Raw genomic sequence first — 56,623 nt, 5'->3', positions numbered from 1 at the left:
GTGAGATTGTTGCTATCTTGATTCGGTGATTAATGCTGAAAAAAACAGACCCCCTCAGACTGTAAAAAACAACAATCTAAAGCGATCTGTTTATATAAAACTTAGCACTCTTCAGGCGTACCAGTATTTGTAGCGGTACGGAATGAAGAACCGCAGCCGCATGATGCGATAGCGTTAGGGTTGTCGATCGTAAAACCGCCGCCCATCATCGATTGCTTATAATCAATCGTCGTTCCGTTTAATATTGGCGCATCTTCTTTTTTCACGAGAATGGTTAGTCCATGTTGTTCCAAAACTTGGTCTTCATCTGTCATTTCGTGTTCAAACCCCATACCGTAGGATAGACCGCTACAGCCTCCACCCTTTACAGCTACACGAAGATATGCATTTTCTTCTTCATGCTCTTTCATCATATCTTTTATTTGAAAAGCAGCAGCTTCTGTAATTTTCACTACATCTGTCATTTTACAACCTCCTTAATCAGTTATGAAAGGATTCTATCTTTAGTATACAGCTTCATTGTCACTCACTCAAATAATAGGTTCCATTACAAATAACCTCAGCTGGACCTGTCATCAGTACTGTTCCTTCACGGGTCCAATTAATTTTTAAGTCTCCGCCTGCTAAATGGACTGTTGTTTCTTCACCTTGAATTGTTAGATCGTTTAATACGGAAGCAACAACAGCAGCACAAGCGCCTGTACCACAAGCTTGTGTGACACCAGATCCGCGCTCCCACACTCTAAAATGCAGCTCATTTTTTGATACCACTTCTACAAATTCAACGTTAACACCTTCTGGAAAACGTTCATCCTTCTCAACAATCGGCCCCAATGTTGTAACAGGTGCTTTACGGATATCATCCACATAAAAAATCAAATGCGGATTTCCCATCGAAACGGCTGTCACATCATATAAATTTCCGGCAAAGTCCATTTTTTCGTTTATCGTTTTTTCATCACTGTTTCCTGCCATCGGAATTTGTGCTTTTTCTAAACGCGGTTGCCCCATATCAACCGTCACTAATTTGACAGTATCATTTTCAACATGCACCTTTGCATGAACAAGACCAGATAAGGTTTCAATTTGAAATTCTGTACTTGTTACTAATTTATGCTCATATGCATATTTCGCAACACATCGTAAACCATTGCCGCAATTTTTCCCTTCTGAGCCATCATTATTAAAAATTCTCATTTTTACAGGTGCCTGATCAGATGGACAAATTAAAATTAATCCATCAGAGCCAATGCCTGTATACACATTTGATACTTGTCTAGCAATTTCAGGCAGGCTTGCTTCTTCAAGCTGCTCCTCAAATTGATTAACATAAATATAATTATTTCCTAATCCGTGCATTTTTGTGAATGTAAATGAATTCATTTTGTCCTCCATGAACTTTTGTTTTTATTAGTATAAAATGTTGGAAATATGAGCACAATACATATATCCCCCGTTTTATAGAAGTAAAAGCTTCCTGCTTATTGTAGGGAGCTTTTCTTTTTTACTGAATCGAAGGGTACTTTTGGAAGGAAATACGAGGATAACGCAAGGTGGAAAAGGAGCTGATTGTAACGACCCTAGCTCCTTCTATATTAAAACATAGGATTTTCTTCAAGAAAAGTATAGATATTTTCAACAAGCTCATCAGAACTGTTTCCTGTCACAATTTCACCATTTACTAATGCATAAAGTGAATGGCTGCATTTTCCGCAGTATCCCAGACAGCCGTATTCAATAATATCTAAATTTGGATCTTTTTCAAGCTGTTGTAAAGCAGCTTGTGAGCCATTTGCTAAATTGCTTATACAAAATTCAATAATCGGCTTCAATTTTTACACCTCTCACAATGTGCTCGATCTTAATAAACACTTATGTCAAACTTTATTATACAATTATAGTTAGGTCAAGGTATACAAACTTTGAATGGGATATTTTCTCATCAAAAATATTTAACGGATTGTAAACAATAACTAATGTTCTTATCTATTTCTAAAGTTCATCATTTATAAAACGTTTTTTCTGATAATGTGTTGTTATTTTAGCTTAATTTCGTTATACTTTTTTATGGAATTTTGAATTATTTACGTATAATTTCTCGATTTATCAATTTTATTAAAAACGTGGGGAAAAAGGGGTATCGATTATGAAGAACCTAGTGATCCTTGGCGGCGGATACGGTGGAATGCGTATTCTCCTTAGATTATTACCAAATCATTTGCCAGAAGATGTTCAAATTACGCTGATAGATAAAAATCCCTATCATTGTCTAAAAACCGAATATTATGCACTTGCAGCCGGTACGATTTCTGATCATCATATTCGCGTTTCATTTCCAGAACATCCAAGACTTCAAACAAAATTTGCTGAAGTACTTTCGGTAGACCTTGATAACAAGCAAATTGTTTTAAAAGATGAAGAGGTTGTACCTTATGACGACTTAATTATTGGCTTAGGCTGTGAGGACAAATATCATAATGTTCCAGGTGCAAAAGAATACACATACAGCATCCAATCGATTGACCAATCTCGGGAAACGTATCAAAATCTAAATAATTTAAGCGCAGGTGCTACCGTTGCCATTGTTGGAGCTGGATTAAGCGGTGTTGAACTTGCCAGTGAGCTCAGAGAAAGCCGTAAAGATTTAAACATCAAGCTGTTTGATCGCGGAAAACATATCCTTGCGAGCTTTCCGGAACGACTAAGCAGTTATGTTGAGAAATGGTTCCTAGAGCATGGTGTTGAAATAATTAATGGGGCTAATATTACAAAGGTAGAACCAAATATTGTTTATAACCATGATCAGCCGATTGAATGTGATGTCGTTGTATGGACTGCAGGCATTCAGCCGAATAAAATTGTTCGCGATCTGGAGGTTGAAAAAGATAATCAAGGTCGTGTTGTTTTAACAGCGCAACATTTTATTCCAAATTATGAGGATGCATTTGTCGTAGGAGATTGTGCCAGCCTCCCGCATGCTCCTAGTGCCCAGCTTGCCGAAGCTCAAGCTGAACAAATCGTTCAGGTTTTACAAAAAAAATGGAATGGAGAGCCTCTGCCAGAATCCTTCCCTCCATTTAAGCTTAAAGGTGTTCTAGGTTCACTAGGTAAAAAGCAGGGATTTGGTCTTGTTAACGATCGCCCGCTAATGGGCCGGGTTCCGCGTTTATTAAAATCAGGGGTACTTTGGATGTACAAGTATCATAACGGATAATAAAAAAAGCGCAAGGCGCCTGCCTATCGGCGACAAGCATAAGGCGAACAGGAATAGAAGGTGTTCTTTACCTTCAATTCCTGTTTGACTTATGACCTCGAGCCGATGGCGCCTGGAGCTAGATTCAGAAACGCAAGCTATGGTTAAGAAAATATATAAATTCTGATAGTATAAGAAAAGCGCAAGCGCCTTGATCAGCCCCGAAAAGCATAAGACGAATTGGAATAGAAGGTGTTTTTTGCCTTCAATTCCAATTTGGCTTATGACCTCTAAGGGCTAGGCGCTGGAGCTAGACACTAAAACTAAGTTCAGATTTTATGCCTTCTTACCTTTTAAAATAGAGGATGTCTAACCAACGGTAGACATCCTCTTTCTCATTATAGCGCCTCACTCACATACCCATGTAATTCCATTTCTTCATAAATCCTTTTTAATCTTGGATTTCCTTCTCCAACGACCGTGCCTTCAATGACAACGAGCGGGTAAAAGTACTCATCATTCAAGACCCTTTCTGCCATCTCCTGCTTATCTGGATCATTAGGCGGCTGGTTGATATCAATATAGGAGATCGTAAAATGCTGGTCTTTGTATTTTCGTTTTAAAGCCGCATCCAGCCATTCGTACGTTTCTTTAGCTGATGGCATATTCACACAGCTTGGACAAAGAATTTCCGCTCCATAGACACAAATTTCTACTGGTTTCATAGTTCCCTCCACCCTTCTTTTCTTTCATTGTATTCGAATTTCTGATATGTTTCCATCCTCTTAGCGGGTGATGAACCATTTTTTTCATCATAAAAATATGGTAAAATAAATAATAGGCTTGGTTGCCAAAATCTTTCGATTAGATTTTTCGCTTTAATTCAAATATAATATGTATCAAGGAAAGGAGTCGATTGAAATGACTGAAACAACAATGTTTGATCAAGTACAAGAAGTATTAGATAAACTTCGTCCATTCTTACTTCGTGATGGAGGAGACTGCGAATTAGTGGATGTAGAAGATGGTATTGTGAAGCTTCGTCTTTTAGGTGCTTGCGGTAGCTGCCCAAGCTCAACAATCACTTTAAAAGCTGGTATAGAACGTGCATTATTAGAAGAAGTACCTGGTGTTGTAGAAGTGGAGCAAGTATTTTAATACAATGGGGCTGTCTCATCAATGAGACAGCCCCTATTTTTAGCTTTTTACTTCTTGTATTTGTTCAACCTTACATCCTTCAAAGTCAATATCAAGCCGCTCAACATCACAGTTTGAAAATTCACTGGCAAGCTTCTCGGCTAAATAATCACCTTTTCCTTTTTCAGTGAAGCAAATGACCGTAGGGCCGGCTCCGCTTAAGGCTGAGCCATATGCACCAAGGTCACGAATTTTTTCACGGACAGCCTGAATTTCCGGGATCAGACTGCTTCTGTACGGTTGATGGAAAAGATCCTTATTCATCATGTCCCCAGCAAGCTTCCAGTTGTTCGAAAGCAGTCCGGCTACAAGCATATTGCTAATCGCACTTGCTTCAACGGCTGTTTTATAATCAAGCGATTCAGGCAAGACGTTTCTCGCATCACTTGTAAAGACCTCATATTTAGGAATAATCACAACAGTATCAACATCGATATCCTTTACACAAACTAATTCGGTTTGCTCTTCTTGGTGAAGACCGACAACAAGACCTCCGTATAAGGATGCCCCGACATTATCCGGATGACCTTCTTCAAGACTGGCAATTCGCGCCTTTTCGTCATTCGTTAATTGCAGATTGCAAAGCTGATTAGCAAGCTCAATTCCAGCAATAATCGCTGCTGCACTGCTGCCGATTCCTCTTGCCATCGGAATATCGCTCCATACCTTTACCTCGCATGGAGGCAATTGCTGATGATGCAAAGAGGCAACCTCAATGGCTACCTTTGCAATTAGATTATCTTCATTAGCAGGAATATCTTTGACATGCTCTGTCATTGGGATAAAAAGAAATTGATCGGCTTTCTTTACCTCAAGTGTTAAATATTTACCGAGCGCAAGCCCAATTGAGTCAAATCCAGGACCTAAATTAGCTGTGCTGCCAGGTACTGTAATTTTTAACATGTCGCCTTCTTTCATCGGACTGTTACCCCGTTTAAATACTGCATGAAGACTTCTTCATCATTTGGAAGCACAACCGGTTTGATTTCAGAAACATCGATGGCTGTGTTTGGATCTTTTAAGCCGTTTCCAGTTAATACAGCTACAACCTTGCTGCCTTCTTGAATTAATCCTAATTTACGATGCTTGATGAGACCGGCGATTGAAGCACAAGAACCAGGTTCAGCAAACACACCTTCCTCACGGGCAATTAATTGGTAAGCTGCCAAGATTTCTTCATCTGTAACCGAATCAATTTTTCCATTTGACTCTTCTTTTGCTTTTACAGCTGTTTCCCAGCTTGCCGGGTTTCCAATGCGAATCGCTGTTGCTACTGTTTCAGGGTTTTCGATTGGTTCACCGCGAACAATCGCTGCTGCACCTTCAGCTTGGAAGCCATGAATCTTAGGCAGACCTGTTTGTTTCTTTTCATTGTACTCTTTAAATCCTTTCCAGTATGCTGTAATGTTACCAGCATTTCCAACTGGAATAGCAAGGTAATCCGGAGCGCTGCCGAGCTGCTCACAGACTTCAAATGCGGCCGTTTTTTGTCCTTCAATTCGATATGGATTCACTGAGTTTACTAATGTAATCGGCAATTTTTCACTTAAGTTGCGAACCATTGTTAACGCATGGTCGAAGTTCCCTTGAATTGCATAAATTTCTGCTCCGTACATAACTGCTTGCGCAAGCTTCCCAAATGCAATCTTGCCATCTGGAATTAACACAATACACTTCATGTTTGCTCTCGCAGCGTAAGCCGCAGCTGCTGCAGATGTATTTCCTGTTGATGCACATATGACGGTATCACTGCCCTCTTCCTTTGCTTTAGCAACAGCCATAACCATTCCGCGGTCTTTAAATGACCCCGTAGGATTTGTCCCCTCTGTTTTTACATATAATTCGACTCCAAGCTTTTCAGAAAGCTTTGGCAAATGGATAAGCGGCGTATTTCCTTCTTGTAATGTTAATTTTGGTGTTTTATCTGTTACTGGTAAAAACTCTGCAAATTCTTGAATAAGACCCTTCCACATCATATTGAACCGTTCCCTTCTACTCGATACGTACTTTTTACTTCTTCAACTACTTCTAGATCATTTAAACGTTGTAAAATTTCCTCGAAATCACTTTGTGCTGCTTCATGTGTCACAATGACAATTTCAGCTAGATTGCTATTTTTAATTGGAAGCTGAAGGATCTTCTCGAAGCTGACACCTCTCTCAGAGAAAAGAGATGTAATATGTGAGAAAGCACCAACTTGATCTTTTGCACTAATTCTTAAGAAATGCTGTGCGTAAATTTGATCTGGGCTTTTTAGCTGTTTTTCAAATTGAGGTGCGACTGCACTTCTGCCATTGACATCAAGTCTCATATTCTTCATAACACCGACTAAATCAGATACAACAGATGTTGCTGTAGGAAGGCTTCCTGCTCCAGGACCATAGAACATCGTTTCACCAACTGCTTCACCATAAACATACACAGCGTTATATTCATCATTAACCGCAGCTAATGGATGTGTTTCCGGTAATAATGTTGGCTCAACCGCAACTTCAATTTTCCCGTTTTCCTTCTGCGCTATTCCGATCAGCTTCATTGTATAGCCTAGACGCTTGCTGTAGCCGATATCTTCGTCCGTTACAGATGAGATACCTTTTACCTTTACGTCCTCTAAATCAACGTGCATGGAAAAGCCTAAGCGGGCTAGAATTGCCATTTTTCTGGCAGCATCCAATCCTTCTACATCTGATGTTGGATCAGCTTCTGCAAATCCTAGCTCTTGGGCTTCCTTTAAAACATCCTCGTATGCACTTCCATGCTTCGTCATTTTTGTTAGGATAAAGTTTGTTGTTCCGTTAACAATCCCCATCATCTTCGTAATCCGATCAGAGGCTAAACCATCGACTAAGCTTCGTAAAATCGGGATCCCTCCTGCTACACTTGCCTCGTAGAAAAGATCACAGCCATTTTCAGTAGCAATCGATAGCAATTCCGTTCCGTATACAGCCATTAAGTCTTTATTCGCTGTTACGACATGTTTTTTTGCTTGTAATGCTTCAATTAAATGTTGTCTCGTTTCTTCAACTCCGCCCATTACTTCAATCACAACATCTATATCAGGATTTTTAATGACATCATCTACATTTGTTGTAAGAATATCTTGATTAATCTGAACTTGTCGAGCTTTATTTAAATTTTTTACTACGACCTTTTTCACTTTTACCGGACATCCAACTTGATGCATAAGCTTATCTTGATGATCCTCGATAATCTTAACAACACCACTTCCAACCGTTCCAAGACCTAAAAGCCCTACATGTATTGCCTCCACAGGTTTCCACTCCTTTATGTTCATCTAGAGAGTACAGTTGTATCCTCATAAAAGACACTATTAATATACTTGTCATTATAAAATGCTAAGAACTGTTTTACAAGGGCGAATTTTCAGTTTTTATTTTGAAAACGCTTCCTACGTTGATATATAAGTATATATTTTTTAGCTGAATTTTTATTAACAGCCAGGTTATTACTATGTAGAAAATTTATTACGATAGTAAAACACTAAAATCTTTTCTTATTTTACAACTACCCTTGTTTTTGGCTCTTCTCCCTTTAAAACAGATGCGATATTTTCCGCACATAAATTCATCATCGTATATCTTGTATCAAAGCTTGCACTGCCAATATGAGGCAATGCTACGACATTGTTTAAGCCAACTAATGGATGATCAGCTTCAATTGGCTCGTTTAAAAAGACATCAAGTCCTGCTCCGGCAATTTCATTTTTGGTTAACGCCTCATAAAGGTCATCCTCATTTACAACGGCACCGCGGCTTACGTTGATAAAGATCGCAGAGGTTTTCATCTTTTTAAATGCCTCTTTATTAAATAGCTCACGTGTTTCTTCCGTTAGCGGGGTTAGACATATTACAAAATCAGCTTTTGCTAACAATTCATCCAGTGAAGCATAGCTGGCACCAAACCTTGATTCCGCTTCCTCATTTCTCGAACGGTTATGATAAAGAATGTTCATTTCAAAGCCTGTCGCCCGTTTTGCAACAGCTTGTCCAATTTTCCCCATGCCAACAATTCCGATTGTTTTATGATGAACATCATGTCCAGCTAGCAGCAATGGTCCCCAGCTCTTCCATTGGTTATTTTTCACAAAATCACTAGCCTCCATTAACCGGCGTGCTGTAGCAAGAATTAAGCCAAATGTCAGGTCTGCTGTCGTATCTGTTAAGACATCAGGTGTATTGCAGACAACAACTCCTCGTTCTTTTGCATAGCGAACATCAATGTTATCAAAGCCAACTGCTAAATTTGCTACCACTTTTAATTGCTTAGCTTCATCTAATAATTGTTTATCAATCGCATCTGACAGCATCGTCAATAATGCATCAGCTTTTTTTGCTTTTTCAAGTAATAATTCTCTTGGACAAGGTATTTCCTCTTCTGGCCACATTTCAACATTTGCAATCTCGTAAAGTGGTTGAAGCTGCTCTTTGGAACATTTCCTTGTCACATAAATAAACGGCCTTGTCAATGTGATCACCTCAGGTTCATAAATTGTTTTTTCTTATTTTACCACAAGATGAACACCGTGACTGATTCATCTGTTTGAATCAGTCACACAAACGATTTGACAGCTTATGAGGATAGCCATTCCAAGCTTGGAAGAACAATCCTTTTTTTCCTCATGGATAACATGTTGGAATAACTCTTTAGAAATAACTCGTACTGATCCGAAGCCGTTAAAATTTCCTTTAGCTTTGCTTCAAAGATTGGTTTATCGTTGTCAGATGATAAATAATAATTTTCTACACACTCAAAATAGTGGATCGGAAATAATAATCTGCTGTATATCAATCTCCATGTAAATGCGGAGAGCGGAGTGGTGCGATCATAATCATCTAAAAAACGAAAGCCATTTTCCTGCAGCTCCTCTTGTCTTTCAAAGAATAGATGGCGCAAATATTCAGCAATATCTCTACTGGCATGATCAAACACCCAATCAGTCGGTAATTTTACACCTTGAGCAGAGCCCCATGTAGTGGGATGAAAGCGATGGTGGCAAATTGTTCCGGAATCAATTGGCTGTGGCTCCTCATCAAGCTCCGTATCGACCAAATATTGAATTCCATTTTCCGCTAATCCTAAATAATATGGGAATGATTCGATAAACATTTTTTCGAACTGAGTGAAAGGTTGGCTATGAATCTTCCCGCTCCAAAAGGATTCTAATTGATCAAGCCTCCTTTCCCATAAATACTTCCACTGTCCAATTCGTTGTGTTTTGGATAATTGATAGGGATATGTTCTTGCCTTTTGATGAAACCTTGCTAAATTTCTCCCTATCTGCTGATATCTCCCTTGAGTAAACGCAGCGTATTTCACAAGCGCATATTTAGCCTTATCTTTTTCAAAAAACAAGTTGTTTTTTTTCGTTACCACAATACGGGCGATATTAGGCTCTCTTTTTTCCACCATGAATTCACTTAATTGATATAACTCGTACATTTCTTCCTCATCTATATTTGTAATTGGTACAATTAAAAAATCAGTTTGATGAACACGAAAGGAATCGAATTTTCCTATTTTTCTTAGATCCTGGACCTTTATGCCGTACTCTTCATAAATCGCCTTTTTCATTAACACTCCTCCTCAGTAAACAAATTGCCCTTATTCTATCGTAAGCGACGATTCATATGATTATGATTATTTGCTGCAGGGAGAATAGATGTTTTTGTAGAAGAATATAGGATAAAGGTTTATTCTTTCGAAATAGGTTTAAAATGTTAAGGGAAACTTTCATAAAAAAATTTTTTATAGTGTAATATCTTATAGATACGATTCATAAACTAAATAAATGCGCAAAACAAAAAGAATTGGGTGATTTTTAATGAAAAGTGAAGAAAAGATGGATATCGTTGAAAAAACTGCACGAGAATGGATGGTTAAAAGAGGAGTTAAACCCGAAGATATTGCTGACCTCGTATACTTTTTACAAGAAAAGTATCACCCTGATTTATCAATGCAAGAGTGTTTAGAAAATGTTGACCGTGTTCTGACAAAGCGGGAGGTACAAAACGCCGTTCTTACCGGAATTCAATTTGATATATTAGCTGAAAAGGGTCAATTAGAGGAACCGTTACAAACCATTATTGGAACAGATGAAAGCTTATATGGAGTAGATGAAATTTTAGCTTTTTCAATTGTAAATATCTACGGTTCAATCGGCTTCACAAATTACGGTTATATCGATAAGCTTAAGCCAGGTATTCTGCAATATTTAAATGACAAATCAACCGGAAAATGCCATACGTTTTTAGATGATATTGTAGGGGCAATTGCCGCAGCGGCATCCAGCAGACTTGCCCATCGAGCAAGAGATGTAGAATAACGATAGGTAGAGTCTACTAATATCAAAAATAAGGACTGTCTTAACATAGGGGGAATGACCCTTTTAAGACAGTCCCTTTTACTTACTTCAATACACAACGAACATATTCCTCTAAAGAATCCATTGAATAAGTAGGTTGAATCGGATAGGTTTTTAAGTGTTCTTTTGAGGTTACCCCAGTATGAACAAGTAACGTATCGAGTCCACAATTAATCCCAGCCTTGATATCTGTATCATAGTTGTCGCCAACCATCAAGGTTTCGTGTTTTGCAGTTCCCAAAACTTGTAAGGCCTGCTCCACAATAATGCCCTCCGGTTTTCCTATGAAGATTGGCTGAGTATTTGTTGAAACGGTAATTACAGATGTCATGGCGCCGTTTCCAGGTAAAAGGCCTCTTTCTGTCGGAAGCGCAACATCTGCATTTGTTGAAACAAATACTGCACCGTTTCTAACAGCGATACATGCCTTTGCAAGCTTTTCATACGTGATTTCCCGATCAATTCCAGTTACAACAAAATCAGGATCATGGTCGACAAACCTCAATCCCCGCTGTTGCAATGCCTGTTTAAGGCCAATTTCTCCAATTGCATAAACCGTTGCATCCTGCTTTTTCTCCCAAATATAATTTGCTGTAGCCTGACTAGTGGTAAACACACTTTCCTTTGTTGCCTGGATATTAAATTCCTGCAGCTTTTTTGCCACTTGTTCCGGCGTTTGTGAGGAGTTGTTTGTCACAAAAAGATAAGGAAGCTCTTTTTTAGCCAAAAATGCGACAAACTCCCCTGCTGCTTCAATTTGTTCAGTTCCACGATACATGGTGCCATCCAAATCGATTAAATAGCCTTTATACTGCTTCATCTAACATCACTTCTTCCGTTTGGATTTCAATTGAAAGAGGATGACCGAAAATAAGTCACCCTTTCCAATTTATAATGGTTTAAATGCTGAAACAGGTCCAAGTTCATTCTGGATATAAGTTCGAACATTTGTTGGAAACGCTCTAAGGTGGGGCTCTTGAAGAGAAAGAACCAGCACCAGATGATCATAATCAACAGCTAAGTAATCCTGAACAATCACTTTTCTTAGCAGGATGACGTCCTTTAACCCCGCTGCTTCGCTGCTGTTTATCACCTTTTCATCTAAAAGGATGTCAATTATATCCTCATAGCTTCCCGGGTCTCTCATAATAAAACCATCAATCATAGCATTTCCCACATCCAGAATGGTTTCAATGCACATATGGCAGATCCTCTCAAGGGCCGCTCTTTCGATATCACTAGTCCAATCTTTTTGCTTGGCAAATAGTTCGACCTGTTTATCAAGATAGTTCAGCTTTGCTTCTATTAATTCACGATCAACAAAATACATTATCATTCACCTTCCTTATACTAACACAACTCGATCCTTCTCAAGCCTCCCAGGCTTCGCATAAAAGTAACCTTGAGCTAAATCAACCTGATTTCTCAGCAATACATCTGCCTCTTCCTTTTTCTCAATTCCTTCTGCAACAACAAGGGACCCCGCTTCCTTTGCAATCAAAATTAAGCCCTTTAACATGGATTCCTTTAGTTTGTTCGTATCAATATCTTGAATGACAGAACGGTCTATTTTTATAATATCTGGCATTAATTCATTGATAGTATGCAGACTTGAATAACCTGCACCCGTATCATCTACAGCGATCCGAAATCCTTTTTGACGCAGTTGCTTTATATTATCAAGGAAAAAGGCTAATCCTTCAATCGAATCACGTTCGGTTACTTCAAAAATAAGCTTTGTAGGCTCGATTTCAGGAAATTCCTCTAATAATTTTTCTAGTGCAGGTATAAAACGTTTATTCCCAAGAGTAATGGGTGTGAAATTTAAAAAGATGTCATCCAAGCAGCCAGCTTTACTAATCAACTTAAATGCTTTTTCCAACACTAATAGCTCTAAATCATAAATAAGGTTGGATTGTCTAGCAAGCGAAAACAATTGAAGAGGTGTTTCCAAAGCGGTTCCTTTTGGCCCTCTCGTGAGAAATTCCCAGGCAATAATTTCATTTTTCGGTAAATAAATAATAGGTTGTGCCAATAAGGTAATTTGCCGCTTTTGAATGATTTGCCGCACCTCTAATAATGTATTGATATACCGGGAATGTATTCGTTTTTCGGCCATTGCGACCGCTTGCTGCTGTGCGATATACAATGCATCCTGTGTCGTACAATACTGCCTTTCAATAAACATATAACCAATATCAAACGTATGCTGAAAATATGGATATTTTGTATTTATCCACCTTTCCAGCTTTGGCATCATCGTTTTTAACATGTTTTCAATATGTATGACCCGATGCTTTTCACTTTGAATCCTCAAAAAAATCGTTAATCCATCACTATAATAATCATGAACAATAATTAGATCATCTTTATAGGCAGAATCCTTAAAAATAAATTGAAACCCTACTCTTAGTTCGTCTTTGTATTCATGTAATTGAGTGAGTTCTAATTGTTGGGAAAACTCCTTAAGATTTGAGATCGATAACACCACAACTGCCACTTGCTGACCATTAGACAGCGCATCTATAACCCCTTCTAAAACAGGATCTCTTAAGACAAACTTGGGTGGGAAATAACGTAATTTTTGGTGTGGCAGAAATAACTTGCTCCACTTTTTCACCCTCTTGTATTGCTTTTCCCAAAATCCAGTGGCCATAAGCATTCAACCCTTCTGGTAGTCACCGCAGCGTAATCATATTTTACCACAAATATGGATATTTCGACTTATTTCTTGGAAAATTTAATTAGAAAAGCGCAAGGTGCTAAGCATTCGGCGATAAGTATAAGGCGAATAGGAATAGAAGCTGTTCTTTACCTTCCATTCCGATTTGACTAGGGCGACCTTATCTCTTGATTGCACTTGCACGTCCTATGCTTCGCCGATGGCGCCTGAAGCTAGACACAAACATTACGTACAAAAGTTTTAACTTTGTATACATCTATGGAATTGATTATCTTTTTTAGCTTCATTCAATTCCCACTATTTGATATGATGAAAATACCTTTTAAAGAGGACTTAGAAAGGGGATAAAGGATGTCTGAACGGTTTTTTTTATATGATGATACTGTTGAAACGAAGACAAGATTTGTAAGTTTTATGGGGGAAAACCAGCGATTTGATCTGGCCATTATCCAAAGTGACCGTTACTACGGGAAACATATCGTTCTTGATATACAAAGTAATCGCTTTGCCATTATCGGCGAGGATGACTTAAAAGAACCAGGTTATTTAGAATATGCATACAAGCTTAATGAAGAAGATGCAGAAGAACTTCGAGATTTTTTATATGAAATTATTTAGGGATTACAAAACGTGGCTTTTTTTACTTAGCCACGTTTTCTTTTAACATACCTTATTTTTTTATTTTCTTCAGGACAAAATAAGCACATCCAAAATTGCAATATTCAAAAATATATTCATCAAGTGTACTTATCTTCGTGTCATAGGATGCTTTTTGATTTTGGTCATCAAAGAATCCGCGCAGCCTTAACTGACTATACCCCCAATCACCAACGATATAGTCATATTTATTTAAGATATCACTGTATCTTTCTTTAAAGACTTCTTCATTAAAGCCGTTTCTTTCCTCTTTAACCAACTCAAAGCATTGGTTTTGTACAACGATCATGTTCTTTATCACCCCATCCATATTCCTTATTCTTATCATAATCTATACATACCTAACCATCAATTACTAAGAAAAATTCAAACCGCTTTGGTCATCCTAAAATTGAGGGGGTGCTAATATTGATAAAATTAAAATTAGCCATAAGTGTCATTGGTCTATCGCTTTTATCGGCTTGTCAGTATGGTGCTGAAGAAGATGCTCAATTAATGCACGAAAGCGGTAATACAATAAATGTACAGGACCGTACCGATCTTTACAATGAAGAAGGACATCCAAATGGAGATGATTCGAATACAGCAAACTTTGGATACGTTCGACATCAAAAGAGCGGGATTCCTCAAGATGTCGCCTATACACCTACACCTGGCATTAATCGGGAACAAACCGCGAACACGATAAGCAGCTTAATTGTTCAGCTTCCTAACGTACAGGATGTTGCTACATTAGTAACAGATGAAGAAGTATTAGTAGCATATAAAACAGATTCAAAAAATCGTAATGATACGGCAGACCAAGTAAAGAAAACCGCGATATCTGTCGTCCCTAGATATTACCACGTCTATGTGTCTGATAACGCCAATATGATTCAGCAAATCGAGGCATACAGCCCGCTCGATTCAAATAGCCGCGATATTAATCAGATTTTAGACAAGACAATTAAAGAAATGCTTAAATCTCCGCAGGGAAAGCCTCTAAATAAAGGTGAGAATCCTAATGGAGAGGGTTATGGCGAAACAAACGAAGAGCTTGATGATGATCAAAAGGATCAATATGAAAAAACGCGCTATAACAATGAGAGAAATAAATAATGGTATGAAAAAAGGAAGAGACTCTCTTCCTTTTTCCCTTTACGCCTGTGCTTGTCTTTGTTTTGCTGCTGCGTTTACTTGCTCATCTGCATGGTAGGATGAACGTACAAGCGGGCCAGCTTCACAATGGCTGAATCCTTTGCTTAGTGCAATGTCACGTAACTCTGCAAATTCATCCGGATGATAATATTTTTGCACCTTAAGATGTTTTTTCGTCGGCTGTAAGTATTGACCGATCGTCATAATATCGACATCATTTGCTCGTAAGTCACCCATTGTTTCAATAATTTGTTCCTTTGTTTCCCCTAAACCGATCATTAAACTTGATTTTGTCGGGATTTCAGGCTGCATTTCCTTTGCCCATTTTAAAAATTGCAACGATCTTTCATATTTAGCACGTGCCCGAACTCTTGGTGTTAGCTCACGAACTGTTTCAATATTATGATTTAAAATATCCGGCTTTGCATCCATGACCATTTTCAGATTCTCATAAACACCGCCTAAATCCGATGGTAATACTTCGACGGTTGTAAATGGGCTTTTACGACGAATAGCACGAATAGTTTCAGCTAATACATTCGCACCGCCATCCTTTAAATCGTCACGAGCTACCATTGTAATAACAGCATGCTTTAAATTCATTAAAGCAACAGAATCTGCCACACGTTCTGGTTCAGCTAAGTCAAGCTCATTAGGAAGACCTGTTTTTACTGCACAGAATCGGCATGCGCGGGTACATACAGAGCCTAAAATCATAAAGGTTGCTGTTCTTCGTACAGCCCAGCATTCATGGATATTTGGACATTTCGCCTCTTCACAAACGGTATGTAAGTTTTTCTCTCTCATTAGCTTTTTTAAATCTGTGTAATTTTCGTTTGTGTTTAATTTTATTTTTAACCATTCTGGCTTACGTAAATATTCTTCCTTTTTCGCCATCTGATTCATCTCCAATTACATAATCTCATTTTCCCTAAAAAATAATATATCCGTTTCCACTTTAACATATGAAATCAAGCTGGACAAGAAAAGGTGCTTATGCAATTTCTAACATTTGCTATTAATGAAAAAGCAACCCTAACACCAAACTAGTAAGAGAAACTTCCAAGTAATTAGGTTAGTTGATCTTATCCGGCATTTACTGGCAGTTGTATCCCTAATATTTATTTGCTTGCTGCTGGTATAACTGCCAGCACATGTGGGATCTATGAAACCGGCTGAAAGGAGCTTATTACTGTGCGCAAATTTCTCAGTACCATTTTTATCTTTACGGTGATATGTTTTTCAGTTCAACCTCTGGCTTATGGTGCTGAAACTGAAACAGACCAAAATCAAGAATACCAAAGGCTAATGAGCTTGTATAAAAAAGTTGAAACAATTACCACGATACCATGGTATGTCTTAGCTGCTATTGATCAATATGAACGAAATGTCCGCCATTCACGCAAGGACATTCCCAAAGCAGATGGATTGATTGAAATCTATATCAAACCAGAAGCATGGGCCGGACCGCTTAATCCGAATAAAGAGGATACAAATCCTAAAAGCATCGGGTTATTCGGAGGAATTGGCGAGGACGGAAATGGTGACAATCGCGCTGACCCGACAAATGATGAAGATGTACTTTATTCATTTGCTCATTATTTGCAATCCTATGGAACAGATCTCGACAATTTAAAAATTGGGTTATGGGATTATTATCAACGGGATAAAGCAGTTGGACTTATTATGGGGCATATGAAGCTATATAAAAAATATGGCCACTTAGACTTGGATAAGCACGCCTTCCCTGTTCCCCTAAACCACAATTATAGCTACAAAAACACATGGGGTGATGCTCGCGGCTGGGGCGGCAGAAGAATTCATGAGGGCACAGATATTTTTGCAAGTTACGGAGTACCTGTTAGGGCAACATGCTATGGGGTAATTGAAATGAAGGGCTGGAATCGCTATGGAGGCTGGCGAGTTGGCATACGGGACATTGATAATACGTACCATTATTTCGCCCATTTAAATGGTTTTGCTGACGGATTGCAAACAGGACAAATTGTCGAACCGGGACAGTTAATCGGTTCTGTAGGAAGCTCTGGCTATGGTCCCCCTGGTACCGCAGGAAAATTCCCGCCTCATTTGCATTATGGACTTTATAAGGATAACGGGAGAACAGAATGGTCATTTGATCCTTATCCTCACTTAAAAGCATGGGAGCGTGCAGAAAGAAAAAGAAGATAGGCCGACTTATGCAGTCAGCCTATCTTCTCTGTTTATTTATTTTGTTTAGCCTTAATGACTGCATTGGTAATACTTGCAGCTAAGCCTCCCCAAATAACCACAATACCAACTACCATCATTGTAATTGCAGATGCACTCATTATTGTGATACCTCCTTATTTGAAGAAGCTATTTTATTTTTACGTCTAATTGATAGGAGAACTCCTGCAAAGATAGCTCCTAGCGCAACAGTCCAGCCCCAATTAAATAGAAATTCTCGTGGATATCCTTCATATTCGCTAGTAAGGTTTGTTCTTAAATTATCAAACATCATGTAACCTAAAACAATTGGGGTGATGACTGAGAGGCAGATTCTCCACCATGCACCAAGCTGAATGTCAGATATATCATTCGCATGCTTTTGCAGATTTTTTAATTCCTTAGCAAACCAAGCAATAGCAATTACTTCAATGAATCCAGCTAATGTAATTCCAAATGTATTGATAAAATAATCGACAGAATCCAAGAAGTACAGTCCGCCTCTTGTTGCAAATACTAAGGAAGCAAGCGCCGCTAAACCTCCACCAATTGTAACAGCCTTTGTCCGTGAGACATGAAACTTCTCTTGAATTCCGGCAACATATGTTTCAATAATAGAGATTAAAGAGGTTAAACCAGCCAAAATTAATGAACCAAAGAATAAGAATCCAAAAAGTCCGTTAAATGCTGGAAACTCATTGATAATTTGCGGGAATACAACAAATGCAAGACCCACTCCAGAAGAAACAACCTCTGCAACAGGAACCCCTTGTTGTGCTGCCATAAACCCAAGAGCACTAAATACACCGATCCCAGCTAAAACTTCAAATGCTGAGTTTCCAAATCCTGTAATAAAGGCATTGTTCGTCAAATCTGATTTCTTTGGAAGATAACTTGAATAAGTAATCATAATAGCAAAACCAATTGATAAACTAAAGAAAATTTGCCCGTAAGCTGCAACCCAAACTTTACCGTCTAAAACCTTACTCCAATCTGGTTTGAAAAAGGCTTCTAAACCTTGCATTGCCCCATCTAATGTAAGAGCCCGAATCACGATAATTGTAAACATAACAACTAAAAGTGGAATAAAGACTTTATTTGCTGCTTCAATTCCTTTTTTAACCCCGGCATACATTACACCCAATGTCACAATCCATACAATTATAATCGGTATTAATACACCTGGAACCATACCACCGAATTGTCCTGGCGTTTCTGCCAACTTTAAGTATTCTCCAAAAAGAAAGCCTTCTGGGTCACTTCCCCAGTTTTGATTAAATGCAAAAACAGAATAAGAAGATGCCCATGCAATAATGGCAGGATAATAACAAGAGATAACAAATGCAATCGCAATTTGCCACCAGCCCAGCCATTCTTTTCCTTTGCTTATTTTCGCAAACGTCATCGGTGATGAACCTCGATATTTATGCCCTAAAGCAAACTCTAAAACTAGTAATGGGATACCAGCAGTTAAGAGCGCGAATAAATAAGGTAAGAAAAACGCTCCTCCTCCATTTTCGTATGCTGTCGCTGGGAAACGCCATATATTTCCTAAACCAACGGCCGAACCGACAGCTGCTAAAATAAACCCTGCCCTTGTCCCCCACTGTGGACGATTTTCCATCTTTTTTCCTCCTTTTCAAATTCACCTAAAATGTGGAAATAATTTGAAATTATATAATTTTCTGATTATTTATTATAATCTATACATAGTATAAATGGACTTTATGCCTATGTCCACAAAAAATTCTAAAAAATATTATTTTAATATGATATTTTCAGAAGTTTCACATTTTTCAAAATAGAGTATGAATAGATTCAACTTATTCCTTATAATCACTTATTTCCCCTTTTGCTTATTACTCCTGTAAAGCATAAAACCATTAGTTTTTTTCTGTAAATTGTTTTCCAAGTGTAATATTAATATATTTTATTCATAGAAGCAAAACTATTAATAGAAAACAATCAATGGTATTATTTGGATAAAATGGTGCAAATAATATCTATCCTTTTTTATCTGATGATAAATAGCTTAACATATGATGTAATTCCCCTAAAAAGGAACCATTTAGAAGGTTCTATTAGCGTGCTAAAGGATGGACTAAACGAAACAGGAGTAATGATAGAAAATAATCTATCTATACTCCTTTTAATGTAAATTCGTTACTGATACGACAACTATTATTTTTTCGGCAATTCAATTGAGTGATCCATCTCACCGTTTCCATTATAGTATTGCGGAACATCTCCCTGTTCAGTCTGGATAATAATCGGGATTGAATTTTTGGCTTTTATGACATCTGTTGCAAATGGAATGACAACCTGAACACTAACCTCCACAAAAATCTCTATTTCATGGATAGCATTATTAATGCCATATTCCTCTGTCGTTCTTTTAATATCTGTAAAAACATCACCTATTAAATAATATTCAATTGGAATACCTGGTCCTAATGTACTTAAAATAGAATTACCCGTGATCTTCCCTAACGGAATTTCATAGACGATTCCATCAATTCTTTGCTGATTATGCGATATATCATGAAAATTATTTCGTTCAATTTCACTTAGCTTTTTCGTTACATTATCTGTTACTCTTTTTTTGGCTGCAGCTACAGAACGTTGATTAAAGGAAAATGAATTGATATTTCCTTCATTATCCTTGCCAACAACAACTAAACTCTCTTGTTCTTCTTTTGTAAGGATTTCCTCTTCGACTGCCTCATGAATAATCGTTGTTGCTACTTTATTCGCCTCTAACGTTGCAATTTCCATCATCGTTTTTTCGATCTGAACATTCACAATCCAAAAGCTTGTAGCTGTTAAAAATATAAAAATAACCAAGGTTAGTAATAATACATACCGAAGAGGCAATGGCCCTCTGCGCGGACGACGGGCGCGGAACTTAGGCAAAACAAATCCCTCCTTTACATGTTATGTGTATGCATGGTAGGAGGGATGTACGCATTATTTTTTTACAATCAACTCAAATTCTTTATTTATTAAAAACATTAAACCATTTAACGAATTAAATGGAACAGTTATCCTTATGCCATCATAACCAAGGCATCTTTTCCTTTTGTCCCAACAACAATGCCCAGCTTTTCCGCTTCATATGTGACAGATTCCAATGGCGCCTCAAGTAATTGTTCAATTGTTCTAACACCAACTGCTCTGCCTGCAATGATTCCTCTATCTTTTAACTTTTCATTTAATAAAGCTACGTCTAAGGCACCACACATAATATAGCCTTTATCATTTGTGACTGCCATAAAGTTCGTTTTTGGTAAAGCAACTGTGATTGCTGTAAATTGTTTTCCTTCAATGACAATTGGAGTCATGCTGATCATCGCTATCTCTACACTCCTTTCTTACTATATCTTTATGAGTAATGAAAGGATGCGTGTAGATGTTTCGCCTACTTTGTTAGTGAATTTTCCGCTAATCTCCAAGCTAAGAGATCTCGTAAAAGCTCAGGCATATAAAAGATTTTTTTCTCCGCATGGCTGATTTCCGGATACAGGGGGCCAAGGGTAAACATATCAACGGTTGCCACAGTATAAATTCGATCATAATCGATAGGCTTTCCATGGACGAGCACTTCTGCAACATGCTTTTTTCCGTCTGCCAGCATCTCCATTTTCACCTCAATACCGTCAAACACCATTCGTCCCATTACCTTTCCTCTGAACCCTAATCCCATTAACTTTAGATGTTCCATTTTTTCCTCACGTGCTTGAACGATGATTTCCTTTAGCACATCACCCTTCAAAAAAACCTTACATGGATTAATAGGATGTGGACAAATACGATGAAGATCCTTTCTCGTCACTGGCCCTTTGTTTAATGGTTCTAAAAGCATTCCCGAGTTTACCATTGCCACCTCTCCATCACACCATTCGCGAATGGCTCTCACTAAAAATAACGGAAAGGGAGAATCGCTAAACCAATCCAAGGTTAGGTCATTATCCAATATTCCTACGGTTTCAGCAAGCTCTGTTTCGCTTTGCTCTAACGCTTGCTGCAGCCATGCTTCTGTTTCTTCACAAATCTCCCGTTGCTCTAACATTGAATGGAGAGTCGCCTTGCGATCAACCAATGTTTTTTGCTCATGGTCGATTGTTAACGAAATATGACCAACATATTGCCCATACTTCCCCGCACCAGCGACCAGTGTATTCTCAATTTTTTTACCAGATTGCAACACATGATGGGTATGGCCGCCAAGAATAAGATCGATTTCTGGAAATTCCCTTGCGATCACCTCATCATCACTAATCCCAAGATGTGAAAGAAGTACAATGATATCAGCTTGTTCTTTAACTTGGCCGATGGTTTCTAAGAGACTTTGAAAAGGATCCTTTATTTTCCACCCTAGCAATTCATAGAATTTTTCATAAAAGACGGTAACTCCTAATAGGGCCAGCTTTATTCCACTGTGTAACGTTATGATTTTATAAGGCACTGCCCATGGCGGGCGTTCACCTAGCTCTGTATATAAATTCGATAGAATAACAGGAAAGTTTGCCCTCTCATATAACGTATTTAGATCATCATGAGAAAACGTAATTCCCTCATTATTCCCAATCGTTACCGCATCATATTGAAGCATATTTAGCAGTGTCACATTGGCTTTCCCTTTAGTTGCTTCTGTTAATGGATGAAAACGGTCAGCATGATCTCCAATGTCAAGAAGGATCATTTGTTCTTGATTCTGTTCATGCAATTCCTTTTTGCCTTTTAAAAATTGAACGATCGCAGGCCAATTTTCAAAATGACTATGTAGATCATTTGTATGGTAAAGGTGAATTTTCTCTAGCATGTCCTTCTCTCCTTGCACATAAGGTTCTTCTTGTTAACAATCATACTTCCTTACTTTTACGTTCACATCCAATTATCCTGTGAATCCTTCATAAATTAATTTTAAACCTGCAATAATTAAAACAATTCTTAGTAAATGAACGATTGTTTTATTTTTCAGCTTCGTATTAATCATTGCACCAAATCTACCGCCAAACCATGCACCAGGAATAAGCACAGCGGCAAACATCCAGTTAATGTTTCCTAATGCGATATGTGTAACCGAACTTGTCGACGCCGATAAAAAAATGATAAACATTGAAGTCGCCACCGCAATATGGGCTGGAAACATGAACAATAAGATCATCGCCGGAACCATTAATGCCCCTCCGCCAATGCCAAAGAGACCAGATATCAATCCGACCACAAACGAGATAATAATGCCAGAAACAGGATGATAGGAATATGAACGTTCACTCCCATCCTCTCCTATATAGGAACGAACAACTGCGTTCTTTGATTGTTGTTTTTCTCTTCGTTTTGGAAGCTTATCCTTTATCATTAAAACAATCGATATAAAAATCATAAATAATCCAAACCATAAGGAAAACGATTCCGTGTCAAAAAGCTTGTTCACATAAGCTCCGACAATTCCGCCTGGTCCGCTTCCGATAAAGAAAATAAGTCCGCTTTTATAATCTACTTTTTTATATTTTATATAGGTCAGAGTGGAGGAAAGCCCTGTAAAAATAACCACCAATAATGATGTCCCTACAGCTACCTGTGGAGAAACATCTTGAAAATTCGGGAAATAAGAGCCTAATGTAAGCAGCATAGGGACAACAATAATCCCGCCGCCTAATCCGACAAGGCTGCCGATTGTTCCGGCAATAAAACCGATAATTAAAAGAATAACCCATTCCATGTTTCGTTACCTCTCCTCTTCATCACTGAACAAGCTTAGCTGCATTTGGGCAAGACCTGAATAGGAGATGTCTAATAGATTCATCATCATCTTTGCATTATCAGCGGCATCACCGCCAGAGTTATTATTAAAAAGCAGATAAATAACATCTGTCGCTTTTTGCAATGACTGTATATGTTGTTTCCATTCTAGCAGTTCTTTTTGATTATACCGGTATAAATAACGGACATCTCGCCAATTATCTCCAGAAGCCGGCTTATTCCAGCCATGAACATTTCTTCCATGAAAACGAATGAGTGTCTTAGCAGGATCAGTCGGATGAAGAACTGTAGGTATCGACCTCTCTCCAGCTTGCGGCTCGTCTACAATGCTGTGAATCCACTTTTCCGCTTCCATAAACTGCAAAGTTTTATCAAAATATTCAGCGGAAAACCATGTACGATTACGAAATTCGAGAGCTACTTCAATATCACCCATTTGTTCTCTGCACCACTTTAAATACGCAACATTTTCTTTCCGGCAATCAAACCACGGAGGGAATTGAAACAACACCATAGCAAGCTTATTCGCATCTTTTAATGGTTCTAGTGATTGTATGTATGCTTTAAACATCATTTCTTTATTTTCAAACGGAATATCCCCGCGAAGATGTCCTGTCATCCCCTGATACACTTTAGGGATAAATTGAAACGTATCAGGAGTATCATTAACCCATTTTACAATATTGCGTTCTGGCTGGACCGCATAAAAGCTGGCATCAATCTCAACTGTCGGAAAATGTGCAGCATATTCCTGTAATTTATTTGTTGTATTTGTTTTTAACGGATAGAGAGAATCATGGTCACCCCATCCCGTTAAACCAATCTGAATTGTTGACATTCAAATCATCCTTTTGAAATGTTTGTCTACACATACTATACCATGACTAGGGGAGATAGAAAATTGAACTGTATTTTATCGTTAAAGGGGAATATTGTTTAAGAAGATTAGAAAAACTTGGCTTGTCGCTATAGCATTACTTAGCAAGCGTATTTTGCTTGCTTATAATGACTTATGCTCTATGAGTGCAAGTCCTAATGGCGAAAGCCTTAGTTTTTTTTATACTATCATCCATAAATTTTTATACTTTGATAGTATAAAAAGGACTGACAAGCTGTCAGTCCCCCCATTTATTAACCGATAGAACCTTCCATTTCGAACTTAATCAGACGGTTCATCTCTACTGCATATTCCATTGGAAGCTCTTTAGTAAATGGCTCGATAAAGCCCATTACGATCATTTCTGTTGCTTCTTCTTCAGAAATACCGCGGCTCATTAAATAGAATAATTGTTCTTCTGATACTTTCGATACTTTTGCTTCATGCTCAAGAGAAATATTGTCGTTTAAAATCTCATTGTATGGGATTGTATCTGATGTAGATTGATTATCCATAATGAGTGTATCACATTCAATATTTGATCTTGCGCCTTCTGCTTTACGTCCAAAGTGAACAATTCCGCGATATGTTACTTTCCCACCTTGTTTTGAGATGGATTTTGAAACGATTGTTGAAGAAGTATTAGGTGCTAAGTGAATCATTTTCGCACCTGCATCCTGATGCTGACCTTTACCTGCAAGGGCAATCGATAATGTCATACCACGTGCCCCTTCACCTTTAAGGATAACTGCAGGATATTTCATTGTCAGCTTAGAACCGATGTTACCGTCAATCCATTCCATCGTTGCATTTGCTTCACAAACAGCACGTTTTGTTACAAGGTTAAATACGTTGTTTGCCCAGTTTTGAATCGTTGTATAACGGCAATAACCGCCATCTTTTACGATGATTTCAACAACCGCACTATGAAGTGAATTTGTTGTATAGACCGGTGCAGTACATCCTTCAACATAGTGAACATGTGCGCCTTCATCAACAATAATCAGCGTACGTTCGAATTGACCCATGTTTTCAGAGTTGATACGGAAATACGCCTGTAATGGTGTATCAACCTTTACGCCTTTAGGAACATAAATAAATGATCCACCAGACCAAACAGCTGAGTTAAGAGCAGCAAACTTATTATCAGTTGGTGGAATAACCTTTGCCCAGTGCTCACGGAAAATGTCTTCGTTTTCCTTCAACGCTGTGTCTGTATCCTTAAACACAATGCCAAGCTCTTCAAGGTCTTCTTTCATATTATGATAAACAACCTCTGACTCGTATTGTGCCGATACACCTGCAAGATATTTTTGTTCAGCTTCTGGGATCCCAAGCTTATCAAACGTACGTTTGATTTCTTCTGGTACTTCATCCCAAGAACGCTCTGATTTTTCAGATGGTTTTACATAGTACGTAATATCATCAAAGTTTAATGCAGCCAAATCACCGCCCCATTGCGGCATTGGCATTTCATAAAAATGCTGTAATGATTTCAATCGGAAATCTAGCATCCATTGTGGTTCATTTTTCATACGAGAGATTTCTTCAACGATTTCTTTCGTTAACCCTCGCTCTGAACGGAAGATGGAAACATCCTTGTCAGCAAACCCGTATTTGTAATCGCCGATTTCAGGTGCCTTTTTTGCCATCTACACTCACTCCTGTCTTTTTAGAATTTTAAGGCTTAAAGCATGATTGTTATTCCTTGCTGTGATTAACGCCCTTTTCCATCGCTTTCCACGCTAATGTGGCACATTTAATGCGTGCAGGAAATTTCGCTACACCCTGTAATGCCTCGATATCACCTAAGTCAATATCGTCGTCATACTCTTTCCCTAGCATCATATTCGAAAAGATTTCCGAAAGCTTCAGCGCTGTTTCAACTGTTTTGCCTTTAATTGCTTGTGTCATCATAGATGCTGATGACATTGAAATGGAGCAGCCTTCTCCTTCAAATTTTGCATCCTTTACTACATTATCCTCAAGATCAAGTGTCAAACGGATACGATCCCCACATGTCGGGTTATTCATATCGATTGTTAGACTATCCTCAAGTACCCCTTTATTTCTAGGGTTCTTGTAATGATCCATAATCACTTGGCGATATAAAGTATCAAGGTTAATATGATTAGACATTACTGAAGTACTCCTTTGTTTTAATTAAACCTGCTACTAATTTATCAACTTCTTCCTCAGTATTATACAGGTAAAAACTAGCTCTTGCTGTTGCAGAAACCTTCAACCATTTCATAAGCGGCTGTGCACAATGGTGACCTGCCCGAACAGCGATTCCTTCAGCATCTAATACTGTTGCAACATCATGCGGGTGTACATCCTCGATATTAAATGTTACTAAACCTGCTCGATGTTTCGGTCCGTAAATGGTAATGCCTTCTACTTCACTTAATTTTTCTAAAGCATATTGAGCCAATTTTTGCTCATGTGCTTCAATGTTTTCTAAGCCGATTTGCTCCAGAAAATCAATTGCTGCCGAAAGACCAATGGCTCCAGCGATAATTGGCGTTCCTGCTTCAAACTTCCACGGAAGCTCCTTCCACGATGACTCCTGTAACCCAACAAAGTCAATCATTTCCCCGCCAAATTCAACCGGCTCCATATTTTCAAGAAGCTCCTTCTTTCCATAAAGAACACCAATGCCTGTAGGAGCACACATTTTATGTCCTGAAAAAGCAAAAAAGTCACAATCTAAATCTTGAACATCAATTTTCATATGCGGCGTGCTTTGGGCACCATCCACTACCATGATAGCCCCATGCTTATGAGCGATCTTGGCAATTTCCTTAATCGGATTAATCGTGCCAAGGACGTTTGAAACTTGCATAACCGAAACAATTTTCGTATTTTCGGTAACCGTCTCTTCAACATCCTTTAGATCGATCGTGCCATCCTCTTGTAAAGGAATATATTTCAAGGTCGCACCTGTCGCTTTTGCAACCTGTTGCCAAGGAATTACATTTGCGTGATGCTCCATATACGTAATCACAATTTCGTCGCCTTCGCGAACATTCGTTAATCCATAGCTTTGCGCTACCATGTTAATGGCTGTTGTTGCCCCACGGGTAAAAATAATTTCTTGAGTCGATTTTGCCCCAATAAATCTTCTTACTTTTTCACGGGCTCCTTCATAACCATCTGTTGCTTTTGTGCCTAACGTATGCACACCACGGTGAACATTTGAATTATATTCACGATAATAGGTAGATAATGCTTCAATCACAGCTAATGGCTTTTGTGAGGTTGCAGCACTATCTAAATAAACAAGGTCTTTCCCGTTAACCTGCTGATCCAAAATCGGAAAATGTGAACGAATATCATGGATATTCATTATTGAACTTTCCTTTCAATCACATTCACCAATTGCTTTTTCACGCCTTCAATTGGAAGCTCATTTACAACCGGCGCTAAGAATCCGTGGATAACCAGACGTTCTGCTTCTACCTTTGGAATACCGCGGCTCATTAAATAATAAAGCTGAATTGGATCAACACGGCCGACTGATGCAGCATGGCCTGCTGTTACATCGTCCTCGTCAATTAATAAAATCGGGTTCGCATCACCACGAGCTTTTTCACTTAGCATTAGCACGCGTGATTCCTGCTCGGCATTTGATTTAGATGCACCATGCTCGATTTTTCCGATCCCGTTAAAAATAGATGATGCACTATCTTTCATAACACCGTGTTTTAGGATATAGCCTTCAGAGTGTTTTCCAAAATGGACAACCTTTGTAGTAAAGTTTTGCTTTTGCTCTCCGCGGCCGACAACAACTGATTTTGTATCACCGAAAGATCCATCGCCAACTAAATTTGTCACATTTTCAGAGATTGTATCTCCGTCATTCATTAACCCTAATGCCCATTCAATACGAGCATCACGGCCGGCAACACCGCGGCGATTCACATAGGTTGTGATTCCTTTTGCAAGGGTATCAACCGCACCATATGTTACCTTTGCATTTGTATTAGCAAATACTTCGGAAACGATGTTGAAGATTCCTTCAACATTTTCCACAGTTGAAATATAATTCTCAACGTACGTAACAGAACTATTATCTTCTGCAACTACGATGACGTGGTTGAATAATGTTGTATTTGGGTTGTCGTGAACAAACACTGCCTGAATTGGTTCCGCTACTTCTACATTTTTAGGAACATAAACAAAAACTCCGCCATTTACTAGAGCAGCATGTAAAGCTGTTAAACGATGTTCGTCAACCTTTACGCCGTCTTTCATGAAGTATTTTTGCAGCAATTCAGAATGCTCGCTTGCAGCTGTATGAATATTTGTTAAAATAACACCTTTATCTTTTAATTCATCAGATAAAGAAGTGTATGAAGCTGTATTATTAATTTGGACATATAAGTTTTTAGTATCTGACTCAATGTCAATTAATGATTTTACTTCTTCATGCAGCTCATTTAAAGAACTTAATTCTTTTCCTGGAACGGTATGCTCCTTAAAGTTCGTAAAGTTCCATTTGTCAATTTTTGTTTTATCCGGTCTTGGCATTGGAAGATCCTCTAATTTCGCAAGAGCTTGTAAGCGAAGATCAGTAAGCCAGTCCGGTTCACCAAGCTGTTTTGAAAAGCTTGTGACATAGTCCTGATTGTACGTTTTTGTTTCCATGTCTCATTACTCCCCCTTACGCTTAAGCTTCTTGCCCAACAGTTTCGTCTTCAATACCTAGTTCTTGTTTAATCCAGTCATATCCTTCTGCTTCTAAACGTTGTGCTAACTCAGGTCCGCCTGATTTTACAACACGGCCTTGCATCATAACATGTACTTTATCTGGTGTAATGTAGTTTAATAAGCGTTGGTAGTGAGTAATCATTAAGCAGCCAAACTCTTCGCTGCGCATTTTATTGATACCTTTTGCTACAACTTTAAGGGCATCGATATCTAGTCCGGAATCAATTTCATCAAGAATTGCGATTTTTGGCTCGATCATCATTAATTGTAGGATTTCATTGCGTTTTTTCTCCCCGCCTGAGAAGCCTTCGTTTAAATAACGCTGTGCCATATCTTGATCCATTTCAAGCTCTTCCATATTTGCATCCATTTTACGAATGAATTTCATTAAAGAAATTTCAGCGCCTTCCTCACGACGAGCGTTAATCGCTGAACGTAAAAAGTCTGCGTTTGTTACACCGCTAATTTCACTTGGATATTGCATGGCTAAGAATAGACCTGCACGTGCACGCTCATCTACTTCCATTTCAAGCACGTCTTCGCCATCCAATGTAATGCTTCCTTTTGTCACTTCATACTTTGGATGACCCATGATTGCTGATGATAAAGTTGATTTACCCGTTCCGTTCGGTCCCATGATTGCATGGAACTCCCCGCCTTTTATTTCAAGATTTACACCTTTAAGAATTTCTTTCCCATCGATCTCTACGTGTAAATCCTTAATGATTAATGTAGAACCTGCCATAACTATACCTCCATAATATATAAAGTTTCCTGATTCTCAGTTTATTCTCATTCTTATCTTATAACAAATTAAAAGTGAACACAACCTTTTAGGAATTCACTCGAAATATGTCAAAATGTGAAAGTTCTAGTTAAATAAACATCACATCATATGTACTAAGAGAGAGAAAATGAGCCTTTTTCTACTATATAACATCTTTACCCGTGAATCTACCTTTCATCACCTAGATTAGTTTTTACTTTTCTAAAAAAAACATTCTCCGTTCTTGACGATATGCCCGGTTTAATGTGAACGTGATCTGCTTTTTAAGTGATATTATATGCGAAAAAAGAACCAGCCTTGAATGACTGATTCTCCTTGTTTTCATCTCATTTATTTTTTCATTCGTCTATCAAGACCAGCAAATAGCAGCTGACTTTTCCGATGGTCCTCTTCACGACTGATTTCTACATCCATACGTCTCGATAATTTTCTAGAGTACTCAGCATAGCCAATACCATGTGCGTGATACATCGCCTTTTCCATTTCGGACGTGTAGGTTAGGTCAAGTAATTCCTGACTCGAGTGGATAATAACCAATCCCTTCAATTTTTATTTACAACAAAAACTTTATCAAGAATTTTCTAACTATTCAAAGTCCGTAAGATAATGTGACGATGATTTATGTTTCTTATGAATCCATTATGCAAAAACAGGTGATTTTTTCGCACATTCCCTCAACGATCCTTTGAATCCCTCGACCTCAGGTTCTTTTCACGCTGTTACGGTAACAAAATCTTACAAGTTAAAAATTATTGTTTTAACTGATTAAGCTCAGTTATACATTCCTGTACTAAAGTTACTGCTTGACTCATAGCAGCCCCGCCGCCAAAGGCTGCTGATACGCCAATGGCTTCTAAAATTTCCTCTTCACTTGCACCATGATCTAAGCAGCCTTTTGTATGGTAGATCATACAATATTCATCCTGACATTGAATACTGATCCCTAAAGCAATCAAATGCTTTTGCTTTTGAGACAAAACCCCTTCTTTAAAACAGGCTTCTGTAAATGCATTATAATGATGAGCAATTTCCGGCATTTTTTGTGTAAACGTTCCTATTCCCATCTTAAATTCTAACAAAGCAGCTTCTGTTGAATTTCGAGGTTCATGTGTATGTTCCATTTTGTTCAGCTCCATTCAGTAATTTTTCACGGTTAGTATGCTGTACATAGGGAAAAGTATACTGTGAATCGAACCACACTTAATAAGAAATGAACCATCTATTCCACTTTTTGAACCACTCTCACAAAGAATCGAACCATCCACCGCTTTTTCCAAACCACTCTAACTAATAATTGAACCACCTATCATTTTTCTAAAGCCCATACTAAAAAAGCTGACAGCATACATCCATGCTGTCAGCTTTGTCACAATTATTCTCCTTGTGCAGCGGAGATAACTGAGCCTTTATATTTCGTTTTAATAAAATCTTGAATTTCTTTTGATTGTAATACTTCAACAAGTGCTTTAATTTCTTCTCTGTTTTCGTCACCTTCACGAACAACAATCAGGTTAACGTACGGGTTGTTTTCTGGCGATTCAAGAGCAATCGCATCTTTAGCAGGATTTAAGTCTGCTTCTAATGCATAGTTACCATTTATTAAAAATGCATCTGCTTCATCGTTTTCATATGCTTTTGTAAGCATTGGTGCTTCAATATCTGCTTCAAACTCTAGGTTTTTTGGGTTTTCTGCAATATCTTCAATCGTAGCTTCTGTTTTATTTACGCCTTCTTTTAGCTTAATTAAGCCTTTTTCTTCTAACATTGAAAGCATACGACCGTGATCTGCAACAGAGTTACTCATAATGATCTTTGCACCATTAGGAAGATCTTCTAATGATTTATAACGCTTTGAATAAACACCAATAGGTTCAATGTGTACTCCGCCGGCACTGACAAATTTATAATCATTATCAGCAATTTGTGACTGTAAGTATGGCTCATGTTGGAAATAGTTTGCATCAAGGTCTTCTTCCGCTAATGCTTTATTAGGTAAAACATAATCTGTAAATTCTTCAATTTCTAATTCAATACCTTTTTCCTCTAATAAAGGTTTTGCTTCTTCTAAAATTTCAACATGCGGTACTGGTGATGCACCAACTTTTAATGTTTTAGTGTCTCCCTCTGAACCGGATCCTTCTTCTTGTGCTGCACCGCCGCAAGCAGCTAATGCAGTTGTGAAAATCGCAAGAATGATTGCAAATAAAGTCTTTTTCATTCCTTTTCCTCCTATCGTTTATCAATAGATTTAGTTATGATATCCCCAATAAATTGGATAATAAACACAAAGATTAAAATAATTATCGTTGCTACAAATGTAACCTGGTTATTGCCGCGGTTAAAACCTTCCAAAAAGGCCAAATTTCCTAAACCGCCGGCACCAATTGCCCCTGCCATTGCTGTATATCCAATTAGCGCAATAGCTGTTACAGTAATACCAGAAACCAACGCTGGCATTGATTCTGGAATGAGAACCTTCCAGATAATCGTGCTTGTTTTAGCCCCCATTGATTTAGCTGCCTCAATAACACCTTTATCGATTTCACGTAAGGCAATCTCAACCATACGTGCATAAAACGGCGCTGCACCGATGATCAGTGCAGGTAAGGCTGCATTAGCACCTAAAATAGTACCCACCACTATTTTTGTAAATGGCAGTAATAAAATAATTAAGATAATAAAGGGAATGGAGCGGAAAATATTGACGATCCCAGCTACAATTACGTTGATAAGCTTGTTTTCCCATATGTTTCCCTTTGCTGTCAAAAATAACAATAATCCCAGGATAATTCCTAAAAAGAATGTTGCCACGACAGATATGCCGGTCATATAAATGGTTTCATTCGTGGCTTCCAATACCTTTTCCCAATCCACTTCAGGTAGAAGCTGTTCAAGCATTTGCAATCACCTCCACCTCAATTTGTTGATGATAAATAAATTCTAAAGCCTTATTGAGCTCTTCTTCTTCTCCATCTAAATGGATGAACAAACTTCCATATGAGCCGCCTTGTGTTTGTGAAATTTTCCCTTGCAAAATATTAACATCAAGATCAAACCTTCTGATTAAGTTTGTAATCAATGGCTGTTCAGCTGATTCGCCAACAAATGTTAATTGAATCACTTTGCCCTTAGGATATAGCTCCGCTAAATGGGCAACCACTTCGTTTGTTTCTTCCGATTCTGTGACTTGCTTCACAAACCGTTTCGTAATTGGCTGTTTAGGATTCTTAAATACTTCAAGTACATTTCCTTCCTCAACAACTTGTCCATTTTCCATAACTGCTACACGATGGCAAATTTTTCGAATAACATGCATTTCATGTGTTATCAGAACAATTGTAAGACCTAATCTTTTGTTGATATCAACCAGTAAATCTAAGATGGAATCTGTTGTCTGCGGATCAAGTGCAGAGGTTGCCTCATCACACAGTAATACCTTCGGATTATTGGCCAATGCCCTAGCGATTCCTACCCGCTGCTTTTGACCGCCGCTTAATTGAGAAGGGTATGCATTTTCACGGCCTTCCAGCCCTACAAGCTTAATTAGCTCATCAACACGCTTTAAACGTTCGGTTTTATTTACGCCAGCTATTTCTAATGGAAATGCAATATTCTCTCTTACCGTTCGTGACCATAATAGATTGAAATGTTGAAAGATCATGCTAATTTCCAAGCGTGCTTTACGTAATTTACTCCCGCTAATCGAGTCAATTTGGCTTCCTGCGACATTGATCTCTCCGCTTGTTGGTTTTTCCAAGCCATTCAGCAATCGAATTAAAGAGCTTTTTCCTGCACCACTGTAACCAATGATTCCGAAGATTTCCCCTTTATCTATCGTTAAATTGACATTATTTACAGCCGTTACATTACCTGATTTTGTTTGATATATCTTTTTTACATTCTTTAATGTAATCATTGTGTCACCTTCTTTCGATTCTTAAAATCTCACCTAAAAAATGGGTGTAAGACAAAGATAAGAAAAAAACCCTTCTGCTAAATGAGCAGAAAGGCATAGCAAATGTCCTTTCTCTCATCTTTCAAAGCTTTTGCTTTGCGTGAATTGGCACCATTTCAACAGCGTTGATGGTTGCCGGGCTTCATAGGGCACTTCCCTCCACCTCTCTTGATAAGAGATCAAATTATATAATAAAAGTTTTTCATAAAATTCATGATGAGCTTTAAATACGTTTGTGATTGTATCATGCACTTTAAAAGGATGTCAACAAAATCTCCTTAACTACCAAAAATTAATTTACTACTAAACTATTTTGAAAAAGTGGATGGCCTTGCTAAAGAAAATAAAACGGGATGACCCAGATTTCTAAGCCATCCCCAATTGATCTCCTCATCTTTTATCCCATAAAAAAGCATTGAAAAAATTGCCCACAAAAAGTTCGGAATATTCTGCCTCTATATATGTAAGCGATTTTAAAGACGGATTTCAAGGATAATCAACATGCGCTTAGCTTAATGATCGCGTCAAACTTTAAAAAATGACGATAAGATCCTTTAATTTTCACTTTTCCAGAGGCAATCAATTGTTTTAAACTAGCGTGGTTTAATAAAACCTCTTCCAGGTCCTCAAGCTCACCCTCTATGAGAAAGTCAATATGATTAGGGGGATATGTTAATGTTTTAGCGCCTTCTGATGACAATTCAATATAATAGCTATTCTCATGATGAGGTTTTATTTCAATAAAAAGAGAGTGTTTCATGAAAAGTGGTGCTAAAAATTGCGCTTTATTAAAATTGGCAATAAATGTTTTCATAAACATAAAAAACCTCCCGATTTCAACCAAGTTATTTACTAACTTCATTGAATAACGGAAGAATCCTTTAAAAATAAGTCGACAGTTTCTGCCCTTTTTATCATTTTCATGCTACCTTCGTTACTATTTCCCAAGAAATATGTCAGTTTAATGGATATATTGCTTCATTAATTCATGTAGATAGCTCACAGATTGGAATGCATAGACCCTTTCCTTTTCCAAACCATTCTCATAAATAAGTAGACATGGCACACTTTCAATTTCCAATTCTTTTGCTTCAGTAGGAAAATAATTAAGATTTACAGAATGGATCGTTATTGACGGTAATAGTTCATCTATAACAGATAACATCCGTTTAGCTACTTGACATGTTCCACACATTGGGGTATATAAATACAAAAGCATAAGACCCTCGTTTTGTATCGTAAGCTGCTTTTTTTCCCATTCAACCATAAGTAAAAAAATAGTACCTTTCTATAAATATTTCGTATTCACATCAATATTCGCACTTAATAGCACAGATGCAACATGGTGATCTGGCGCTGTTGCTACTTCACGGTAGGCTCTATCAATATAAAGATGTGAAGCCTCTGGTAATTCTCTTTTAAATTGCTTACGCAGGCGATCACCTGCATCATCAGAATCAACTAGAATATATACATCCTTTAAAAATAATTCATCAATTAACTCATCAAGCTTTGCCACACTTATTGTCCCGTTTGTACAGATAATTTCGATTGGTTCATTTAAGACATTAAGCACTTTCTTTTTATCTGATTTACCTTCAACAATTAATACCTTTTCAACCTCAACTAACGACATAAACATCACCTGTTTTTTAAAGTAAAGTCTTTTCTATAAACTATTCGATTTGTCGAGGTTGTTTCCTTTTTATTAAATGTTTTTTCTCAAATTTAAAATTTCAGAAAAAAACGATTGATAGAAACCACCTTTAAAAAGAGCAATGGAGCGTTCCACTGCTAAACGTTGTTTTTCAAAAGACATATGGACACCCTCCTTATCTATTTGTAGGGTGTCCATAAATCATGTTATCATCCTTATTAGTCTTCGTTTGTCATTTCTTCATATTGTTCAGCTGTCATTAAATTCTCAACGTCAGCTACATTTGCTGGTTCAATAACAATCATCCACGCTTTTTCATAAGGTGATTCATTAACAAATTCCGGGCTATCATCAAGATCTTCGTTAATTTCTACAACCTTTCCGCTGATTGGCGCATAAAGTTCGGAAACAGTTTTCACAGACTCAACACTGCCGAATGGCTCGTCCGCTTGGATTTCGTCTCCAATTTGCGGCAGCTCAACGAATACGATATCACCAAGCTCTGATTGTGCAAAATCCGTAATACCAATGCGAACCTTATCTCCTTCAACCTTTACCCACTCATGTTCTTCAGAATAACGCAGTTCTTTAGGTGTGTTCATGTTCTTTACCTCCAGCATTCGTTCATTTTTAATTGATCAATTGTTATTACTCGTTTACTTTTGATTATTCAATAATGTTGTACCAGTTTGCAGCAAAGTATGCAAGAATTATCTATTAAGATCCCCAGATTTCAGCATATTGCTCTTCTTTAAACCCAACAGTAACCGCATCTTCGTCTGCAGCAATTGGCCGCTTAATCAACATGCCATCAGAAGCTAACAGTTCAAGCATTTCTTCCTCTGACATTGTCGCTAGTTTATCCTTTAAGCCTAGCTCCCTGTATTTCTGACCGCTTGTGTTAAAGAATTTTTTTAATTCCAATCCACTTTTTTTAAAAAAAGACGCTAGCTCGTCCTTGCTCGGTGGATTTTCAACAATATGTATTTCATTGAAGGCAATATTATGTTCTTCAAGCCATTTCTTTGCTTTACGGCAAGTACCACATTTAGGATACCAATAAAAATTTAAAGCCATACATCTCACCACCTACTCTTTTTACTTAATTTAACTTTATCTTATCATATCAAGACGTACAAGCCTAATTAGCGATATTTATTTTCTTTGTTATTATAGGTAAAAAAGAGGCTGTTTTAAAAACAGCCTCAGCCACCTGTCTATGCTAGATAAGCGTTTTTATCAATCAATGCAGAAGCAATTTCACGTTTTTTTGCAATAACATTGATTGGGGTATGGCGAGTAAATTTGCGCAATGCTGACATCATCATGCGTAATGCATCTCCTGACTCTACCGCAATTAATGATTCCTTTGCATTCGCTTCAATTTCATTAAAGGCTTCTTGACAATATACTTGCGTGTATAAGAGTTTTTGTTTATTTTTTTCTTCTCCAGATTTGGCAATTGCCTTTTCTGTCCGCAGGATGGCCGATTCCATCGCATAAACATTGCTTACGATATCAGCAATATTAACAAGAATCTCTTGTTCCTTCTGTAGGTCCTTTCCAAACTTTTGTGCTGCCAATCCGGCAATGAGGATTCCAATTTTCTTAGCGTTTTTCAATAGGTATTTTTCTTGCTCGAGTGTTCCCTCACCAACCTCCTCAGGCATAAGCATCATAAGCTCTTCCTGTAAGCTTTGAGCCTTTTGGAATAGCGGAAGCTCTCCCTTCATAGCTTTTCGTAAATAAGTTCCTGGAACTAATAAACGGTTAATTTCGTTTGTCCCTTCAAAAATTCGGTTAATCCGTGAGTCGCGATAAATTCTTTCTACTTCATATTCTGCCATGAAACCATATCCGCCGTGGATTTGAACCCCTTCATCTACAACATAATCAAGCGCTTCAGAGCCAAACACCTTATTAAGCGAGCATTCAATTGCATATTCAGCAACAGCGGCAGCTACTTCTTTTCCATCTTTTAATTGTTCATCTGTTAGACGACCCATGCGTTCCTCAAACAGACCAACTGTGCGATATACCGAGCTTTCCATTGCATAAGTTTTGGCTGCCATTTTCGCCAGCTTTTCTTGGATCAGAGAAAAACGTGAGATCGGTGTTTTAAATTGCTGGCGCTGATTTGCATATTGAACTGCAAGATCTATGACCCGTTTACACCCGCCGATAGTGCCTACAGCTAATTTGTAGCGGCCGATATTTAAGATATTAAAAGCAATAACATGACCTTTACCAAGCTCACCTAATAAGTTATCCTTCGGTACAAGTGCATCTTCTAATATAAGCGTTCTCGTTGAGGAGCCCTTAATCCCCATTTTCTTTTCTTCAGGTCCTGTCGATACTCCCGGATATTCCCTTTCAACGATGAAAGCTGAAAAATGCTCACCATCTACTTTCGCATAGACAATAAAGACATCAGCAAAAGCTGAGTTTGTAATCCATTGCTTTTCACCATTAAGCACATAATGGGTACCCTCAGAGTTAAGCTTTGCAGTGGTTCTTGCTCCAAGAGCATCTGAACCGGAATTAGGTTCGGTTAATGCATATGCGGCAAGCTTTTCACCTGCAGCAAGACCTGGCAAGTACTTATGCTTCTGTTCTTCATTACCGAATAACACGATTGGAAGTGAGCCGATTCCGACATGTGCGCCAAAGGATAAGGAAAAGCTTCCCGCTCTTGAAATCTTTTCTGTGATTAAAGCCGAACTGATTTTATCAAGCCCTAAACCACCGTACTCCTCAGGAACATCTGCACCTAAAAGACCAAGTTCACCAGCTTGTTTTAATAGCTTTACAGATTTATCAAACTGATGATTTTCGATATCTTCAAGATGCGGTAACACCTCATTTACAACAAAGTCCTCTGTTGTCTTGGCAATCATTTTATGCTCATCTGTAAAATCCTCTGGTGTGAATAAACGGTCATACGGTAGATCCTCAATTAAAAAACTGCCGCCTTTAATCACTGCATCCGTTGCTTTTCCCATGAAAAACTCCCCCATTTATGCATTTTTTTAATACGCTAGGCTTCAATAAATCTAAAAATCTGCTTTTACACTAATTCAAATACCCCTGCAGCACCCATACCTCCGCCGATACACATGGTAACAACCCCGAATTGCTCATTTCTTCGTTTCATTTCATGTATAAGAGAGAGTGTTAATTTGGTGCCTGAGCAACCGAGCGGATGCCCAAGAGCAATCGCTCCTCCATTGACATTTACTTTTTCTTCATCTAGTCCAAGATCACGGATCACTTGGATCGATTGGGAAGCAAACGCTTCATTTAATTCAAATAGACCGATATCCTCTAGTGCTAATCCAGCATATTTCAAAGCTAATGGAACGGCAGCAATTGGGCCGATTCCCATTATTTCCGGCGGAACGCCTGCTACTGCAAATGATCGAAACCTGGCCATTGGTGTTAAACCTTCTGATTCTGCCTTCTCTCTGTCCATTATCATCACTGCCGCTGCTCCATCACTGGTTTGTGAAGAGTTGCCAGCTGTTACCGAACCCTTTGTGGAAAACGCAGGTCGAAGCGTCGCTAACACTTCTAATGTTGTATTTTCTCGTACTCCTTCATCTTGAGTGAAAGAAATAATCTGCTCTTTCAGCTTATGATCTGCGCCAACTGTTCTTACCGGAACCTCTACTGGAACAATTTCCTCAGAAAATTTTCCTTCCTTAATCGCATTAGCCGCTCTTCGGTGACTTCTAACTGCGAAGGCATCCTGCTCCTCACGGGAAATGCCATATTTTTGGGCGACCTGTTCTGCCGTATGCCCCATTCCCATATAATACTCTGGCGCATTCTCAGCTAATTGTACATTCGGTCTCACGACATGCCCCATCATTGGGACAAGACTCATTGATTCTGCACCACCGGCAATGGCTGTATCTGCATGACCCAGCATGATCTTTTCTGCCCCATATGCAATGCTTTGTAATCCTGATGAACAGTAGCGATTAATCGTAATCGCCGGCACTGTATATGGAAGACCTGCAAGCGCTCCAATGTTTCTTGCCATATTCAGTCCCTGTTCAGCCTCAGGCATGGCACAGCCGATGATTAAATCGTCAATATTCCCCTTGTAATCCCCTGCTCGTTTTAACGTTTCTTTTACGACCAACGCACCGAGATCATCTGGCCGCATATTTGCTAATGACCCTTTTTTTGCTTTTCCAACAGGTGTTCTTGCACCTGCTACAATGACAGCTTCGCGCATTCATTCATGCCTCCCTTTGTGATCTCTATCATCAAAGCTTTGCTTATTAGAACATTCAAGGAATTCCTCAAGAAACGGAACATTAATTTCTTAGCGGTTTACCTTTTACAAGCATATGCTGCATACGTTGCTGAGATTTTCCTTCCGCTACTAAACTTAAAAAGGCTTCTTTTTCTAAATTTAGCAGATATTGTTCATCCACTTCTGTTCCAAATGGAACCTTTCCTCCTGCAATCACATAGGCAAGCTTCTTGGCAATTTTTAAATCATGATCTGAAATGTAACCTGACAAGTACATTGATTGCGCACCAAGCAATAATGTTGCATATCCGGTTTCTCCAACAACAGGTACTTTTTTTCTAATTGGCGGCTGGTAGCCGTTATTATAGAGTTCAATGACTCTTTGCTTTGCATCGTATAGCAAGTGATCACTATTTACACTAATTCTGTCATTATCATTTAAGAATCGATTCTTTCTTGCCTCTGCTGCTGAGGTGGAAACTTTAGCCATTGCAATCGTTTCAAACACTTTATTTGCAACAGATTGTAAATCAAATTCAATACCTTTAGGCATGCTGTTTAAATGCTTCATATATAGCTCTTTATTGCCGCCGCCACCTGGAATTAAGCCAACGCCAACTTCAACCAATCCCATATAGGTTTCACTTGAAGCCTGAATGCTGCTTGCTGGAAGGCATATTTCTGCACCACCGCCTAACGTCATACCAAATGGTGCTGCAACGACCGGCTTTTTACTATATTTAATCTTCATCATCGCTTGTTGAAATTGATGGATGACCATATCAATTTCAAAATAGTTATCATCTTGAGCTTCCATTAAAATTAAGCCAAGGTTTGCTCCGACACAGAAGTTTTTCCCCTGGTTTCCGATCACAAGTCCTTTGTAATTTTTTTCAACTTCATCAATGGCAAAATTAATCATTTGAATAATATCTAAACCAATTGCATTGCTTTTTGAATGAAATTCAAGTAAGGCAACACCTTCACCGATATCAAGCAAACTTGCTCCACTGTTTTTCTTGATGACACCATGTACTTCTTTATGTGTTTTTAAATCGATCACCTTTGAATTTTGGAGCACTTGACGATATTCACCATTGTTATAAAAGAAAAGAACCCCATTTTCCTTGCGGTAAAATGTCTCATAGCCTTTCGCTATCATTTCTTTTACCCAATCCGGAACGTCAAAGCCACGAGCTGCGATTAATTCAATTGATTTTTCAACCCCAATGGCATCCCAAAGCTCAAACGGCCCTGCTTCCCAGCCAAAGCCCCATTTCATCGCGCGATCAATCGCAACGATATCGTCTGCAATGGTTCCAAGAAGTTCTGCAGAATAGATGAGTGTAGGAATCGTAATATTTTGCAGAAGGGTACCCGCGCGGTCATCCGAATAGATAAGCGCTTTCAATTTATTTTCTAAACCTTTAGCCTGCTTTGCTGCTTCAATCGATGGGGTAGAAAGCTTTTTTCTTTGTTCATATTCAAGCGTTTCCGGGTTTAATTCGAGAATTTCCTTCCCTTCCTTTTTATAGAAGCCTTGCCCGCTTTTGCTTCCAAGCCAGCCATTATCAAGCATTTTCTGCATGAATCCAGGAAGCTCAAAAACCTCCCTTTCCATTCCTTCCACTTGGTCATAAACATTTTTGGCCACATGAGCAAAGGTGTCCAAGCCAACGACATCTAGTGTACGGAAGGTGGCACTTTTCGGTCTGCCGATCAGAGGTCCAGTAACAGAGTCAACCTCTCCAACGCTATAGCCTTCCTTCATGAGCTGTTGTACTGTTACTAAAAGTCCGTACGTACCGATACGGTTTGCAATAAAATTAGGTGTGTCCTTTGCAATGACGACACCTTTTCCTAAAACATCCTCACCAAATGATTTCATAAACGATAAAACATTTTCATCTGTGTCCTTAGTCGGAATAATTTCTAAAAGCTTTAAATAACGAGGGGGATTGAAGAAATGCGTTCCAAGGAAATGATTTTTAAAATCCTCCGACCGCCCTTCAGCCATAGCCTCTACAGAAATTCCTGATGTATTTGAGCTAACAATACTCCCCGGTTTTCTATGTTTATCAACCTCAGCAAAAACCTTTTGCTTTACAGCTAGATTCTCAACAACAACCTCAATGATCCAATCTACCTCAGAAAGTCGATGTAGATCATCTTCAAGATTTCCGGCCTCAATGAGGGAAGAATTTTCGGAAATAGTTAATGGAGCTGGTTTGTGTTTAAATAGCTTTTGAATTGCTGTTTGAGCGATTCGGTTTCGTACAGACTTTTCTGCTAATGTTAATCCCTTTTTGATTTCCCCTTCATCCAATTCACGCGGCACGATATCCAATAGCAGCACCGGGATGCCAATATTCGCTAAATGTGCTGCAATGCCTGAGCCCATTACCCCAGAACCTAGTACGGCAGCTTTTCTAATTCGTTGGATCATGCTACTTCCCCTCCATTTGAATGAATACTCATTCATTTTTCTCCCAAAAAAAATTCATTGCAAATATGTTCCTCTATCCTTAATATAAAAGATTTCGAAAATTTCTTCAATACATTCAGCACTTTTTTTCGAAATAATCAATTTCTACTTTGGAAAAGCTACATTGTTAGGAGGTGATAATTGATGGCACGTTTAAAAAAGAATCCTTCCAAAGCAGGTGTAAGTGCTGCAAGTGTAAAGGGCAACGCTGGTCCTACAAATGAAAAGACTGGCGGCGGTAAACGCACAAGTCAAAACCAGCAATACAAGCAGGATAATATGGGGAATGACAATTTTTAGGTTATGTGAGGGCTGACTTAAATGGCCAGCCTTCATTCATTTTTTCAAAATTCCTTTTAATACAAAGGCAACATTTGCTGGTCGTTCTGCAAGTCTTCTCATAAAATATCCATACCAATCGGTCCCATATGGCACATATACACGCATGCGGTACCCTTCTTTTACCAGTTCAAGCTGTTTTTCCGGACGAATTCCGTAAAGCATTTGGAATTCATATTGCTCCTTCGGTATTTTATGAATTTTTACAAGCCTTTTTGTATAGTTGATAATCATATCATCATGAGTGGCAACTGCTGTGAAGTTTCCATTCAGCATATGAGCTTTTATGATTTGCTTAAAGTTTTCATCAACTGCTTTTTTCTCTGGAAATGCTACCTTGGAGGTTTCTTTATATGCTCCCTTGACAAGCCGCAAATTCGGTTTAAACCGCTTTAGTTCCTCAATATCCCTGCCCGTACGATAAAGATAAGCTTGAAGAACAGTCCCAACATTGTTAAATTCCTTTTTTAGTTGTTTAAATAGAGTAAGTGTCTTTTCACATCTTGAGTAATCCTCCATATCGATTGTGACAAACACTTTATATTGCTTAGCTGCCGTAAGAATGCGCTTCATATTGTTTAATACTACTTCATTTGAAATATCCAACCCCATTGAGGTTAACTTCAGAGAAAGCTGTGACTTTAATTGATTTTGTGAAATTGCTTCGATTGCCTGTATGCAATGATCAGCCATTTCATTTGCTTCTTGTTCCTTTTTAATAAATTCTCCCAAATAATCAAGCGTTACATCAAGACCTTTTTCATTTAAGTCCTTAATGACCTTTATGGCGGATTCAATGTTTTCACCAGCTACAAACCTTGCCGCTCCGAACTTTAAGCCATATTTTTTTGCTAATTTCGTTATCATTCTATTTTTGGATAAAAACATAAAAGAGTTTCGCAGAAGCTGTTCCATCATAAAACCCTCCTTAATCGTTTTTATACCGTTTCTAATCCAACACTACATACATAAAGAGCGAATTTAAATCTTTAGGCAAAATGTCTTATTACAGACTGTATTCTGCCCATCTTATCAATATGTCCTCGAGTGAAAGATTGTGTATAATTCCTTTGTTTAGTGGAACGATATGTGACACTATGATCTTAGGAGGGTACATGATGCAACAACAAAATATGCAGCAGCAAGGGATCATGCAGCAGCCGCCTGCGGTTGTAACAACAAAGGATCAGCTTTATTTGACAGATATGCTTTCTTGGAATCTATTAGCGATGAAAAAAGCTCATTTTTATGCATCCCAATGTCAGGACCAAGAAATCAAAGCACAACTGGATCAAGTTGGTCAAATGCACCATCAGCATTATCAGAAAATCTTAACCCATCTTGGATCCGGGCAACAATCACAATCAAGTTCACAGTTTCAATAAAGTGAGGAGTGATAGGCATGAATAATAATCAGCAGAAAATTCAGAACCCTGCGACACAGATGCAAAAAAATTCACAAATGAATGATCGTGACTTTGTTAACGATTTTTTATCGACTGAAAAATATATGACCGATGCTTATTCAACAGTCCTTAATGAAGCAAGCCATCAAGCTTTATATCAAGATATCTTAACTATTACCAATGAAACACAACAAGCACAGCGGGACCTTTTCAATCTTATGTTCAAAAATGGCTGGTACTCACTTGAAGCAGCAGAAACTCAAAAGCTTCAACAATCTTATCAACAATTTTCAAACTATCTTGGGCAGCAATCACCTTATAACGGTATTTCCCAATAAGACAAAAAACCTTAGCTTTCTCTTCAAAGCTGAGGTTTTTTTATTTGTTATTAGCTGATTCACGATGTTTTTCATTAAGCGCTTTAATCTCGTTAATCAACGTTTTTAATTCATTTTTGGCATCTGGATAGGTTGCATTCCAATGCTTTACTAAAGGCGGCATCGATTTTGCTATATGGGAATAAAGCGCCCACATTTTTACCTTTTCCATTAGTTCATCTGATGCATCCCCTAACAGTAATTCTGTATATTTTTCAAGGAGCCCATCAAACTTTTCAACCAGTTCATGATCCATTTTTAGCATCCTCCTTAATGAACGTTTTACTGCACTCAATAGGGCATGTTGTACAGCGATCACCATTCGTTGAGGTTACATAAAACAGACAGCATGTCTTTCGCGTTCTGATATCATTTTGTTTTGGCTGATAAAATTGTGATAGCGGATTACGCGACTTTGCCCCGAACAATGCTGGAGGAGCATCAATGACAACATAGTGAAAATCCTCTTGGACCTTTGAATATTGTTCATTAGTTAGGCTCTCATCCTTTAACAAGGTTTCATACATCCAAAAGACATAAACGGCAATATTTTCCCAAAGCACTGATTTAGCAATCTTCGTTTGACTCGATATAGATGAAACAACTTTTGTGATATTTTTCAAAAATAGAGTTTGAACAACTTCAGCTCTCCAGTCTGCCCTGTCAGAGCCAGGAGTAGTTACTTCAAGGTTTCCAAAGTTAAAGCTTGGAAGCCATAAAGGATCATTTTCATCTGTTTGCAAGGAAACATTTTCAATGGAGCTGTTTATTCCTTTATCAAACACACTCATCGAATATAACACTAATGCAGCGATAAACGCATATCTTTTTACAAGCATTGAACCAATAACATTTTGTTTATCTGTATTTAGCTTTTCTTGAAGCTTTTTATCAAAAATCCGCTTCATCAAATCATCATTTAACAAATCCAAGCCTTTAATCGTTTCGTATGGTGCAGCTTCTTCTGTGCTTAAGCGATACTTTTTTAATGCAGCAATCTCAATCTCGTTTAATTTAACCATTTACAACCCCTACTTCTCTCACGATGCATCTGCCCCTTCCGTGCGGTATACATAATGGAGTTCCAAATAATGGATCAACCGTTACTTCACAATTCATTTGAAAAACATGTTGAACTAAACTGCAATTGATGACTTCCTCAGGTCTGCCTTGAGCATAGATTTTTTTGTCTTTTAGAGCCACTAGATTATGCGCATAACGGCAAGCTAAATTTAGATCATGCAACACCATGACAATGGTGCGTTTTTCACGTTCATTTAATTCAAAGAGCAGATCTAAAATTTCAATTTGATGTGTCATATCAAGATAGGTCGTTGGTTCATCAAGCAAAATAATATCTGTTTTCTGTGCTAACGTCATGGCAATCCATGCACGCTGCCTTTGACCACCGGATAATGAGTCAACAGGTCTTTCGGCAAAAGCTTCCATTCCAGTCGCTTTAAGGGCACTTGTAACCGCCTCTTCATCTTCCTTCGTCCATTGCTTTAACCAGCTTTGATAAGGGTATCTTCCCTGTTTTACTAGCTGCAAAACGGTTAACCCTTCAGGAGCCACAGGGCCTTGAGGCAAGATGGCAAGCTGCTTCGCTACTTCCTTTGTCGGTAATTTTGCAATCGCATTTCCTTCAAGTAATACTGAGCCTTCCTTTGGCTTTAGCAGCCTCGCAATTGAGCGAAGCAATGTAGACTTTCCACAACCGTTACTACCAATAAAAACCGTAATTTCCTCCTTGGGAATTTTCACATCTAATTCATTGATTATGATTGTATCGCCGTATGAAAGTGTTAGGGCATTTGTTTCAATTGCATGCATTGTAAACCACTCCTTTTATCAAAAACTCTTAAGGCTTTACGTATTCCGTGTCTTAAATAATAGATATATAAAATAGGGTGCCCCGATTGCCGCGGTAAACACGCCTGCAGGAACTTCTAACGGAGAAAATAGGGACCTCCCGATTAAATCTGCGACCATCACCAGAATTGCTCCGATCAGCGCTGAAACTGGCAATAAAGAACCAAAAGACGATCCGACAAGCCTCCTGCCTATATGCGGAGCCATTAATCCGACAAAACTAATTGCACCGGCAAATGCTACCGCAATACCTGTTAAGGCTGTACTTAAAATCAACAGGAAAAGCCGGTTTTTTTGAACAGCACTCCCAACACCTGTTGCTAATTCATCACCTAGCTCCTGAATATTCACATTTCGCACCGAAATCATACAGATAACTAATAATATAAGAACAACTGGCAGCATCACACGAACCTGTTCCCAAGTAGCTGCATATACTGTTCCTGTAATCCATACATTTGCTTGTGCAGCTTGATAAATCGGCCCCCTGATCATAAAAAGAGTTGTTAATGATTGGGTAAGCATGGATAAACCAATTCCAATCAAGACAAGTCTGATTGAGGATGAACCATTTTTCCAAGACAGAAGATAGACAAGCAGTCCCAAAAGGGTCGCCCCTAAAAAGGCTGCAACAGGCATCCATTCAATATTTACAGTTAAAGCATTGTTTTTATCGCTGAATAACATCAGGAAAACAACAACAGCTACTGAACCTCCTCCCGTTATCCCAATAATATCTGGCGAAGCCAGCGGATTTCTGATCAGGCCTTGCAGGATAGCGCCTGCTGTTGCTAAGCAGATTCCAACTAATAAAGCGACCATAATCCTTGGTAAACGGAATGAAAAAACAAATAAATTCTCCATGTCAGTTCCATATCCGATAAGTGTTTTAAAAACATTCACCGGACTGATTAAAACCTCTCCAATCCCGGTACTGATAAGAAAAATTGCGCTGACAATTAAAAGTAAAATAACAGATGTAATAAGTGCTTTTTTATCAATTAAAAACGAAATTTTATCTGAGCCAATCCGCAGTTTTAAATACTTTTTCATTTTTGTCCGAACCCCCTGCGTGCAATGTAGACAAAAAAGGGAGTTCCAATAAAGGCTGTCATAACTCCTACCGGAACCTCTTCAGGCATAATAATATATCTTGCCAAAATATCAGCTAATACTAAAAGCGACCCACCGAGCACAGCACAATACGGAAGAATCCAGCGATAATCGTGTCCGACTAAAAACCTTGTAAAATGAGGAATCACAATTCCAATAAAAGCAATCGGTCCAGCTACTGCAACAGAACCGCCGCCAAGCACGATTACAATAAGTGCTGCAAGAAGCTTTACAGTTCCTGTGCGCTGCCCTAACCCCTTTGCCACATCCTCTCCCATTGTGAGGATATTGATTTTCTTCGTCAAAAACATACTTAGAATAATCGCTGCTCCTACATAAGGTAACACAGTCGTTAAGCTTTCCATTTTCCTGCCTTGGATGGAACCGGCGAGCCAAAATAGAACTTGATCTAATGCTGATTCATTCACAACAAGCAGCCCTTGTGTTAACGAAGAAAATAATGCCGCCATTGCAGCACCCGCTAATGTTAACTTCATTGGAGTCAGCCCTTCCCTTCCGAAGGAGCCAATGAAGTAGACTAAAAAGGCTGTTAAAGCAGCTCCAGCAAATGCGATCCATGTATAGGCTTGCAAAGAGTCAACGTAAAATAAGGAAACGGCAACAACGATAAAAAATCCCGCACCTGCGTTGATCCCAAAAACACTCGGTGATGCGAGCGGGTTTTTCGTCAATGCTTGCATAATCGCTCCAGCAATCGCCAGGCTTGCACCAACAACCGCCCCTATTAATGCTCTTGGCAGTCGAACATTTTGAATGATGATATGTTCATTAGAGCCATTAAACTGAGTAAAAGCTTCATACACCATTCTCCAGTTTGTATTTGTATAGCCGTAAATAAGACTCCCACACATTAAAAATAGAAGGATGATAACTCCAGCTAACAGGCAAGCTACTTTTAATTTATTAGATTTAATTAACATGTTGTACTCCCTACCACTACTTATATCTATATCTATCATATCAAAAACAGTTGATCTTGAAAATCATTTTCAATTATATATTGACTTTTTACTTGATAACTTTTATCATTCTCTTTGTAAATGAAAATGATTATCATGTCGAGGAGGACAAACAATGGAAGCTACATATAAAAAATCATGGCTATCATTATTCGTATTAAGCTTTGTAATGCTTTTATTAGCTGCTTGCGGCAATAATGCAACAGAAGAAGGCACTGAATCTCAAGGTGCTGAGGGAGGTACTGATGCGAAGGCTGAAGAAACCTATACAATCGAACATGCAATGGGATCAACTGAAATTAAAGGGACTCCAGAAAAGATTGTCATTTTAACTAATGAAGGAACTGAAGCCCTTCTATCAATGGGTGTTAAGCCTGTTGGGGCTGTTCAATCTTGGTTAGGTGAACCATGGTATGATCATATTGCAGATGACATGAAGGATGTGGAAGTTGTCGGAACAGAAAGTGAAGTGAATGTTGAGGCAATTGCAGCACTTCAACCAGATCTTATCATTGGCAACAAAATGCGTCAGGAAAAAATTTATGATAAATTAAGTGCCATTGCACCGACTGTTTTTGCTGAAACATTAAGAGGCGACTGGCAGGAAAACTTCAAATTATATGCTAAAGCTTTAAACCGTGAAGAGGAAGGCAACAAAGTAATTGAAGATTTTGAAGCACGTATTACAGAACTAAAAGAAACAGCTGGTGATAAATTGAACCAAGAGGTCTCTGTCGTTCGTTTTATGGCTGGTTTAACAAGAGTTTATTATACTGATACATTCTCTGGAGTAATATTTGACAAGCTTGGATTAAAACACTCAAGCTCTGTTCAAGAATTATTTGCAGATAATCCAGATGATCTTTTTGTTCGTGAGGTAGGTAAAGAAGTCATTCCAAAAATGGATGCAGATCTTTTATTCTACTTTACTTATGCACCTCCTGGTGATACAGAAGCAACAAAAACAGAGGAAGAATGGACAAATGATCCTCTTTGGAAAAACCTTAATGTCGTAAAAGAAGGAAAAGCTTATAAAGTGGATGATGCTATTTGGAACACTGCAGGCGGTGTCATTGCGGCAAATAAATTACTAGACGATCTTGAAAAGATTTTAGCTGAATAAGCGTTAGGCGGCTGACATATGTTAGCCGCCTTTTTTATTTATGATATGGGGTTTTCATTGTTTTTTCTAAAGAAACTCGGGGAAAATAACACCAAAAGAAGTGACGGGAGATGAGAAATTTGCTTCAAGCTGGACTTTGGGGAGCATTTGCCGGTTCTTCCATTTTAATGGGTGCGCTAATCGGGCTGCTAACAGATTTGCCAAAAAAAATAACAGGCTTGATCATGTCATTTGGTACCGGTGTTTTAATCGGGGCTGCTTCTTTTGAGCTGCTTTCAGAAGCTGTCAAAGAGGGCGGTCTTATCGCAACATCGGTTGGGTTTATATCTGGCGCATCCATTTTTACCATTTCGGAAGCAATCATCGCGAAAAGAGGCGGTAACGAGAGGAAACGGACAAAAAAGCGGAACACGAATCATTCCGGGTTATCGATTTTTATCGGGACCATCATCGATGCCATTCCAGAATCGGTGATTATTGGCGTAAGCTTACTTGAGCAGGGCACTGTCAGCTATTTAATGGTTATTGCTGTTTTTATTAGCAACTTTCCTGAAGGGCTCTCAAGTACGGTAGGGCTAAAAAAAGACGGCTATAGTAAAAAAATGCTCATTTCGATGTGGCTTATCGTTGTATTCCTCGCTTCACTTAGTTCATTGCTTGGCTATTCACTGCTGCAAAATACATCAACAACCATTTTATCGTTTATTTCCGCTTTTGCTGCAGGAGGAATCATGGCAATGGTTGCATCAACGATGATGCCTGAAGCGTTTGAAGAAGGTGGTGCAATTGTTGGTTTAATCGCTTCCCTTGGATTATTATGCTCGCTGTTTCTTTCACAACTATAAGGGCCTTTAATCAATAAACCCCAATCTTATCCATCTCCTTAAAGTGATTAGTATATACCTCTAATAAAAAATGGAGCTGATGATAAGGACAGACCCTTATCATCAGCTCCATTTTATAGGTAATAATCAATTTTCCTCTTTAAGATTCATATGCTTTTTCTCTGTTTCAGAAACATATAAGGCACAAGCAGCATCACCTGTAATATTAATTGCGGTACGTGCCATATCTAATAAACGATCAATACCTAAAATTAAACCGATTCCCGCTACAGGCAAGTTTACAGAACTTAATACCATTGCCAGCATAATTAACCCAACGCCGGGCACTCCTGCTGTTCCAATACTTGCCAATACAGCAGTTAATACAACGGTCACAAGTTCCATTGGGGATAAAGATACACCGTAAACCTGTGCAATAAAAATCGTTGCCACACCTTGCATAATTGCTGTACCATCCATATTAATTGTTGCACCAAGCGGCTGAACAAAGCTGCTGATCGATTCAGGCACTTTGAGCTCCTTTTGCGCCGTTTCCATGGAAACAGGCAAGGTTGCATTACTGCTGGATGTACTAAACGCAACACTCATTGCTGGGGCAAACTTTTTGAAAAATGTTAATGGATTGTATTTTGCTAAGAAAAACACTGCTGAGCCATACGTGAAGATCGCATGGATAATAAGGGCTAACACGACAACACTCATGTATAAGCCCATTGCTTTAATAGCCGGTAGACCTTGACTGCCGACAGCTGTTGCAATTAACCCAAACGTACCGTACGGAGCAAACTTCATGACCAAGTTGACTAAAAACATCATCAAGTCATTACCTTGCTCAACAACATTTAGCAAAGCGCTTGATTTCTTTCCTAGCATCGTAATCCCATAGCCAACAAAGATCGAAAATACGATAATTTGCAGCATATTTCCTTCTGCAAATGCTTTGATCGGATTGGTTGGAACGATATTTAATAATGTCTCAGCGGTTGATGGTGCCTCTTCCGCTTCAAATTTCGCTCCCGCCGTATCAAAGTTGCCGACATTGCCTGGTTGAATAATCATCGCAAGAGCTAATCCGATTATTATCGCAATCGCCGTTGTTACTAAAAAGAATGCAATGGTTTTAAATCCGATTCTTCCAAGCTTCTTCGGATCTCCAAGCCCTGCAACCCCAAGTGTGATCGAGAAAAACACAATAGGAACAACAAGCATATTAATTAAATTTAAAAAGATCTTTCCTAATGGCGTAAATAAAAAGGTATTAAGTGTTCCGAATAAGTCAGGAGAAAAAATATTTAAGAGTAATCCAACAATTGCCCCAGTGATCAATCCTATAATAATCTTCGTTGCTAACTTCAATTTAACCACCTCTGTTTCTTTCAATTAACCTGGTCATAACGGGGAGTAAACCACACTTTATGATCTATTCCCTATCTTTCCTAAATGAAAACCCATTCTTTCTTTTTAATTTGTTAACTCCATAAATTCTTCAACATCGCTTACAGCCAAATGAACCGCTTTCTCCCAAAATTCCCGTTTGGTTAAGTCTACCGACAAATGCTTTGCAGCCAATTCCTCTACAGTCATTGAACCTGTATCTTTTAGCAGTGCTATGTATTGCTTTTCAAAGACTTCTCCTTCCTCAAGCGCTTTTGCATATAGGCCAAGGGAAAATAAATAGCCAAATGTATACGGAAAATTATAAAATGGCACATCGGTAATATAAAAGTGAAGCTTTGATGCCCAAAAATGCGGATGGTACTCCTCCAATGCGTCACAATATGCTTCTTTTTGAGCTTCCACCATCATTTTTGATAATTTTTCACTTGAAACATATCCTGCCTTTCTTTCTTCATAAAACCTTGTTTCAAATAAAAAGCGGGCATGGATATTCATTAACAATGCAACACTTCGCTGTAATTTATCCTCCAACAAAGCAAGTCTTTCAGTTTTAGTTTTTGCTTGTTTTACTGCAGCATCGGCAACAATCATTTCGGCAAATGTCGATGCAGTCTCCGCTACATTCATAGCATAATCGCAATTTAGCGGATGAACACTGTTCATCGCAAAGGAATGGAACGCATGACCTAATTCATGGGCAAGTGTTGACACATTTCCTGGCGAGCCTGAGAACGTCATAAAAATCCGTGATTCATTGCTATCAGGGAATCCTGTACAAAATCCACCTGGTGCTTTTCCTGGACGGTCCTCAGCTTCAATCCACTCTTGTTCAAAAGCTTTTTTAGTAAACTCCGTTAAATTCGGTCCAAATTTGCTAAACTGCTCCAAAATAAACTGGGATCCTTCTTGATAGGTGACCTCGGAATGATCTGTTTCCACAATTGGAGCCTCGACATCATACCAACTTAGTTTATTTATGCCCAATCGTTCTGCTTTCCGCTTCATATAACTTACGAGCGGCTGCTTATTTTCTGAAATAACCTGCCACATCGTTTCAAGTGTTTCCTTTTTCATTCGATTTATTTCAAGCGGTTCTTTTAAAGGATCAGTCCAGCCTCTCTCATGATAAACGGTTAAGCGAAATCCTGCGATACGATTTAATGTCTCTGCAAACACATCTGCCTGTGATCCCCAGGCTTTTTCCCATTTAACAAAGAGGTCTTTCCGAATAGAACGGTCTTTTTCAGAAAATTTATTTGCAGCTTGGCCAACTGATAATGACTTGACATGGCCATTTTCTTCGAATGAAATTTGGATTTTTGCGACTAAAAGATCATATAGCTGTTCCCAGCCATAATAACCGTCAACAGACAAGCCTTGAACCAATTGCTCTTTATCAACAGATAGCCTTTCCTTTGTATGATTGCGTATTTCATTTAGTACAAAAGAAAGACCTTGCAGCCGCTGATCTGTTAGCAGTTCATCCCAAACAACCTGGTTCATATTCCCAAGCAGCTGTTCGAATGTAAGTTTTGTCTTTGCAAAGGTTGAACCAATTGCTGTTACCTTTGAACGCAAGAGATTTGCCTGTGCATCTGAAGTGTTTTGTGCCTGCAAACAGCTAACAAATGATCCCGCTTGTTCTAATTTAATTTTTATGTACGTGATATTATCCAGTGTGTCCAATAATTGCTTTATATCTGTTACAGCAAACTCTACCGGCCATTTCTTCATCATTTTTTCCAACTCTGCAACAAGCTGCTCGATCTCAGCTATATAACCGGTAAATTCGGAAGAAAGACTGCCGCCTTTGAAGATCGTCTCAAGGTTCCAACTGTTCTTGTATATTGGTGTTTGCACGTTACATGCCTCCTTTAGGCAAATGATTTTCTTCTTAACAGAAAAAGCTTAAGCGTTCATGCCTCCGATAGTGCAAAAAGAGATAAGGAATGTTGTTCAATTCGATGCCAGCGCCAACTCCGAAATGAAGACAAAGAATCTTCCTTTCCTGAGGTCTGATAAAAGCGCTTTCCTTTTTTTGTTCATTACTTATAAAAATACGTACAAACAAAATGGTTTATAACGTATTTAACCAAAAAAAAGAGACATTGGCAGACGCCATGCCCCACTCATTATCATAATCAATCGTTATTTTTTTACTGAGGTATCGTCCTCATCATCCATCAGACCTTTTGTTGCCCGTTTAAATTCTCTTAAGGTTTTTCCAGCAGCCTTACCTAACTCTGGCAGCTTCTTTGGACCGAATAAAAGTAAAGCGACAAACACAATAAGCATGATTTCGCCGAAGCCTAAGTTCATTCTTGAACACTTCTTTCTTAAAAGAATAGAATCTTAATAAATTATAGCTGAATAAGCCGTATTATGCAAAAAAGATTCTCCCTTTACAATCTTCTTACCTGTAATAAAAACATACTTGAAATAATTAAAGTAATCACAAGGGCTATAGGGACGAGAAAAGATAAATGGTCTTCATGATTCAGCTCTTCTTCCGGCAGTGGAGAAGCTACGACTTTACTATCCATTTGTTCATTTTTTTCTTTTGTATTGACTGCTGTCAGCTGTTGCTCAAGAATGGTTCTCCCATCTTCTCCCTTTATGACTAACATTCCGGAAGAAAGAACCTCTTCCTCTGTAAGCTCACCTATTTTTTTTGTAAAGGAGATTTCCTCATTCGTTACATATTGACTCTCTAAATCATCTACAAATTGCATATCCTCTGCTATTTTTTCTGTTTCAAAATGATGAAATCCGTAATCCATTAATGCTACCGTATCTTCATACGATTGTTCATCAGTCTTTGTCTTTAACGTGACTACAATCAAGCTTAAATTTTCACGTTCAGCCGTCGTCACGAGTGTAAAGCCTGCTTCAGTAACGAATCCATTCTTACCGCCGGTTATTCCTTCATACGATTGATCACGCACCATCATATGGTGATTAATGAGGGTTGTATCCCATGTTTCACCATCCCACGGAAGCTCTGCCGTATTAAAAATCTCACGAAAAATATCATTTTTCATCGCATATTGAGTAATCTTGGCCATATCCTCAGCTGTTGTTACATGCTCGGGATCATAAAGTCCATGCGGGTTTGTAAAATGTGTATGTTCAACGCCTATTTCTTCTTGAAGATACTGGTTAAAATCGATGACAAATTCATCTACAGACCCACTTAAATGTTCAGCAATCGCGACACCTGCATCATTTCCAGAATTAATCACAAGACCTTGTATTAGTTTGATTAAAGGAACTTGTTCACCTGTCTCTAAGTATACGCGGGTTCCATCGACATTCCTGGCCTTTTCACTTACCGTAACAAGATCATCGAGGTTTCCCTTCTCTATAGCATAAATAGCGGTTGCAATTTTTGTAATGCTGGCGGGCGGGAGTTTCTCTTGGCTGTTTTTTTCATATAAAACTTGACCTGAGTTTGCTTCTATCAATATAGCGGATTGACTATCTAACTGGATATTTTCAATTTCTTCTGTTTCAGCACTTATTATTGAAGGAAAGACGAATAAGCACAGGGGCAATATAAGGATATATTGAAATATGTTTATATTCATGTTGCTTACTCCTAAGTATTTTTTTACTTGTAGCGGTGAGCATTTTAACACCACTTTCAATAGAATAACAAGTCCGGCATAAAAAAAGCAATATCATGATCAAATAACAATAGGCAAAAGTACCCACCTTCATTCTTTTTCCATTTTTTACATTGACACTATTTTATTGGACGTTTATACTAATAAACTGACGAACGTCAGGAAGGATGAAAAGCATGTCAGCAAGCAAAATTAAGATCGCAGCATTAAATCACTTTGCAAACAGCGGTTATGAAGGAACGTCCTTATCCGCGATCGCAAGCGAGGTTGGAATTAAAAAGCAATCAATATACGCCCATTTTGCCAATAAGGATGATTTGTTCCTTACAGTCATGAATGAGGTGCTGATCCAGGAAAAAGAATACATTATAAATTTCTTCATAAAGAATAAGCAACTATCCTTGGAGAAAAAGCTATTTCAATTTCTGCAAGAGTATAGTAATCGGTATGAAGAACAGGCTGCTACGAAGTTTTTGCTAAGAATGGGCTTTTTACCGCCCAATCACCTCTATGATCAAGTAATGGATAATATTTATCATTATTATGATGAATTGGAGGACATTCTAGTCGAGCTATTCAAGGAAAATAAACAAAGCTTAATTGGGGCAGTGAGCATAAATGATGCAGTAATCGCCTTTATTGGCCTAAATGATGCTGTTCTAGTCGAGCTTTTATACAGCGGAATTGAACGGTTTCAACGGAGATTAAACGCTGGTTGGAAAATTTTCTGGCAAGGAATTGCTTCTAAAGGGGGATCTGAATATGAATAAAAAGTGGCTGCTCGTTTATATAGCGGGATTTTTTGAGGTTAGCTGGGTGGCTGGATTAAAGCACGCTCAAGATCTTCTCGCATGGATAGGTACATTTTTAGCTATTATCATTAGCTTTTATCTGCTCATAAAAGCAACAAATTCATTACCTGTCAGCACCGTTTATGCCGTCTTTACTGGGTTAGGTGCAGCTGGCACTGTTCTTGCGGAAATTATCTTTTTTGATTATCCCTTTAATTGGGTGAAAATCGCTTTATGTACCGTTCTTATTTCCGGTGTGATCGGCTTGAAAGTAGTAACTAGTGAGCATGAGGTTCAAGAAAAGGAGGCATAAAATCATGGATTGGATTTTTCTTATTTTAGCAGGCTTTTGCGAGGTTGCCGGAGTTGCTGCGATTTCTAAGTTTAATAAAAATAAATCGCTCATCAATATCGTTTATATGACAGCTGGATTTGCATTGAGCTTTCTTATGCTCTCAATTGCCATGAAGACCATTTCAATGGGAACAGCCTATGCAGTTTGGACAGGAATAGGGACCGTCGGGAGTGCATTAATGGGCATCCTTTTCTTTGGTGAATCAGCAGGTTGGAAACGATTATTATTTATTGCGATGATTATTTCTGCTACAATCGGTCTTAAATTTATTCCCTATTAGCGTAAATTGGTAAGTAGATTTTTTTCATAGAAGAATTTCTCTTTTTAGTAACTGTCGTTTCACAGATATATAGTATAAATCCTGAATTATTCACAGATTTTCTAATATAGGCTAATATCGCCTATCTAATCAGCTTTCTTGTTACTATTTAATGCAT

63 protein-coding genes and 1 riboswitch are annotated in these 56,623 nt (G+C 38.4%); of the genes, 14 read left to right on the top strand and 49 right to left on the bottom strand.

Features of this window, described 5'->3' with window-relative positions:
* Nucleotides 1-101: 101 nt before the first annotated feature.
* The 3 genes from Q1B07_RS03700 to Q1B07_RS03690 all read right to left on the bottom strand — a co-directional run bounded on the left by Q1B07_RS03700 (nt 102) and on the right by Q1B07_RS03690 (nt 1,832).
* Nucleotides 102-464 carry an iron-sulfur cluster assembly accessory protein gene (locus Q1B07_RS03700; protein WP_299087430.1) on the bottom strand — a complete coding sequence of 121 codons (363 nt, stop codon included), beginning with the start codon at nt 462-464 and terminating at the stop codon, nt 102-104.
* Between the two features lie 58 nt (nt 465-522).
* Nucleotides 523-1,383, bottom strand: a complete 861-nt coding sequence (gene dapF / locus Q1B07_RS03695) for a diaminopimelate epimerase (protein WP_299087432.1) — start codon at nt 1,381-1,383, stop codon at nt 523-525.
* A gap of 212 nt (nt 1,384-1,595) precedes the next feature.
* Nucleotides 1,596-1,832 (bottom strand): YuzB family protein, encoded by a 237-nt coding sequence (locus tag Q1B07_RS03690; RefSeq protein WP_299087434.1) that lies wholly within the window; start codon nt 1,830-1,832, stop codon nt 1,596-1,598.
* A gap of 314 nt (nt 1,833-2,146) precedes the next feature.
* Here Q1B07_RS03690 and Q1B07_RS03685 point away from each other — a divergent pair, with 314 nt between their 5' ends.
* Nucleotides 2,147-3,214, top strand: coding sequence for an NAD(P)/FAD-dependent oxidoreductase (locus tag Q1B07_RS03685; protein ID WP_299087435.1), 1,068 nt, complete (start codon nt 2,147-2,149; stop codon nt 3,212-3,214).
* Nucleotides 3,215-3,591: 377 nt separating this feature from the next.
* On the opposite strand, the gene Q1B07_RS03680 is transcribed toward Q1B07_RS03685, so the two are convergent.
* Nucleotides 3,592-3,918, bottom strand: coding sequence for a YuzD family protein (locus tag Q1B07_RS03680; RefSeq protein ID WP_299087437.1), 327 nt, complete (start codon nt 3,916-3,918; stop codon nt 3,592-3,594).
* Between the two features lie 169 nt (nt 3,919-4,087).
* Here Q1B07_RS03680 and Q1B07_RS03675 point away from each other — a divergent pair, with 169 nt between their 5' ends.
* Nucleotides 4,088-4,351 (top strand): NifU family protein, encoded by a 264-nt coding sequence (locus Q1B07_RS03675; protein WP_299087439.1) that lies wholly within the window; start codon nt 4,088-4,090, stop codon nt 4,349-4,351.
* 39 nt (nt 4,352-4,390) lie between these two features.
* Here Q1B07_RS03675 and thrB read toward each other — a convergent pair whose 3' ends face one another.
* From thrB to yutH, 5 genes are all read right to left on the bottom strand, one after another.
* Nucleotides 4,391-5,308, bottom strand: coding sequence for a homoserine kinase (gene thrB, locus Q1B07_RS03670; RefSeq protein ID WP_299087441.1), 918 nt, complete (start codon nt 5,306-5,308; stop codon nt 4,391-4,393).
* Nucleotides 5,305-6,363: a threonine synthase gene (gene thrC / locus Q1B07_RS03665; protein WP_299087584.1), complete on the bottom strand. Its 1,059-nt coding sequence runs from the start codon at nt 6,361-6,363 to the stop codon at nt 5,305-5,307. Before thrC ends, thrB begins: the two co-directional genes overlap by 4 nt.
* Nucleotides 6,363-7,661, bottom strand: a complete 1,299-nt coding sequence (locus Q1B07_RS03660) for a homoserine dehydrogenase (RefSeq protein ID WP_299087443.1) — start codon at nt 7,659-7,661, stop codon at nt 6,363-6,365. Before Q1B07_RS03660 ends, thrC begins: the two co-directional genes overlap by 1 nt.
* A gap of 243 nt (nt 7,662-7,904) precedes the next feature.
* Nucleotides 7,905-8,876, bottom strand: a complete 972-nt coding sequence (locus Q1B07_RS03655) for a D-glycerate dehydrogenase (protein ID WP_299087445.1) — start codon at nt 8,874-8,876, stop codon at nt 7,905-7,907.
* Between the two features lie 104 nt (nt 8,877-8,980).
* Nucleotides 8,981-9,982, bottom strand: a complete 1,002-nt coding sequence (gene yutH / locus Q1B07_RS03650) for a spore coat putative kinase YutH (RefSeq protein WP_299087447.1) — start codon at nt 9,980-9,982, stop codon at nt 8,981-8,983.
* 250 nt (nt 9,983-10,232) lie between these two features.
* Here yutH and Q1B07_RS03645 point away from each other — a divergent pair, with 250 nt between their 5' ends.
* Entirely contained in the window at nt 10,233-10,733 is a 501-nt protein-coding gene (locus Q1B07_RS03645) for a phosphatidylglycerophosphatase A (protein WP_299087449.1), read from the top strand.
* Nucleotides 10,734-10,815: 82 nt separating this feature from the next.
* Here the strand turns inward: Q1B07_RS03645 and Q1B07_RS03640 are convergent, their stop codons facing one another.
* The 3 genes from Q1B07_RS03640 to Q1B07_RS03630 all read right to left on the bottom strand — a co-directional run bounded on the left by Q1B07_RS03640 (nt 10,816) and on the right by Q1B07_RS03630 (nt 13,428).
* On the bottom strand, nt 10,816-11,592 hold the full coding sequence (locus tag Q1B07_RS03640; protein WP_299087451.1) for a TIGR01457 family HAD-type hydrolase: 777 nt from the start codon (nt 11,590-11,592) through the stop codon (nt 10,816-10,818).
* A 69-nt stretch (nt 11,593-11,661) separates the two neighbouring features.
* Nucleotides 11,662-12,102, bottom strand: coding sequence for a DUF86 domain-containing protein (locus Q1B07_RS03635; RefSeq protein ID WP_299087453.1), 441 nt, complete (start codon nt 12,100-12,102; stop codon nt 11,662-11,664).
* A 15-nt stretch (nt 12,103-12,117) separates the two neighbouring features.
* A complete protein-coding gene (locus tag Q1B07_RS03630; protein ID WP_299087455.1) occupies nt 12,118-13,428 on the bottom strand; it encodes an EAL domain-containing protein in 1,311 nt (436 codons plus the stop codon).
* 378 nt (nt 13,429-13,806) lie between these two features.
* Between Q1B07_RS03630 and Q1B07_RS03625 the strand changes: the two genes are divergently transcribed.
* Nucleotides 13,807-14,073: a DUF3055 domain-containing protein gene (locus Q1B07_RS03625; protein ID WP_299087457.1), complete on the top strand. Its 267-nt coding sequence runs from the start codon at nt 13,807-13,809 to the stop codon at nt 14,071-14,073.
* 52 nt (nt 14,074-14,125) lie between these two features.
* On the opposite strand, the gene Q1B07_RS03620 is transcribed toward Q1B07_RS03625, so the two are convergent.
* Complete coding sequence (locus tag Q1B07_RS03620; RefSeq protein ID WP_046512339.1) at nt 14,126-14,401, bottom strand: YutD family protein; 276 nt, start codon at nt 14,399-14,401, stop codon at nt 14,126-14,128.
* Nucleotides 14,402-14,520: 119 nt separating this feature from the next.
* Here Q1B07_RS03620 and Q1B07_RS03615 point away from each other — a divergent pair, with 119 nt between their 5' ends.
* Nucleotides 14,521-15,210 carry a YhcN/YlaJ family sporulation lipoprotein gene (locus Q1B07_RS03615; RefSeq protein ID WP_299087463.1) on the top strand — a complete coding sequence of 230 codons (690 nt, stop codon included), beginning with the start codon at nt 14,521-14,523 and terminating at the stop codon, nt 15,208-15,210.
* Between the two features lie 39 nt (nt 15,211-15,249).
* Here Q1B07_RS03615 and lipA read toward each other — a convergent pair whose 3' ends face one another.
* Nucleotides 15,250-16,146, bottom strand: coding sequence for a lipoyl synthase (gene lipA / locus Q1B07_RS03610; protein ID WP_299087465.1), 897 nt, complete (start codon nt 16,144-16,146; stop codon nt 15,250-15,252).
* Between the two features lie 357 nt (nt 16,147-16,503).
* Between lipA and Q1B07_RS03605 the strand changes: the two genes are divergently transcribed.
* Entirely contained in the window at nt 16,504-17,439 is a 936-nt protein-coding gene (locus Q1B07_RS03605) for a M23 family metallopeptidase (RefSeq protein WP_299087586.1), read from the top strand.
* Between the two features lie 32 nt (nt 17,440-17,471).
* Here Q1B07_RS03605 and Q1B07_RS03600 read toward each other — a convergent pair whose 3' ends face one another.
* From Q1B07_RS03600 to Q1B07_RS03480, 25 genes are all read right to left on the bottom strand, one after another.
* Nucleotides 17,472-17,579, bottom strand: coding sequence for a methionine/alanine import family NSS transporter small subunit (locus Q1B07_RS03600; protein WP_299087467.1), 108 nt, complete (start codon nt 17,577-17,579; stop codon nt 17,472-17,474).
* Nucleotides 17,579-19,081: a sodium-dependent transporter gene (locus Q1B07_RS03595; protein WP_299087469.1), complete on the bottom strand. Its 1,503-nt coding sequence runs from the start codon at nt 19,079-19,081 to the stop codon at nt 17,579-17,581. The genes Q1B07_RS03600 and Q1B07_RS03595 overlap by 1 nt, the downstream gene beginning before the upstream one ends.
* 557 nt (nt 19,082-19,638) lie before the next feature.
* Nucleotides 19,639-20,370, bottom strand: coding sequence for a sporulation protein YunB (yunB, locus tag Q1B07_RS03590; RefSeq protein WP_299087471.1), 732 nt, complete (start codon nt 20,368-20,370; stop codon nt 19,639-19,641).
* 134 nt (nt 20,371-20,504) lie between these two features.
* On the bottom strand, nt 20,505-20,807 hold the full coding sequence (locus tag Q1B07_RS03585) for a DUF1805 domain-containing protein (protein ID WP_299087473.1): 303 nt from the start codon (nt 20,805-20,807) through the stop codon (nt 20,505-20,507).
* Nucleotides 20,808-20,875: 68 nt separating this feature from the next.
* Nucleotides 20,876-22,279: a bifunctional UDP-sugar hydrolase/5'-nucleotidase gene (locus Q1B07_RS03580; RefSeq protein ID WP_299087474.1), complete on the bottom strand. Its 1,404-nt coding sequence runs from the start codon at nt 22,277-22,279 to the stop codon at nt 20,876-20,878.
* A 72-nt stretch (nt 22,280-22,351) separates the two neighbouring features.
* The gene (locus tag Q1B07_RS03575) at nt 22,352-23,182 is read right to left on the bottom strand and encodes a sulfite exporter TauE/SafE family protein (RefSeq protein ID WP_299087476.1); all 831 of its coding nucleotides are present in this window, start codon (nt 23,180-23,182) and stop codon (nt 22,352-22,354) included.
* A gap of 6 nt (nt 23,183-23,188) precedes the next feature.
* The gene (locus Q1B07_RS03570; RefSeq protein WP_299087478.1) at nt 23,189-24,061 is read right to left on the bottom strand and encodes a DUF72 domain-containing protein; all 873 of its coding nucleotides are present in this window, start codon (nt 24,059-24,061) and stop codon (nt 23,189-23,191) included.
* 293 nt (nt 24,062-24,354) lie between these two features.
* Nucleotides 24,355-25,752 carry a Fe-S cluster assembly protein SufB gene (sufB, locus tag Q1B07_RS03565; RefSeq protein WP_046512362.1) on the bottom strand — a complete coding sequence of 466 codons (1,398 nt, stop codon included), beginning with the start codon at nt 25,750-25,752 and terminating at the stop codon, nt 24,355-24,357.
* A 49-nt stretch (nt 25,753-25,801) separates the two neighbouring features.
* A complete protein-coding gene (sufU, locus tag Q1B07_RS03560; protein ID WP_299087481.1) occupies nt 25,802-26,239 on the bottom strand; it encodes a Fe-S cluster assembly sulfur transfer protein SufU in 438 nt (145 codons plus the stop codon).
* Nucleotides 26,232-27,449, bottom strand: coding sequence for a cysteine desulfurase (locus Q1B07_RS03555; RefSeq protein ID WP_299087483.1), 1,218 nt, complete (start codon nt 27,447-27,449; stop codon nt 26,232-26,234). Before Q1B07_RS03555 ends, sufU begins: the two co-directional genes overlap by 8 nt.
* On the bottom strand, nt 27,449-28,750 hold the full coding sequence (sufD, locus tag Q1B07_RS03550; RefSeq protein WP_299087485.1) for a Fe-S cluster assembly protein SufD: 1,302 nt from the start codon (nt 28,748-28,750) through the stop codon (nt 27,449-27,451). The genes Q1B07_RS03555 and sufD overlap by 1 nt, the downstream gene beginning before the upstream one ends.
* A 22-nt stretch (nt 28,751-28,772) precedes the next feature.
* Nucleotides 28,773-29,558: a Fe-S cluster assembly ATPase SufC gene (sufC, locus tag Q1B07_RS03545; protein WP_299087487.1), complete on the bottom strand. Its 786-nt coding sequence runs from the start codon at nt 29,556-29,558 to the stop codon at nt 28,773-28,775.
* Between the two features lie 372 nt (nt 29,559-29,930).
* Entirely contained in the window at nt 29,931-30,146 is a 216-nt protein-coding gene (locus Q1B07_RS03540) for a hypothetical protein (RefSeq protein WP_299087490.1), read from the bottom strand.
* A gap of 203 nt (nt 30,147-30,349) precedes the next feature.
* Nucleotides 30,350-30,721, bottom strand: a complete 372-nt coding sequence (locus Q1B07_RS03535) for a carboxymuconolactone decarboxylase family protein (protein ID WP_299087492.1) — start codon at nt 30,719-30,721, stop codon at nt 30,350-30,352.
* 251 nt (nt 30,722-30,972) lie between these two features.
* Nucleotides 30,973-31,818: a MetQ/NlpA family ABC transporter substrate-binding protein gene (locus Q1B07_RS03530; protein ID WP_299087495.1), complete on the bottom strand. Its 846-nt coding sequence runs from the start codon at nt 31,816-31,818 to the stop codon at nt 30,973-30,975.
* An 11-nt stretch (nt 31,819-31,829) separates the two neighbouring features.
* Entirely contained in the window at nt 31,830-32,498 is a 669-nt protein-coding gene (locus tag Q1B07_RS03525) for a methionine ABC transporter permease (protein ID WP_299087497.1), read from the bottom strand.
* On the bottom strand, nt 32,491-33,516 hold the full coding sequence (locus tag Q1B07_RS03520; protein ID WP_299087499.1) for a methionine ABC transporter ATP-binding protein: 1,026 nt from the start codon (nt 33,514-33,516) through the stop codon (nt 32,491-32,493). The genes Q1B07_RS03525 and Q1B07_RS03520 overlap by 8 nt, the downstream gene beginning before the upstream one ends.
* Before the next feature lie 111 nt (nt 33,517-33,627).
* A riboswitch (SAM riboswitch) is annotated at nt 33,628-33,733 on the bottom strand.
* Nucleotides 33,734-34,051: 318 nt separating this feature from the next.
* Nucleotides 34,052-34,375: an SCP2 sterol-binding domain-containing protein gene (locus tag Q1B07_RS03515; protein ID WP_299087501.1), complete on the bottom strand. Its 324-nt coding sequence runs from the start codon at nt 34,373-34,375 to the stop codon at nt 34,052-34,054.
* Between the two features lie 141 nt (nt 34,376-34,516).
* Nucleotides 34,517-34,822: a thioredoxin family protein gene (locus Q1B07_RS03510; protein ID WP_299087504.1), complete on the bottom strand. Its 306-nt coding sequence runs from the start codon at nt 34,820-34,822 to the stop codon at nt 34,517-34,519.
* 21 nt (nt 34,823-34,843) lie between these two features.
* A complete protein-coding gene (locus tag Q1B07_RS03505) occupies nt 34,844-35,191 on the bottom strand; it encodes a toprim domain-containing protein (protein WP_299087506.1) in 348 nt (115 codons plus the stop codon).
* Nucleotides 35,192-35,430: 239 nt separating this feature from the next.
* Nucleotides 35,431-35,814, bottom strand: a complete 384-nt coding sequence (gene gcvH, locus Q1B07_RS03500; protein ID WP_299087508.1) for a glycine cleavage system protein GcvH — start codon at nt 35,812-35,814, stop codon at nt 35,431-35,433.
* 115 nt (nt 35,815-35,929) lie between these two features.
* A complete protein-coding gene (locus Q1B07_RS03495; RefSeq protein ID WP_299087513.1) occupies nt 35,930-36,289 on the bottom strand; it encodes an arsenate reductase family protein in 360 nt (119 codons plus the stop codon).
* A 140-nt stretch (nt 36,290-36,429) separates the two neighbouring features.
* A complete protein-coding gene (locus Q1B07_RS03490) occupies nt 36,430-38,214 on the bottom strand; it encodes an acyl-CoA dehydrogenase family protein (RefSeq protein WP_299087515.1) in 1,785 nt (594 codons plus the stop codon).
* Between the two features lie 65 nt (nt 38,215-38,279).
* A complete protein-coding gene (locus Q1B07_RS03485; protein ID WP_299087518.1) occupies nt 38,280-39,455 on the bottom strand; it encodes an acetyl-CoA C-acetyltransferase in 1,176 nt (391 codons plus the stop codon).
* A gap of 82 nt (nt 39,456-39,537) precedes the next feature.
* Complete coding sequence (locus Q1B07_RS03480) at nt 39,538-41,919, bottom strand: 3-hydroxyacyl-CoA dehydrogenase/enoyl-CoA hydratase family protein (RefSeq protein WP_299087588.1); 2,382 nt, start codon at nt 41,917-41,919, stop codon at nt 39,538-39,540.
* Nucleotides 41,920-42,105: 186 nt separating this feature from the next.
* Between Q1B07_RS03480 and Q1B07_RS03475 the strand changes: the two genes are divergently transcribed.
* Entirely contained in the window at nt 42,106-42,261 is a 156-nt protein-coding gene (locus Q1B07_RS03475; RefSeq protein ID WP_299087520.1) for a YuzL family protein, read from the top strand.
* Between the two features lie 36 nt (nt 42,262-42,297).
* On the opposite strand, the gene Q1B07_RS03470 is transcribed toward Q1B07_RS03475, so the two are convergent.
* Nucleotides 42,298-43,215 (bottom strand): proline dehydrogenase, encoded by a 918-nt coding sequence (locus Q1B07_RS03470; protein WP_299087522.1) that lies wholly within the window; start codon nt 43,213-43,215, stop codon nt 42,298-42,300.
* 200 nt (nt 43,216-43,415) lie between these two features.
* On the opposite strand from Q1B07_RS03470, the gene Q1B07_RS03465 reads away from it, so the two are divergent.
* Together Q1B07_RS03465 and Q1B07_RS03460 are read left to right on the top strand one after the other, a co-directional pair.
* Nucleotides 43,416-43,685: a hypothetical protein gene (locus tag Q1B07_RS03465; RefSeq protein ID WP_299087524.1), complete on the top strand. Its 270-nt coding sequence runs from the start codon at nt 43,416-43,418 to the stop codon at nt 43,683-43,685.
* A gap of 17 nt (nt 43,686-43,702) precedes the next feature.
* Entirely contained in the window at nt 43,703-44,044 is a 342-nt protein-coding gene (locus tag Q1B07_RS03460; protein WP_299087526.1) for a spore coat protein, read from the top strand.
* Nucleotides 44,045-44,084: 40 nt separating this feature from the next.
* Here the strand turns inward: Q1B07_RS03460 and Q1B07_RS03455 are convergent, their stop codons facing one another.
* From Q1B07_RS03455 to Q1B07_RS03435, 5 genes are read right to left on the bottom strand one after another with little or no spacing between them, the layout of a single operon-like run.
* Nucleotides 44,085-44,339: a YusU family protein gene (locus tag Q1B07_RS03455; RefSeq protein WP_299087528.1), complete on the bottom strand. Its 255-nt coding sequence runs from the start codon at nt 44,337-44,339 to the stop codon at nt 44,085-44,087.
* Entirely contained in the window at nt 44,329-45,105 is a 777-nt protein-coding gene (locus Q1B07_RS03450) for an IucA/IucC family C-terminal-domain containing protein (RefSeq protein ID WP_299087530.1), read from the bottom strand. Before Q1B07_RS03450 ends, Q1B07_RS03455 begins: the two co-directional genes overlap by 11 nt.
* A complete protein-coding gene (locus Q1B07_RS03445; protein WP_299087532.1) occupies nt 45,098-45,916 on the bottom strand; it encodes an ABC transporter ATP-binding protein in 819 nt (272 codons plus the stop codon). Before Q1B07_RS03445 ends, Q1B07_RS03450 begins: the two co-directional genes overlap by 8 nt.
* 36 nt (nt 45,917-45,952) lie before the next feature.
* The gene (locus Q1B07_RS03440; protein WP_299087535.1) at nt 45,953-47,008 is read right to left on the bottom strand and encodes an iron ABC transporter permease; all 1,056 of its coding nucleotides are present in this window, start codon (nt 47,006-47,008) and stop codon (nt 45,953-45,955) included.
* Nucleotides 47,005-48,009: an iron ABC transporter permease gene (locus Q1B07_RS03435; protein ID WP_299087537.1), complete on the bottom strand. Its 1,005-nt coding sequence runs from the start codon at nt 48,007-48,009 to the stop codon at nt 47,005-47,007. Before Q1B07_RS03435 ends, Q1B07_RS03440 begins: the two co-directional genes overlap by 4 nt.
* A gap of 154 nt (nt 48,010-48,163) precedes the next feature.
* Between Q1B07_RS03435 and Q1B07_RS03430 the strand changes: the two genes are divergently transcribed.
* Both Q1B07_RS03430 and Q1B07_RS03425 read left to right on the top strand, forming a co-directional pair.
* Entirely contained in the window at nt 48,164-49,171 is a 1,008-nt protein-coding gene (locus tag Q1B07_RS03430; protein WP_299087539.1) for an iron-siderophore ABC transporter substrate-binding protein, read from the top strand.
* A 119-nt stretch (nt 49,172-49,290) separates the two neighbouring features.
* Entirely contained in the window at nt 49,291-50,016 is a 726-nt protein-coding gene (locus Q1B07_RS03425) for a ZIP family metal transporter (RefSeq protein ID WP_299087590.1), read from the top strand.
* Nucleotides 50,017-50,142: 126 nt separating this feature from the next.
* Here Q1B07_RS03425 and Q1B07_RS03420 read toward each other — a convergent pair whose 3' ends face one another.
* The 4 genes from Q1B07_RS03420 to Q1B07_RS03405 all read right to left on the bottom strand — a co-directional run bounded on the left by Q1B07_RS03420 (nt 50,143) and on the right by Q1B07_RS03405 (nt 55,001).
* Nucleotides 50,143-51,372 carry a dicarboxylate/amino acid:cation symporter gene (locus Q1B07_RS03420; RefSeq protein WP_299831875.1) on the bottom strand — a complete coding sequence of 410 codons (1,230 nt, stop codon included), beginning with the start codon at nt 51,370-51,372 and terminating at the stop codon, nt 50,143-50,145.
* A 105-nt stretch (nt 51,373-51,477) separates the two neighbouring features.
* Nucleotides 51,478-53,274 carry a M3 family oligoendopeptidase gene (locus Q1B07_RS03415; protein ID WP_299087543.1) on the bottom strand — a complete coding sequence of 599 codons (1,797 nt, stop codon included), beginning with the start codon at nt 53,272-53,274 and terminating at the stop codon, nt 51,478-51,480.
* 288 nt (nt 53,275-53,562) lie between these two features.
* Nucleotides 53,563-53,733 carry a twin-arginine translocase TatA/TatE family subunit gene (locus Q1B07_RS03410; protein ID WP_046512441.1) on the bottom strand — a complete coding sequence of 57 codons (171 nt, stop codon included), beginning with the start codon at nt 53,731-53,733 and terminating at the stop codon, nt 53,563-53,565.
* 83 nt (nt 53,734-53,816) lie between these two features.
* Entirely contained in the window at nt 53,817-55,001 is a 1,185-nt protein-coding gene (locus Q1B07_RS03405; RefSeq protein ID WP_299087551.1) for a D-alanyl-D-alanine carboxypeptidase family protein, read from the bottom strand.
* A gap of 215 nt (nt 55,002-55,216) precedes the next feature.
* Here Q1B07_RS03405 and Q1B07_RS03400 point away from each other — a divergent pair, with 215 nt between their 5' ends.
* The 3 genes from Q1B07_RS03400 to Q1B07_RS03390 are packed head-to-tail and all read left to right on the top strand — an operon-like array spanning nt 55,217 to nt 56,466.
* Nucleotides 55,217-55,810 (top strand): TetR/AcrR family transcriptional regulator, encoded by a 594-nt coding sequence (locus tag Q1B07_RS03400; protein ID WP_299087553.1) that lies wholly within the window; start codon nt 55,217-55,219, stop codon nt 55,808-55,810.
* Nucleotides 55,803-56,144, top strand: a complete 342-nt coding sequence (locus tag Q1B07_RS03395) for a multidrug efflux SMR transporter (protein ID WP_299087555.1) — start codon at nt 55,803-55,805, stop codon at nt 56,142-56,144. Before Q1B07_RS03400 ends, Q1B07_RS03395 begins: the two co-directional genes overlap by 8 nt.
* A gap of 4 nt (nt 56,145-56,148) precedes the next feature.
* Nucleotides 56,149-56,466 (top strand): multidrug efflux SMR transporter, encoded by a 318-nt coding sequence (locus tag Q1B07_RS03390; protein WP_299087557.1) that lies wholly within the window; start codon nt 56,149-56,151, stop codon nt 56,464-56,466.
* Nucleotides 56,467-56,623: the final 157 nt, after the last annotated feature.

Source organism: uncultured Metabacillus sp. (assembly GCF_947503125.1).
Taxonomy (GTDB): domain Bacteria; phylum Bacillota; class Bacilli; order Bacillales; family Bacillaceae; genus Metabacillus.
The sequence above is the reverse complement of the archived record's forward strand: the minus strand, read 5'-3'. Positions and strand labels throughout refer to the sequence as shown.

What these genes read in the sequence shown, in the direction of transcription:
- Q1B07_RS03700 (WP_299087430.1), bottom strand. Translation starts at nt 464, where the DNA reads ATGACAGATGTAGTGAAAATTACAGAAGCTGCTGCTTTTCAAATAAAA.
- dapF (WP_299087432.1), bottom strand. Translation starts at nt 1,383, where the DNA reads ATGAATTCATTTACATTCACAAAAATGCACGGATTAGGAAATAATTAT.
- Q1B07_RS03685 (WP_299087435.1), top strand. Translation starts at nt 2,147, where the DNA reads ATGAAGAACCTAGTGATCCTTGGCGGCGGATACGGTGGAATGCGTATT.
- Q1B07_RS03680 (WP_299087437.1), bottom strand. Translation starts at nt 3,918, where the DNA reads ATGAAACCAGTAGAAATTTGTGTCTATGGAGCGGAAATTCTTTGTCCA.
- Q1B07_RS03675 (WP_299087439.1), top strand. Translation starts at nt 4,088, where the DNA reads ATGTATCAAGGAAAGGAGTCGATTGAAATGACTGAAACAACAATGTTT.
- thrB (WP_299087441.1), bottom strand. Translation starts at nt 5,308, where the DNA reads ATGAAAGAAGGCGACATGTTAAAAATTACAGTACCTGGCAGCACAGCT.
- thrC (WP_299087584.1), bottom strand. Translation starts at nt 6,363, where the DNA reads ATGTGGAAGGGTCTTATTCAAGAATTTGCAGAGTTTTTACCAGTAACA.
- yutH (WP_299087447.1), bottom strand. Translation starts at nt 9,982, where the DNA reads ATGAAAAAGGCGATTTATGAAGAGTACGGCATAAAGGTCCAGGATCTA.
- Q1B07_RS03645 (WP_299087449.1), top strand. Translation starts at nt 10,233, where the DNA reads ATGAAAAGTGAAGAAAAGATGGATATCGTTGAAAAAACTGCACGAGAA.
- Q1B07_RS03640 (WP_299087451.1), bottom strand. Translation starts at nt 11,592, where the DNA reads ATGAAGCAGTATAAAGGCTATTTAATCGATTTGGATGGCACCATGTAT.
- Q1B07_RS03635 (WP_299087453.1), bottom strand. Translation starts at nt 12,102, where the DNA reads ATGTATTTTGTTGATCGTGAATTAATAGAAGCAAAGCTGAACTATCTT.
- Q1B07_RS03630 (WP_299087455.1), bottom strand. Translation starts at nt 13,428, where the DNA reads ATGGCCACTGGATTTTGGGAAAAGCAATACAAGAGGGTGAAAAAGTGG.
- Q1B07_RS03625 (WP_299087457.1), top strand. Translation starts at nt 13,807, where the DNA reads ATGTCTGAACGGTTTTTTTTATATGATGATACTGTTGAAACGAAGACA.
- Q1B07_RS03620 (WP_046512339.1), bottom strand. Translation starts at nt 14,401, where the DNA reads ATGATCGTTGTACAAAACCAATGCTTTGAGTTGGTTAAAGAGGAAAGA.
- lipA (WP_299087465.1), bottom strand. Translation starts at nt 16,146, where the DNA reads ATGGCGAAAAAGGAAGAATATTTACGTAAGCCAGAATGGTTAAAAATA.
- Q1B07_RS03600 (WP_299087467.1), bottom strand. Translation starts at nt 17,579, where the DNA reads ATGAGTGCATCTGCAATTACAATGATGGTAGTTGGTATTGTGGTTATT.
- Q1B07_RS03595 (WP_299087469.1), bottom strand. Translation starts at nt 19,081, where the DNA reads ATGGAAAATCGTCCACAGTGGGGGACAAGGGCAGGGTTTATTTTAGCA.
- Q1B07_RS03585 (WP_299087473.1), bottom strand. Translation starts at nt 20,807, where the DNA reads ATGATCAGCATGACTCCAATTGTCATTGAAGGAAAACAATTTACAGCA.
- Q1B07_RS03580 (WP_299087474.1), bottom strand. Translation starts at nt 22,279, where the DNA reads ATGCTAGAGAAAATTCACCTTTACCATACAAATGATCTACATAGTCAT.
- Q1B07_RS03575 (WP_299087476.1), bottom strand. Translation starts at nt 23,182, where the DNA reads ATGGAATGGGTTATTCTTTTAATTATCGGTTTTATTGCCGGAACAATC.
- Q1B07_RS03570 (WP_299087478.1), bottom strand. Translation starts at nt 24,061, where the DNA reads ATGTCAACAATTCAGATTGGTTTAACGGGATGGGGTGACCATGATTCT.
- sufB (WP_046512362.1), bottom strand. Translation starts at nt 25,752, where the DNA reads ATGGCAAAAAAGGCACCTGAAATCGGCGATTACAAATACGGGTTTGCT.
- sufU (WP_299087481.1), bottom strand. Translation starts at nt 26,239, where the DNA reads ATGTCTAATCATATTAACCTTGATACTTTATATCGCCAAGTGATTATG.
- Q1B07_RS03555 (WP_299087483.1), bottom strand. Translation starts at nt 27,449, where the DNA reads ATGAATATCCATGATATTCGTTCACATTTTCCGATTTTGGATCAGCAG.
- sufD (WP_299087485.1), bottom strand. Translation starts at nt 28,750, where the DNA reads ATGGAAACAAAAACGTACAATCAGGACTATGTCACAAGCTTTTCAAAA.
- sufC (WP_299087487.1), bottom strand. Translation starts at nt 29,558, where the DNA reads ATGGCAGGTTCTACATTAATCATTAAGGATTTACACGTAGAGATCGAT.
- Q1B07_RS03535 (WP_299087492.1), bottom strand. Translation starts at nt 30,721, where the DNA reads ATGGAACATACACATGAACCTCGAAATTCAACAGAAGCTGCTTTGTTA.
- Q1B07_RS03530 (WP_299087495.1), bottom strand. Translation starts at nt 31,818, where the DNA reads ATGAAAAAGACTTTATTTGCAATCATTCTTGCGATTTTCACAACTGCA.
- Q1B07_RS03525 (WP_299087497.1), bottom strand. Translation starts at nt 32,498, where the DNA reads ATGCTTGAACAGCTTCTACCTGAAGTGGATTGGGAAAAGGTATTGGAA.
- Q1B07_RS03520 (WP_299087499.1), bottom strand. Translation starts at nt 33,516, where the DNA reads ATGATTACATTAAAGAATGTAAAAAAGATATATCAAACAAAATCAGGT.
- Q1B07_RS03515 (WP_299087501.1), bottom strand. Translation starts at nt 34,375, where the DNA reads ATGTTTATGAAAACATTTATTGCCAATTTTAATAAAGCGCAATTTTTA.
- Q1B07_RS03510 (WP_299087504.1), bottom strand. Translation starts at nt 34,822, where the DNA reads ATGGTTGAATGGGAAAAAAAGCAGCTTACGATACAAAACGAGGGTCTT.
- Q1B07_RS03505 (WP_299087506.1), bottom strand. Translation starts at nt 35,191, where the DNA reads ATGTCGTTAGTTGAGGTTGAAAAGGTATTAATTGTTGAAGGTAAATCA.
- gcvH (WP_299087508.1), bottom strand. Translation starts at nt 35,814, where the DNA reads ATGAACACACCTAAAGAACTGCGTTATTCTGAAGAACATGAGTGGGTA.
- Q1B07_RS03495 (WP_299087513.1), bottom strand. Translation starts at nt 36,289, where the DNA reads ATGGCTTTAAATTTTTATTGGTATCCTAAATGTGGTACTTGCCGTAAA.
- Q1B07_RS03490 (WP_299087515.1), bottom strand. Translation starts at nt 38,214, where the DNA reads ATGGGAAAAGCAACGGATGCAGTGATTAAAGGCGGCAGTTTTTTAATT.
- Q1B07_RS03485 (WP_299087518.1), bottom strand. Translation starts at nt 39,455, where the DNA reads ATGCGCGAAGCTGTCATTGTAGCAGGTGCAAGAACACCTGTTGGAAAA.
- Q1B07_RS03475 (WP_299087520.1), top strand. Translation starts at nt 42,106, where the DNA reads ATGGCACGTTTAAAAAAGAATCCTTCCAAAGCAGGTGTAAGTGCTGCA.
- Q1B07_RS03470 (WP_299087522.1), bottom strand. Translation starts at nt 43,215, where the DNA reads ATGGAACAGCTTCTGCGAAACTCTTTTATGTTTTTATCCAAAAATAGA.
- Q1B07_RS03465 (WP_299087524.1), top strand. Translation starts at nt 43,416, where the DNA reads ATGATGCAACAACAAAATATGCAGCAGCAAGGGATCATGCAGCAGCCG.
- Q1B07_RS03460 (WP_299087526.1), top strand. Translation starts at nt 43,703, where the DNA reads ATGAATAATAATCAGCAGAAAATTCAGAACCCTGCGACACAGATGCAA.
- Q1B07_RS03455 (WP_299087528.1), bottom strand. Translation starts at nt 44,339, where the DNA reads ATGGATCATGAACTGGTTGAAAAGTTTGATGGGCTCCTTGAAAAATAT.
- Q1B07_RS03450 (WP_299087530.1), bottom strand. Translation starts at nt 45,105, where the DNA reads ATGGTTAAATTAAACGAGATTGAGATTGCTGCATTAAAAAAGTATCGC.
- Q1B07_RS03445 (WP_299087532.1), bottom strand. Translation starts at nt 45,916, where the DNA reads ATGCATGCAATTGAAACAAATGCCCTAACACTTTCATACGGCGATACA.
- Q1B07_RS03440 (WP_299087535.1), bottom strand. Translation starts at nt 47,008, where the DNA reads ATGAAAAAGTATTTAAAACTGCGGATTGGCTCAGATAAAATTTCGTTT.
- Q1B07_RS03435 (WP_299087537.1), bottom strand. Translation starts at nt 48,009, where the DNA reads ATGTTAATTAAATCTAATAAATTAAAAGTAGCTTGCCTGTTAGCTGGA.
- Q1B07_RS03430 (WP_299087539.1), top strand. Translation starts at nt 48,164, where the DNA reads ATGGAAGCTACATATAAAAAATCATGGCTATCATTATTCGTATTAAGC.
- Q1B07_RS03410 (WP_046512441.1), bottom strand. Translation starts at nt 53,733, where the DNA reads ATGAACTTAGGCTTCGGCGAAATCATGCTTATTGTGTTTGTCGCTTTA.
- Q1B07_RS03405 (WP_299087551.1), bottom strand. Translation starts at nt 55,001, where the DNA reads ATGAATATAAACATATTTCAATATATCCTTATATTGCCCCTGTGCTTA.
- Q1B07_RS03400 (WP_299087553.1), top strand. Translation starts at nt 55,217, where the DNA reads ATGTCAGCAAGCAAAATTAAGATCGCAGCATTAAATCACTTTGCAAAC.
- Q1B07_RS03395 (WP_299087555.1), top strand. Translation starts at nt 55,803, where the DNA reads ATGAATAAAAAGTGGCTGCTCGTTTATATAGCGGGATTTTTTGAGGTT.
- Q1B07_RS03390 (WP_299087557.1), top strand. Translation starts at nt 56,149, where the DNA reads ATGGATTGGATTTTTCTTATTTTAGCAGGCTTTTGCGAGGTTGCCGGA.